Source organism: Vreelandella arctica (genome assembly GCF_037070215.1).
GTDB classification, from domain to species: domain Bacteria; phylum Pseudomonadota; class Gammaproteobacteria; order Pseudomonadales; family Halomonadaceae; genus Vreelandella; species Vreelandella arctica.
In genome coordinates this window covers 1-57671 of the sequence record NZ_JBANSN010000023.1, presented here as the reverse complement: position 1 = coordinate 57671, position 57671 = coordinate 1, and the positions used below count along the sequence as shown (strand labels likewise).

Sequence of the window (57671 nt, the reverse complement as noted above, 5' to 3'; positions counted from 1 at the left end):
TCAAGCCCTGCAGGCTAACAATATCGAAAGCGAGCTGTACCTCCAGCGCTGGCGCGGCCACATCACCAGCTTCCTACTGCGTGGCGGCGCTATTGATGCAGGCATCGCGTTTCTTAATCGGCAGGTAAACCCCTAACCTTCCGGCTGATACTTATAGCCGACACCATATACCGAGCGGATGATTTCCAGTTCAGGGAGCGCTTCGTGGATCTTCTTGCGCAGTTTTTTGATGTGGCTGTCCACGGTGCGCTCAGAAACGATGCGGTTATCGCGGTACATGTGATCCATCAACTGTTCGCGGCTGAAGATGCGCCCCGGCGCCTGCATCATGACGCGCAATAACTGAAACTCCACCGCGGTCAGGCCCAGGTCCTGCCCGTGGGCAAGGGCTTGCCAGCCGTCTTCGTTTAACACTACCGGGGCGTTTTGCACTTCACTCGGCGCCTCGGCTGCCGCTTGGCTGCGGCGCAGTACGGCTTTGACTCGAGCGACGACTTCACGAGGGCTAAAAGGCTTGCAGATATAGTCATCGGCGCCTAGCTCCAGTCCCAGCAGGCGGTCGACCTCTTCTACCTTGGCGGTGACCATGATGATCGCTATGGAAGGCCACTGCTGGCGAATTTCCCGGCTTAAGATGAGGCCATCTTTACCCGGCAGCATGATATCGAGCAGCACCAGGGCTGGGGAGTGCTGCTCAAGCCACGGCATCACTTCATCACCGTGACCCAGGGTGGTCACCTCAAAGCCATGAGTGGTTAAGTAGTCCGCCATCAGGCGGGCAATTTTCGGTTCATCCTCAACAACGAGCAAAGAGGCAGCATGAGACATAGCGGTAGACTCGCTTAGCAGTGAACGGGAAAGCATGGCTTAAAACAGTTTTTAAACACGAATTCTGAAAAACATTAATTAGCGGCCAACAAAGGAAAGCGCAGCGTCCAGCGCAGCCCACCTAGCGTGGAGGGAGAGGGCGTCAGCGTTGCACCATGGGCATTGACCAAGGCACTCGCAATAGAGAGCCCTAGACCGCTGCCGCCACTAGCGCGGCTGCGTGATCCTTCCACTCGGTAGAGGCGCTCGGTCAAACGGGCCAGCTCGCCTTCCGGTACCCCCGGCGTACTATCTTCCCAAGTGACTACTGCCTCCCCTTTCTGAGTCGTGAGCGTAACACGCAGCTCTCCCGGCGGCTGGGTGTAGGCGCAGCTGTTGTCCAGCAGGTTGTTCCAAAGTTGGCGCAGGCGCTGAGCATCGCCACGAATCATAATGCCAGGCTCGATCTTTTCCGTCAGCGTTAAACCGCTGTCCACTAACCAGCGATCAGCGTCAGCCAGTCGGCTAGCCAGGCAGTCGCTTAGATCCATCGGCGCCAGTTGTATATCCAGCGCGCCCGCGTCGCTTTGGGAAAGCAGACGTAAATCCGCCACTAAGCGCTCTAGCTGACCCACCTCCTGGGCGAGAGAGCTAAGATTTTCCTGACTCAGGGGTCGAATGCCATCCTGCATGGCTTCGATCTCTCCGCGCAGTACCGCCAGCGGCGTGCGCAGCTCATGGGCCGTATCTGATACCCAGCGGGCGCGGGCATCACGGCTGGCTTCCAGCGTGGCGGCAAGCACATTGAAATCCCGCGCTAGGCGAGAGAGTTCGTCGCGGCCGCGTTCCGGTAGCCGGGTGTGGTAGTCGCCTTCGGTAAGGCGCAATGTGGCGCCGGCCAATGCCCGGGTACGACGCCCCAGCCACCAGGAAAGCCCGCCCGCCAGTAGCAATGAAGCAACGCAGAGTGATATGACGATAAGTACCAGATTACGCTGCTGGCGCTCCAGGAAGCGGCTCTCCATGCGCTCCATCATTTCCCGCGGCGGCCGGAATCCCAGCGACCCGATAGTGGTTTCACCGCTTTGCAGGGTTAGCCAATGCCAGTTGCCCGAGTTTTCGCGCCCGCTGTTCGGCGGCACGATAAAGCGTCCATCTTCCGCGCGCAGGCTAAAGTCACGCGCTTCACCTAGCGGTGAGGGTCGGTCGCGATGCTCCTGGCCCAGTTCAAAACGAACAATAAACGGCCAGCGTTCCGGCGACTGCTCCAGCCACTCCCAGCTCTGCTGGGTTTCCCAGCGTGTGACGAGACCATCGGCCAGCAGCGTGGCGCGGCGCTCCTGAGCTTGGTTGAGATAGTCGAGAAAGCCGCGGTCAATACTGTAGGACACGGCCAGAAACATACTGGCTGAGATGGCCACATTGACGCTTAGGATAATCACAAACAGCTTCAGGCCCAGCCGAGAGGGCCGCCATTGGCGTATCGCGGTGAGCATGGTCATTAATGAGTGCCCTCCTCGTGGCTAGGGGTAGAGGGAAGAGTTTTAGGCTGACGCGGGGCACTAAGCCGTTCGCGAACATTCTCCATGCCCAGGTAGAGGCAGGGCACCAGAATTAACAGAATAGCCGTAGCGAACAGCATGCCAAAACCTAGCGAAATCGCCATCGGAATCATAAAGCGTGCCTGCCGCGAGGTTTCCAAGATCATGGGTGCCAAGCCCAAGAAGGTCGTCAATGTGGTCATCATAATTGGCCGTAAACGGCGGGTAGCCGCTGCCACGATGGCGCCCCGGGCATCCATGCCTTCGCGGCGTTTACGGTTGGCGTAGTCAATCAGCACCAGCGCATCGTTAATCACCACGCCAGAGAGCGCGAGCATGCCCAGCAAGCTGATAATCGAAAGCCCGAAACCCATAACCATATGGCCAGCCACTGCACCGACAATGCCAAAGGGGATCGCGGCCAGCACCAGCAGCGGCTGTAAATAGCTGCGGAACGGAATGGCGAGCAGGGCGTAAAGGGCGGCAATCATTAACCACATGGAGGTCCTGAGCGTGGCCAAGTTGTCGGCGGTGTCCTGCTGACGACCGCCCATGCTGACCTCAAGCCCTGGCCAGGTTGCTTCAAGGTTGGGGAACACCTCTTCCTGCAACGTTGCCAGCACCTGGTTAATGGCCAGATCGCTTTCCGAGTCGGCGGTCACGGTAATAATCCGTCGCCCGTTAATGCGCTCAAGACTGCTAGAGGCCTGACTGATGGTGATGTCGGCTACCCGTGAAAGTGGCACGCTGAGGCCGTCAGGCGTGCGCACCGGCATGCGGTAGAGCTCATTCAGGCTGTCGCGGTTGTCGTTGGGCAGACGAACCTCAACGCTGATTTCGCTGCGCCCGACGTACTGTTCAAGTGCCGTGGCGCCCTGAAGAGGTCCGCGTAGTGCTTCGGCTAAATTGCTGCCTGTAAGCCCCAACGCTCGGCCTTCGGCAGAAAGGCGCATCTCTAACTGCGGTTTACCGTCGCCCAGGCCGCTGTCGATATCGGTGAGTCCATAGCCGCCCAATGTTTCCGCCAAGCGTTCGGCGGCGGCTTCCAGTACCTGCGTGTCCGGGTGGGAAAGGCGAAGGCTGAGCGCCGCGCCGCTGCCGGGGCCGCCGACATCAGCCTCAAAACGCACTGACTGAGCGCCGAGTAAATCGCCGGTTAGGTCGCGCCACTCCCGGGCGATGCGCGACGGTGGCCAAGCCTCTAAACTCTCGCTGGCAATATCCAAACGCACTTCCAGGCTTTCGCCGTCCAGGCGGCTGCGTGAGCTACTAAAGCTGAGGGTTTCTTCGCGCTCGCTGAGGACATCGGCGGCGTCGAGCAGTTGCTGGCTAAGCTCACGGCTAACGCTGATATTGCTGCCAATGGGCAGCGTTACCGTTGCCTGCACCTGATCCGATTCGACCCGTGGCATCAGGGAAAAACCCAAACGCCCGCTCATTGCCCAGGAGAGGGCGATCAGCAGAATGGCGATGCCCAGCGAAATACTCAGCAGTCGTTGGTTCAACGCGCGCTGCAGAAACGGCTCGAATTGACGATAGGTGAAGTGGTGCAAGCCGCCCTGCAGGCGCTGGCGAAGTGATTCAAGCGGACGCTGCCACGCCGGCGTTTGGCGCGGTTTGCGGCTATGCGCTAAGTGGGCGGGCAGTATGACGAGCGCTTCCAGCCAGGAGATCAGAAAGACGGTCACCACCACCACCGGCACCGTGGCAAAAATCAGTCCTAAAAAGCCGGGTAAAAACAGCAGCGGCAGGAAGGCGACGATATTGGACAGAATGGCAAACGTGAGCGGCGTGGCGATCTCGCTGGCGCCTTTCACCGCTGCATCGCGCAGCGAGTAACCCTCTTCCCGATAGCTGTAGATATTTTCGCCAACGATAATGGCGTCATCCACCACGATCCCCAGGGCGATAATAAAGGCGAACATCGACATCATGTTGAGCGAGACGCCGATCCAGGGCAGAAACAGCATGGCGCCCAGAAACGCCGTCGGAATACCCAGGGTGACCCAGAAGGCTAGCCGTGCTTCTAGAAACAGCGCCATGAGTACCAACACCAGCGCTAAGCCCATCCAGGCATTTTTTAACAGTAGGCTAAGGCGGTCTTCGTAAATTTCCGAGCTGTCGCGGGAAATAGCCAGGCTAACGCCTTCCGGCATGCCTGCACGCAGGCGTTCAAGTTCACCGTTGACCGCTTCTGAAATACTGGTTGGGGTTTGATCGCCGATTTGGTACACATCGACGGAGAGACCGGGCTGACCGTTATAGAACTCCTCGCGATCGGTCTCGGCAAAACCGTCACTGACCCTGGCGATCTCACCGAGTACAATCGGAGCGCCCTGGGTGCTAGTGAGTATCGGCAGCTCTGCAAAGGCTTCGGCGCTATTGCGCCGCCCTTGATAGCGAATTAGCCACTCGCCTTCGGCTGTCGTTAGCTGACCACTGGCAAGGTCGAGCGCCTCTTCGGCGATGCGGCTAGCCAGCTCCTGATGGTCGAGACCGAAGCGCTCGATGGCCTCTTCGTCCAGGTGGACTTGAATCTCCCGCTCGCGGTTGCCGGAAAGCTCAGCGCGGGAAATGCCCGAGGTGGCTTGCAGCTCGCCGCGCACATCTTCAGCCGCGTCGTGGAGTGCCTCTAGGCCGACCTGGCCATAAACCTGCAGGCTGAGCACACTGCGAGAGCGTCCCGCCAGGGTGAAACGCGGTGGGTCGGCGGCGCTGGGCAGTGTGGTGATAGCGTTCACTGCCTGCTGAATATCCTGATAGGCGCGCATGACATCAATGCCGTCAATCAGCGTGGCGCTGACGTTGGCGCTGCCTTCGCTGGCCGTCGCGGTCAGCTCGTCGATGCCCTCTACATCGGCAATCGCGGCTTCCACCGGTAGCAGCAGGCTCTGTTCAACGTCTTCTGGCGTCGCGCCAGGATAGCTAATCGTGACTTGCACGACTTCGATGTCAAATTCAGGGAATACTTCCTTTTTAATCGCTAGCGACGCCATTAGGCCGCCGACGATAAACAGCACCATCAATAAGTTGGGGGCTACCCCGTGATCCACCATCCATGCCAATGGGCCGCGTGGTACCTTCATGATTCGTCTCCCGGTTCATCTCCCGCTTGGGCCGGGGTGTCGTTGGGCCGACGAATGCGCACTAGCTGGCCTTCTCGAGGTTGGGCCAAGCCCGCGGTGACGACTTGCTGGCCGGTTTCCAGACCGCTACGAATCAAGGCGTCATCTTCCCCGCGATAAGCCAGCATGACCGGCGTTCGGCGCAGGCGACTTTCCTCATCGACTCGCCACGTTATGTCACCCGGGCGAAGCGCGGCAGAGGGTAGTGATATGAGCTGCTCTTGAATAGCGGGTTGAAAGGACGCACGTAGCACGTCGCCCAGACGCAGAGCCGGGCCGTCGCTCTCTAGCGCCAGAGGGTCGTTTACTGCGATGAGTAGCTGTGCCTGCAGGCCATTCTCTTCCAGGCTGGGCAACATCGACACCAGCGTGCCTTCACGTGTGGCGCCTTCGGGCCAGCCGCGGCTGGTTAACGTCACGCTGCTGCCCGCTTCCAGCCACTGCATCCACTCACCGGGTAGTGAGGCACGCACCCAAAACTGCTCGACGCCCACCAGATGCAATACCTCGGTCCCTTGGCTGAGCAGGCTACCGGCACCGACCAAGCGCTCCTGCACCATGGCCCGCCAGGGAGCGGTGAGGGTTGCGCGTTCAACATTCAGTGCTGCCTGATCGCGCGCCACGCGTGCCTGGGTGAGTTCGGCTTGTGCTTGGCGCAGCTGTGGTTCACGCAGTACCAGCGAACGTCGCTCAGCAGAAAGCTGACGCCCAAAGGATTCGTATTCACTGCGGGCGCGCTGCTGCTCTGCTTGTTCTAAAGCAAGTAACGCTTGCGCATTGGCCAACTGCGCTTCGGCATCTTCCAGGCTTAATGCTAGGTCGGCTTGATCAATAAACGCCACGGCGGCATTCTGTTCAACGACTTGGCCAGGCACCACGCCATCGGCAAAACGCTCCAATTGCCCCGCCACACGGCTGGCTAACATCGCCTCCTGCTCTGCTTCAACGCGCCCAAAGCCGTAAAGATTAGGTGCCTGAACACTCGCGTTTACCGTGACGACATCTACCATAGTAGGTAGAGGCTCCGGCGGAGGGGTTCGCTCAATACGGGGCGGTTGGGTAATAATCCACCAGGCGATCGACAGGGTGCCCACAAGAATCAATAATGCCACCACAGCGCCTATACGAATGCGGCCTCGTTGGTAAGACGATTGTGGGGAAGAGAGGGAGCGTTTTGGTGTCATTACCGCGCGTCATCCGTTGGCTAGGGCGAAAATTCCAGAAAAATAAGCGTATGATGCTAGCATCACGCATTGTTAAGCAGCGATTAGTCAAACAATGTGCAAATAACATGTAATTAACATTTACTTGGCACTCAATCCTTTGGCTTTTACTTACTTGGCTTTCACTCATTTGATAGTAATAGACTGACTGGTCTACTTTAAGTATATGAAAAACAATGTAACCCGCGACAAATTAATTGATAGTGGCGCCCAGCTGATTAGTCAGCAAGGCTACAACGCGACGGGTATTAATGCCGTTTTAAAGGCCTGCGGTGTACCCAAAGGTTCCTTCTATCACTACTTCTCCAGCAAAGAGGATTTCGGGCTGGCGGTGATTGAGCGCTTTGCGGCTGCTTATGACGAAACGCTGGTGGCACTACTGGAAGATAGTGAGACGCCGCCACTTGAGCGCCTGAAACGGTACTTCGCGTCAGGCCGTGACCATATGCACGAGTGCGATCATGCCACGGGCTGCTTGATTGGCAACCTTGGCCAAGAGCTTTCGGGCCAGAGCGACACCTTCCGCGATGCGCTAAATCTTGTGTTTCAGCGCTGGGAACAGCGCTTCGTGCGCTGCCTGCAGGATGCTCAGGCGCGGGGTGATATTGCCAGCCACACCGCACCCGAGGCGCTCGCCAGCTTTATTCTCACCGGTTGGGAAGGGGCCATTCTGCGTGCCAAAACGCTTAAATCCGTCGAGCCGATGGAGCAGTTTGAAACGATCCTGTTCCAGCAAGTACTGGTACGCCCATCACCATAGCCAGCGATGGGCGTGACGTTGAACGCGTATTAAAAGCCTTCCAAGACCAGCTTGCCAATCGTGCGGTTGCTCTCAATCAGGGCGTGAGCGTGCTTTAAGTTTTCGGCGTTAATCGGGCCCAACACCTCGCCTAAAGTCGTTTTTAATCGTCCGTCATCGACCATTGCCGCTACTTCGCTGAGCAGGTCATGCTGCTTGGCGAGATCGTCCGTGGCGAACAGCGGGCGGGTAAACATCAGTTCCCAATGCAGCGACAGGCTTTTCATTTTGAGCTTACGTACATCGATTAGCTCAGGGTCATCAATAAGCGCCAGTTTTCCCTGGGGCTTGAGGGCTTCAATAATGGCCTCAAAGTGATGATCGGTCTGGTTAAGGCTAATTACCATATCCACGCCGTCAAAGCCCGCTGCTTTAAGCTCTTGATCAAGCGGCTGGTGATGATTAATCACGGCATCAGCGCCGAGCGACTTCACCCAGGCTTGGCTTTCGGGCCGAGACGCCGTACCAATCACGGTAATATCGGTGAGTTGTTTAGCAAGTTGCACCAGGATCGAGCCAACGCCTCCCGCGGCGCCAATCACCAATAGGCTTTTGCCTTGGGTATCACGCATGCCCAGCTCTAGCCGGTCAAACAGCAGTTCCCAAGCGGTAATGGCGGTTAGTGGAAGCGCAGCGGCTTCAGTGTCAGAAAGGCTTTTCGGCGCTAGGCTGGCGATGCGCTCATCGACCAGTTGAAACTCAGCGTTAGAGCCCTGGCGGGCAATATTGCCCGCGTACCACACCCGGTCACCCGGCTGAAAACGGGTAACGGCGCTACCAACGGCGTCCACAATGCCCACCGCATCATATCCAAGTACGCGCGGCTCGCCGGTTTGCGGTAGGGCACTATTGCGCACTTTGGCATCAACAGGGTTTACGGAAATCGCGCTGACTGCAACGCGAATGTCGTGGGCGTCAGGCGTGGGTAAGGGGAGCTCAATGGCTTGCAGCGCATCAGGATGGTCGATGGGCAGGCTTTGAGTAAAGGCGAACGCTTTCATAGTAGTTCTCTCGTTAACGATAAGTGGCACTATCATGCCCGGATGTTGTTTTATTAAAAAGAACTCTGCTGCGTAATATCAGCGCAGGCTGAATTGATTCGTCATGACATAAGTCAGGAGCTCACCATGTTTGAAGGGTTTGAAAAACAGACACGTCACGTTAACGGTGTCGACATTACGTTTCGAATGGGCGGCAGCGGCCCGGCACTTCTTCTGCTCCACGGCCACCCACAGACCCACGTGATTTGGCACAAAGTGGCAGAAAAGCTTGCCCAGCATTTCACTGTTATCGCAGCCGACCTGCGCGGTTACGGCGACAGCAGTAAACCCGACGACGATCCTGAGCACCTAAATTACGCCAAGCGCGCCATGGCTGCCGATATGGCAGAGCTAATGAGCGCGCTGGGCTTTGAACGTTTTAAAGTGCTGGCCCATGATCGTGGGGCTCGAGTCGCCCACCGTTTAGGCGTGGACCACGCTGAGCGAGTTGAGCGTATGGTGCTTCTCGATATCGCGCCAACGCTTTCCATGTATCGCGGCACTAATGAGGCCTTTGCGCGCAGCTACTGGCATTGGTTCTTCCTGATTCGCCCTCAGCCGCTGCCGGAAATGCTAATCCAGAGCGACCCCGCCCAGTATCTGAAAAGCGTGATGGGCGCACGCAGCGCGGGCATGGCGCCTTTTGCCCCGGAAGCGCTGGCGGAGTATGAGCGCTGCTTGTCTCTTCCTGGCACCGCCACCAGTATTTGTGGCGACTACCGCGCCAGTGCCTCCATCGATTTGGAGCATGATCAGGCCGATATCGACGCGGGCATTAAGCTCACCTGTCCGATAAATGTGATGTGGGGCGCTGAAGGCGCCATTGAAGCTTGCTTCGATGCACTCAGTGAATGGCAAAAAGTCGCCACCGATGTAAAAGGCAAAACACTCCCTTGCGGCCACTATATAGCTGAAGAGATTCCCGAAATACTGCTGGATGAAGCGTTGCCGTTTCTTCTCGACGCTGGATAGGCGATTCGGGAGGCGACTGACCAAGACGAAGCGGGCAAAAAACTGGATAATGGGCCGCAATTCGCCTACTGCCAACTGTTAGGCACACTCATTGCTCCGGATGCCCGCTCATGGAAATCAAAGTTAACTATCTCGACAACCTCCGTCTGGAGGCCAAGTTCGACGATTTTACGGTTATCTCCGACCAGCCGATTCGCTACAAAGGCGACGGCTCGGCACCAGGTCCGTTCGACTACTTCCTGGCGTCGTCGGCCATGTGTGCCGCCTACTTCGTCAAGGTGTACTGCAACGCGCGCAATATTCCCACCGAGAACATTCGCCTGTCGCAAAACAACATCGTCGACCCGGAAAATCGCTACAAGCAGATTTTCAAAATCCAGGTTGAGATGCCGGAAGATATCTCGGAAAAAGATCGCGAAGGCATTTTGCGCTCCATCGACCGCTGCACGGTGAAGAAGGTCATTCAGACCGGCCCCGAGTTCCAGATCGAAGTGGTCGAAAATATCGACGAAGACGCTCAGGCGCTGCTGATGGGCGCGCCGGAAGGGGGCAGCACCTACATCGAAGGTAAAGACCTGCCGCTGGAGCAGACCATCGCCAATATGAGCGGCATTTTGGCGGACCTGGGTATGAAGATCGAGATCGCCTCCTGGCGCAATATCGTGCCCCACGTGTGGTCGCTGCATATCCGCGATGCGGCGTCCCCCATGTGCTTTACCAATGGCAAAGGCGCGACCAAAGAGAGCGCGCTCTGCTCGGCGCTGGGCGAGTTTATCGAGCGCCTGAGCTGCAACTTCTTCTATAATGACCAGTTTTTGGGTGAAGAGATCGCCAACAGTGCATTCGTTCACTACCCCAATGAGAAGTGGTTCAAACCGGGCCCGAACGACGAGCTGCCCGCAGAAATTCTCGACCAGCACTGCCTGGATATCTACAACCCGGAAGGCGAGTTGTGCGGTTCGCACCTGATCGATACCAACTCTGGCCGTGAAGACCGGGGTATTGTGTCGCTGCCGTTTACGCGCCAAAGCGATGGCGAAACGGTCTACTTCCCCTCCAACCTGATCGAAAACCTGTTCCTCAGCAACGGCATGAGCGCGGGCAATACCCTGGTGGAAGCCCAGGTGCAATGCCTCTCGGAGATTTTCGAGCGGGCGGTGAAGCGGGAGATACTCGAACAGGAATTGACGCTACCCGACGTGCCGCAAGAGGTGCTGGCCAAGTACCCCAGCATCGTGGAGGGCATTAATGCCCTGGAAGCTCAAGGCTTCCCGGTGCTGATCAAAGATGCCTCCATGGGCGGGCAGTTCCCGGTGATGTGCGTCACGCTGATGAACCCACGCACCGGCGGCGTGTTTGCCTCCTTTGGTGCTCACCCAAGCTTTGAAGTGGCGCTGGAGCGCAGCCTGACCGAGCTGCTTCAGGGCCGCAGCTTCGAAGGCTTGAACGACCTGCCGCTGCCGACCTTCAATTCGCAAACGGTGTCCGAGCCCAACAACTTCGTCGAGCACTTTATCGACTCGGTGGGCGTGGTCTCCTGGCGCTTCTTCAGCGCCAAGCCCGACTTCGAGTTCAGCGAGTGGGACTTCTCTGGCAGCAATGATGAAGAAGCCGAGACGCTGTTCGGCATTTTTGAAGAGTTGGGTGCGGAAGTGTATATGGCGGTACACGAGGACCTGGGTGCGCCGGTCTGCCGCATTCTGGTGCCGGGTTACTCGGAGGTATACCCGATTGAAGATCTGATCTGGGATAACACTAATAAGGCTTTGGATTACCGCGAAGATATTCTCAACCTGCACCGCCTAAACGACGATCAGCTCACTGATCTGGTCGAGCGGCTGGAAGAGAGCCAGATGGATGACCATGCTGACATTATTACCCTGATCGGCATTGAGTTTGACGAGAACACCGTCTGGGGCCAACTGACGATCCTGGAACTGAAACTGTTGGTCTACCTAGCGCTGCAGCGTCATGAGGAAGCGCTGGACTGCGTGCAGATGTTCCTGCAGTACAATGACAACACCGTCGAGCGAGGCCTGTTCTATCAGGCGATTAACGCGGTGTTGGAAATCGCCCTGGACGACGAGCTGGAACTGGACGACTACCTGCCTAACTTCCAGCGTATGTTTGGCGAGGCGACCATGGCCGCGGTGGTGGGCTCGGTGGAAGGCAATGTGCGCTTCCACGGCCTAACGCAGACGAACAAGCAACTAGAGGGCTTGGAGCGCCACCAGCGCTTAACCGAGAGCTATAAAAAGCTACACGCGGCACGGGCGGCAAAAGCGGGAATTTAAGCATCAGCCACAGGCAGTGATTGTGAACCTCTCTGCTGGTGCGGCGGTACCAGCAGGGTAGGTTTAGGGCACGTGAAACGGTAGTTAAGGACTTCCCATGAAACACCGAATTATCTTCGCCATTCTCATGTCGTTTACGCTATCGCTGATTATGTCCGCCTGGGTGACCTACGTGAATATTGGCACACACCCTGGCTTTGTGGGCATTTGGATGCATGCATGGCTGTTGGCGTGGCCAGCCGCAGGGATCATCGCGTTTATCAGCGGACCCTTTATTCATAGATTAGCCCATCGTATTGCCGAAAAGATCTAACGAACCAATGGTTAGTCGCTTGCAAAGAGTGCTTACAAAGAGCGCTTGCTAAGAACTATGCCTAGCTTGACGTAACGCTCAGCGCGGTGACGGTCACTAGGATCAGTCCCATGCCGATTATCTGAATAATGCTCAGGCTTTCATTTAAAACGGCAACGCCAAATAGGGTGGCCGTGATGGGTTCGACCATGGCCACCATGGAGGCGAGCGCAGGCGTTGTGCGTTTGATCCCCGCGATATAAAGCACAAAAGACACGCCTGCGCCTAAGAGGCCGAGTGTTACAAATAGAGGCCAATCCGATGAGCCCAGGACGCTCACAATCTGCCCTGTATCGCTTGGCACAACGAGCATGATGGCCAGTACCGCGAAGGCGATCGTCAGTATTGCCTGGGGGCTGCCATGGGGTGCAGCGTATTTAAAGCCAAAAATGAAGGCCGCATAAGAGAGCCCGGCAAGCAGCCCGGTAGCTACGCCCATCAACGAGAGGCCGCTAGCACTAATGGCATACAGTTTGGTTAACAGCACCACACCCACCATTACCAGCACGATGGCTAGCCACTTGGCAGCGGTGGGGCGCTCAAGCTTAAGGGCAAAGGAGATCAGATAAACAAATACTGGGGCGCAGTACATCAAGGTAGCCGCGACCGCCACGCTGCCATGATCAATACTGATGAAATAGAAAGTGAAGTTGCCCGCTACGCCAAGGCCCGCCACCACCGACCAGAACCACAGCTGTCGACTAGCTAAGCCGCTATGGCTGCGTTGCAGTAGAAGCCACGCCAGCGCGCAGAGAAGCCCTACAAAACCACGATAAAAAGAGACGACAGAGGCATCCCAGCCGCCGTCTAAAAGAATGCCTGCGATTCCCCCTGAAATACCCCAGAAGAAGGCCGCGAGCGCGATCAACATACTGCTGGCACCTGCCATATTTCACCTTTCGTCCTTGAGCGTTAACACCTAGGAGTAATAGGTGTTTGCACGCATTCCCTTTGCTTAATGATGCTCTTGGTCTGCTACCTGCAAACCCTAATCTTGCCACCTAAAAGTAGACGCTGATCCCGATATGCGAAAGCGCTCCAGGTGGCCTATGGCGTTAACCAAAGAACCAGTAGCGAATAGAACGCTGAGAGCACTCTTACGATGAAGCGCTGGAACCCTTAATTTGTCTATAGAGATGCGAAAACGGCATGGCGGTCAGCCCGTGCACCAAGATGGACGACACTACCAGCAAGCTCACCACGGGCCAGAGTTCAGCAACATCGGTTTTATGATGGGCCAATGCCGCGTAGTAAAGCGCGGCGACCCCAATCGGCCCAAACCAGCCAGTGAAACTGCCATCCAGCTTGCTGGGAAGATCTTTAATATGGCCACCTACTAATAACAGAATGGGTAAGCGGCGCAGGAAAAGCACACCAATCACCAGCAGCAGGGCTGGCCACCCCAAGGAGAGCCACGCTTGCCAGGGGATCATTAAACCGAGCAAGACGAAAATCGGAGAGGTGAAAAAGCGGTCCACGCCTTCTACCACTCTTTCTTCCTCCTGCTTTTCTGAGGCGTTAGCTTGTTGATCAAATGCTAACCCTGCTACGAACACAGCGAGAATTCCGTTACTGCCCGCTAGCTTCACCGCGGCGAGAGTAGTGAGCGCGAGCGCTGTGGTTACCATTAGCATCGAGGGCTGGTCGATGGTGTTTTTTTCTTCAGCTTTGCGCATGGCAAAGCCGACCGAATAACCGACCATCGTTCCTAACACCAGTGCGACTAAAATATCGCCTCCCAGCACCTCCAATATATTGGTGGTGATCGATTGATCCGCGGGTAGCGTCAGCAAAAACACAGCAAACATGACAAAGATAAACGTCAGCCCATCGTTGGCGCCCGATTCACTCGAAATAATGTGGCGTAGATAAGCGGGCAGGTTCTCTTTAGCAACGGGCCCGGTCACCACGGTAGAGGCAACCACCGGGTCTGTGGGGGTAACCACAGCACCGATGAGTAACGCCGCTCCTAATGGCAGACCAAGCGCCCAACCGGTTATAACACTGCTGCATAGCCACATTACCGGCATACCCACCAGCAATAACACGCAGAGCGATCGCCAATGGTTAAAAATATAGGATTTGGGGAGCCGCAGCGCGATACCCATCAAACCAATGGCGACGGCTAAGCGGGCCACTTGTTCTAAAATGGCCATTTCGTTACCCCACTGCGCTGGATCAAGAAGCCCAAATCCGGTAGGCCCCAACACCACCCCGACCAGCAACAAACTGACGGAGTCGGGCAAGCCGACGCGCTTCAGCGGTGTTGATAATAGCCCTAGCAATAAGGCGCTAGCTGCAACGACTAATAATCCAATATTAAATTCGTGCATATTCTTATACTGCCACCAGGTTTAGGTCGTGTTTGGGCTGAGCACCTCAGTCAGTGTTGGGCATGCCGGCCGGACGTAGCAGCAATACCGCGAGTGGCGGTAGCGTCAACTCCAGGCTGGCGATTTGCCCATGTAGGGGGGAGTCTTCGGCGGTTAGCCGACCCAGGTTGCCCATGTTGGAACCGCCATAGCACTCCGCGTCACTGTTAAGGCACTCTTCCCACCCCCCAGTCAGCGGCACGCCCAGCCGATAACCCATACGTGGAATTGGGGTCATATTGGCAACCACCAGCAACGGCTCACCGGTGGCACTCCAGCGTAGCCAGGCAAAAACGCTATTGGTGTTGTCGTTGCCCACCACCCAGGTAAACCCCCGTGGTTCGCTATCGCATTGGTGCAGGGCGGGTAACTCGGTGTAGCAGCGGTTAAGGTCGCTCAGCAAGCGGTGGACACCGGCATGCCGGGCTTCGGCGAGCAGGGACCAATCCAGCTCACGGTCGTGGCTCCACTCCCGCCACTGACCGAACTCGCAGCCCATAAACAGCAGCTTCTTACCGGGTTGCGACCACATGATGGCAAGATAGGCGCGGAGATTGGCGAACTTCTGCCACTCATCGCCGGGCATCTTACCGATCAGCGACCCCTTGCCGTGGACTACTTCGTCGTGAGAAATCGGCAAGACGTAGTGCTCAGAGAAAGCGTAGACCATCGGAAAGGTCATATCGTGATGCGAGTAGTTGCGATATACCGGGTCCTTGGCGATGTATTCCAGTGTGTCGTGCATCCAACCCATGTTCCATTTATAGGCAAAACCCAGCCCGCCCTCCTTGGTCGGCTGGGTGACACCCGGCCAAGCAGTTGACTCCTCGGCAATAACGATGGTGCCGGGGACTTCCTCACTGATGACGTCATTGAGGTGGCGCAGGAAGTCGATGGTTTCCAGGTTTTCGTGACCGCCAAAGCGGTTGGGAATCCATTCGCCTTCGTTACGGGAGTAGTTGCGATAGAGCATTGAGGCAACGGCATCGACACGCAGTGCATCGACATGGAAATGCCGCAGCCAGTGCAGTGCCGAGGCGAGCATAAAGCCATGTACTTCGCGCCTTCCCAGGTTATAGATATAGGTGTCCCAATCTTGATGGAACCCCTCAAAAGGATGCTCATATTCGTACAGAGCGGTGCCATCAAAGCGTGCCAAACCGTGGGGGTCGGTGGGAAAGTGGGCCGGCACCCAGTCGAGAATGACGCCCAGCCCTGCGCGATGGCACTCATCAACGAAGTAGGCAAAGTCGGCAGGTTTACCGAAGCGGGCGCTAGGCGCAAACTGGCTCAGCGGCTGGTAACCCCAGGAGCCGCCGAACGGGTGCTCCATAATGGGCAATAGCTCGACGTGGGTGAACCCCAGGTCCAGCACATAAGGTATTAATTGCTCGGCCAGATCACGCCAACTATAGAGTTCGCCGTTGTCGCCGCCATGTTTGCGCCAGGAGGCAGCATGCACTTCATAAATGCTTATTGGATGGGTCGGGTCATGGATATTTTGCCGCTGGGCGATCCATGCGTCGTCATGCCAGGTAAAGGGGGTGGTATCAGCTACCACCGAGGCGGTAGAGGGCGGTGCTTCGGTGGCTAAAGCAACTGGGTCGGCACGCAGGCCAATCGCACCGTGGGCTTCGACCACCTCATATTTGTACGCCTCCCCAGGACCAAGGCGCGGTACGAATAACTCCCACACCCCAGCAGCGATGCGCAGGCGCATTATGTGTCGTCTGCCGTCCCAGCTATTGAAATTACCGACCACGGAAACACGTTGGGCATTCGGCGCCCAGACCGCAAAGCGAACGCCGTTGACGCCATCTATTGTCATGGGCTGGGCACCCAGGCAGTGCCCCAGCTGTCGATGATTGCCTTCGCCCAGCAGGTAAAGATCCATTTCGCCCAGCAGCAGGCCGAAGCTATACGGGTCCTCGGTTAGCTGTTCGCCTTGGGGCCAGCGAATACGCAGCAGATAGGGAGCCGCATGAGGTAGTCGGGCAGCGAATAGACCAGGGATTTGCATGCCCGTCAGGCAGCAACGCACACTGCCGCCGTCGCGGTCGAGTACATCAACCCCTACCGCGCCGGGTAGGAACACGCGCAAAAACTGCCCTTTGCCATCACTGTGAATGCCGAGGATGGCGAAGGGATCGCGATGGGTTCCTTGCGCTAGCGCACTGGCGTCTTCCTCAGTCAACCACAAGCTGCGATCCAGAAGGGGGCGGGTGTGAATAACATTATTCATGTGGCTTTCCTGGGCTGAGTTGTTCGATGAGGGCAGCTAAGCCGTGCAGCGGCACACCCAACCATTCGGGGCGGTTGGCGGCTTCGTAGGCAATTTCGTAAGCTGTCTTTTCGAGCACGAACAGGTCCACCGCCGCGGCGGCTCCGCTGGCTTGCTTCCACTCGTGGGGTATTTCCATGGTGGCCAGCCAATAAGCGTTGAGAAAGGCTTGGCGGCCTTTAAGCAGATACTGCTCCACCACCGAATGGCTAGTGTCGGTATGTGTATCGGCGCCTTCATTGTCGCCGGGCCGGGCTTCCTCCACCTTGGCATAGGCATAGTCGAAGGAGCGCAACATGCCAGCCACATCGCGCAGCGGGCTATCCTTCGCGCGACGCTCTTCCAAGGGCCTGGCCGGTTCGCCTTCAAAATCGATGATGTAAGCATCATCATGAGCCACCAGAACTTGGCCAAGATGTAGATCACCATGAATACGGGTGAGTAGGCTGCCTTGGGCAAGTTCCGCCATCTTTTTGATGGCATCCATCAACGTGGCGCGGCGAGCCAAAATAATGTCGGCAAGCCGCTGTTCGGCTTCGTTGGCAGTGTTCTTGTGTTGCTCCAGCACGTTTAGCGCTTCCTCAACACGCTGCGTCACGCGTTGTGTCCAGTGCTGCACATGGGAGAGACCAGCGACTTCGGGCGTGAATGCTGGGTCGTCGTTGGGCGTCGCCAGCACCATATGCAGCTCACCCAATCGACGCCCTAAGGTAGTGGCAAACTCTGCCAACTCCTCGAAGGCGCCGTAGCGGGCTTCGGCTTTTGGCTCGCTTGCCCGTTCGTCGTCCGCCACCGCTTCACGAATGGCACGTTCCAGCTTGTTGCGCGTCCATGACCAGGCATCGCCCTGGTTGTCGATGAAGCCTTGCAGAATCATGAGCGTCTGCGTGGAGCCCTCTTCGAGCCGGGTTACCACGCCGTACAGGGGCACGGTATGCATAAAGCCCCGCTCAGTCAGGTAGCTGCCGATCTCTGCTTCGGGATGGAGGCCAGGCTCCAAGCGTCGGAACAGCTTGAGCACTAATTGATGATTGATGATCACCGAGCTATTGGATTGCTCGGCACTCTGCTGAACCACCTCGAGGTGCTCGGGAAGCGTCAGTTCGGCGAAGGCGGCGGTTGGCAAGAAATGAATTTCTCCTTTCTCATAAGGCAGCACAGTGCCTAGGCGCATGTTTTCTAGTACCGCCAGCGTAAAGGCATCCAGGGTGACTGCATCGGTGAGCAGCCCGACTTCGTGGAAACGACGCACCCGTGCCATGGCGAGCTGTTGGGGTAGCGGATTGCTTTGCTCGTCTTCGCCCAGGAAAGCCAGCGGCAGTTGGTAGCGCTCGCTACCTTGGCCATGTTTGACCTCCAGCTCGGTAAACAGCAGTGAGTGCCCGCTGTGCTCAAGACGGCCGGTGGGGTGTAGGTGGACGTGTTCGATACGGGACTGCTTGGCAGCAAACCAGCGTCGCTTAGGCAGGTAGCTGGGCAGCGTTTCACGTTCGAGTAGCCGTCTGGGCGTCTCCTCAAAAATCTCCTCAAGGCGTTTTTTGATAATCAGCGTAACGTAATCCGGCATGGGCTCTGGTACAGGAACATGCCACTCCGGCATGGCGGTAGCCGGGGCCAGCAAGAACCAGAAAAAACCGTAGGGAGGCAGCGTCAGCAGGTACGCCAGTTTACCCACCGGTGGAAAGGCGCTTCCGCCGACCATTTCTACCGGCACCTGACCGGCAAATGCGGAAAGGTCGAGCTCTACCGCCTGAGCGGTGCTGGCCACATTGGCTACGCACAGCAGTGTTTCTGTTTCGCCATTGTCGAGCGTCATCTCACGCAGGTAGGAGAGAATATGCCGATTGGAGGGGTAGAGTGGGCGCATGGTGCCACGGCTGAAAGCACGGTGCTGACTGCGTACCGCCAGTAGCCGCCGCATATTGCTAAGCAGCGAGTGCGAGTCACGAATTTGTGCTTCCACATTCACCGTTTGATAGCCGTAGAGCGGATCCATAATGGGCGGCAGCACCAGCTTGGCCGGGTCGGCGCGAGAGAAGCCGCCGTTGCGATCCACCGACCACTGCATCGGCGTACGCACGCCGTCACGGTCGCCGAGATAGATATTGTCGCCCATACCAATTTCGTCGCCGTAATAGAGCACCGGCGTGCCCGGCATGGAGAGCAGTAGGCTGTTAAGTAGCTCGATACGACGCCGGTCGCGCTCCAGCAGCGGCGCTAACCGGCGGCGGATGCCTAAGTTGATACGCGCCCGGCGGTCGGCGGCGTAGTGATTCCAGAGGTAGTCGCGCTCCTTATCGGTGACCATTTCAAGGGTCAGTTCGTCGTGGTTACGCAAAAAGATCGCCCACTGGCAAGTGGCCGGTATTTCAGGCGTCTGACGCAGAATGTCGGTAATCGGGAAGCGATCTTCCTGAGCCAGGGCCATGTACATGCGCGGCATCAAAGGAAAATGGAACGCCATGTGACACTCGTCGCCGTCGCCGAAGTAGGGCCGGGTGTCCTCGGGCCACTGGTTGGCTTCGGCGAGCAGCATGCGGTCGGGGTAGCGCTCGTCGAGCACCGCTCGGATCTTCTTGAGTACCACGTGGGTTTCGGGCAGGTTTTCGTTGTTGGTGCCTTCGCGCTCAACCAGATACGGTATGGCGTCCAGGCGCAGGCCATCCACCCCCATATCGAGCCAGTACTCCATGACCTTGAGAATCTCGTCGAGTACCACGGGGTTGTCGAAGTTGAGATCCGGCTGGTGGGAGTAGAAACGATGCCAGTAGTAGGCGCCAGCCACCGGGTCCCAGGTCCAGTTGGAGGATTCGGTGTCGAGAAAGATGATCCGTGTGCCGGGGTACTTCTGGTCGGTGTCCGACCAGACATAAAAGTCGCGTTCTGGTGATCCTACTGGCGCCTGGCGCGCGCGCTGAAACCACTCGTGCTGGTCGGACGTGTGGTTAATGACCAGCTCGGTAATAACGCGCAGGCCGCGTCGGTGTGCCTCGTTGATAAAGCGCTGGGCATCCTCTAGCGTGCCGTAATCGGGGCTAACGCTGGTGTATTCAGCAATATCGTAACCATCGTCGCGACGCGGCGAGGGGTAGAACGGTAAAATCCAAATAGTGTTAACGCCCAGGCTGACAATATAGTCCAGCTTCTGAATCAAACCTTCGAAATCGCCGATACCGTCGTCGTTGGCATCGAAGAAGGCCTTCACGTGTACCTGGTAAATCACCGCGTCTTTGTACCAGAGTGGGTCATCGAGGAAATCCATCGCCTCGACGGCGTGTGTTTCGCTGCTGGCATCCATCATTGGCTTACCCTCTCTGCTTTGATCATTAGGTCAAAATTGACACGAACTAGCGGCTTCCAAGCCAATACCGTTGTTAGTAAACCGGTAGCTAGTGAACCGGGCGAAGTCGCCAAATGGCGAACGGCATAACGGCGGGGTCTAAGCGCATCGATTGCCATTTGCCATGCCAAGTCCATTGACGGCCACTCATGAGATCCTCCACATGCAGTGCCGCTTCGTCGGGAAGTTCGAATAGCGCCATGGGCAACTCAAAGGCGCCCTCCTGAGGCTCAAACGGGTCAAGGTTGACCGCGACCAAGATGGCCTCGTCGCTTTGCTCGGTGCGCTTGGCGAAGAGCAATAAACGGTCGTTGTGTACCGCATGGAAGGTCAGCCCAAGATGGCTATGCAGCGCCGGATTCTCGCGCCGGATTCGGTTGAGCTGGGTGATCTCATAGATGATGTTGCCGGGGGCGCTATAGTCGCGCAGGCGAATCTGGTACTTCTCTGAATCGAGGTACTCCTCCTTGCCGGGTACCGGTGCGCCTTCGCAGAGTTCAAAGCCGGAGTACATGCCCCACAATCCTGACCCCATGGTGGCCAGCGCCGCGCGAATCAGGAATCCCGCCCGCCCAGACGATTGCAGAAAGTAGGGATTGATATCCGGTGTGTTGACAAAAAAGTTGGGCCGATAGCCGTCACGCAGGGGCGATTCATTGAGTTGCGTGAAGTATTCGGTTAACTCCGCCTTGGTATGGCGCCAGGTGAAATAGGTATAGCTCTGTGTGAAACCCAGCTTGCCCAGGCGCAGCATCATGGCCGGGCGGGTAAACGCTTCGGCCAGGAAGATCACATCAGGGTCACGTTGGCGAATATCGGCGATTAGCCATTCCCAAAAGGGCAGCGGCTTGGTGTGCGGATTATCCACCCGAAATATTTTCACCCCTTCATCGACCCAGCCTTGCACCACATTGCGCAGTTCAAGCCACAGCGAGGGAATCGCCTCTTCGGCGTAAAAATCGACGTTAACAATATCCTGATATTTCTTGGGCGGGTTCTCGGCGTAGCGAATCGAGCCGTCGGGCCGCCAGGAGAACCAGCCGGGGTGCTCCTTTAACCAGGGGTGATCCGGTGAACACTGAATGGCAAAATCGAGCGCTATCTCCAGGCCGTGTTCGGCGGCAACACGGACCAGCTCGCGGAAATCTTCGCGGGTGCCAAGCTCAGGATGGATGGCGTCATGTCCGCCTTCTTCGCTGCCAATGGCGTAAGGACTGCCTGGGTCGTTCGGCCCGGCTTCAAGACTGTTGTTAGGCCCTTTGCGATACGCCCGACCGACAGGATGGATAGGCGGGAAATAGAGCACGTCAAAGCCCATGTCGCGAATTAACGGCAACCGCCTGTGTACATCTTTGAACGTGCCGTGGCGATTGGGATTGTCGGTTTCCGAGCGGGGAAACAGCTCATACCAGCTGGCAAAACCTGCTTTAAGCCGCTCTACCTCAAGCGGATAAAGGGCGTCGCTTCTGGTTAGATGCGGGCGAGTATCCGCTTTGTGCATCAACCTAGTCGTTTCATCATCTAATAGCAGCGCGACGCGGTCAGCATCATTCTGCGCTAGCCGAAATTGCTCGAGGAGGTCAGCCAGTGATTCATAAAGCGTTCCTTCGCTACGCTCGGCGGCTTGTTCCACCAGTCGTCTGCCTTCTTCCAGTTCGAGCCCGATGGGTACCCCCGCCTGGTGTTTCTTGGCAAGCTCGTAGTGATAAGTGGCATAAACATCCCACCAGGCTTCAATAATAAAACCATGGCGGCCCACCCGGTGAGGCGTGAAACTCCCTTCCCATACATCCAGGCCGAGGGGTTCGACCTGGCTCATGGGCGCGCGCTGTTGCTGCCCCTCATCGTCGTGCCAGCAGATAGCCGCTGCCAGCGCATCGTGACCGTCGGCGAAGATGGTGGCTTTCACCACTACCGTTTCGTTAACGATGGCTTTGGTCGCAAAGCGCCCCTGATCCAGGGAAGGGCTGACGGCTTCAATGGCAATGCGCGGGGCATGGGTGGCCGCTAGGCCATGGTTCTGGTGTTGACTCTGTGCCGGGAAAGTCCCGGACGTGGGATAGACAGGTGAACTCATCGCATGCTTCTCCTTGCAGCGCGAAAACGACAGCGAAGGTATCCGCGCCGCCTTATACCGAGGTAACGGCGCCTTCGTTGTGCTGCACTAGCTCTAGCAGGGCCAGTGAACGACCTTCCAACACATGTTCCTCACCAAAGGCGCGCTGGAACGGGGCTTCCTCACAGGTTTGGCTGGTGTCGAGGCGGCATAACCATCCGCTACCGCTTGGGGCGGCCGGTAGTTGAAAAGCGACGGCCTCGTGGTGCGCATTGAAAATTAGCAGCAAGGTGACATCGGCCCCCGCACGGCGTATGCCGGAAGGCTGCGCGCGACCATCGAGTAAAAGACCGAGTGTGCGCGCCTCGGTATCTTCCCAGCGCTCAACATCCATTTCGGCGCCATCCGGGGCCAGCCATGTCACTTCCTTGAGCCCCATTTCTTCGTTGTATTCACCTGAAAGGAAGCGACCTCGCCGCAGGATGGGGTAACGCATCCGAAGTGCGATCACGCGCCGCAGGTACTCGATCATGGCGTGGGCGTCACCGTCGAGATTCCAGTCCACCCAGCTGATCTCGTTATCCTGGCAGTAGGCGTTATTGTTGCCTTGCTGGGTGCGCAATAGTTCGTCGCCCGCCAGTAGCATCGGCGTGCCTTGGGAGAACAGCGTGGTGGCGATAAAGTTACGGATCTGACGCAGCCGTAATGCCTGGATATCCTCATCGTCAGTAGGGCCTTCGACGCCATGGTTCCACGATAAATTGTGGTCATGGCCATCCATATTGTCCTCGCCGTTCGCCTCGTTATGCTTATCGTTGTAGGCCACCAGATCAAAAAGGGTGTAGCCGTCGTGGGCCGTCACGAAGTTGACCGAGGCGAATGGCCGCCGGCCACGCCGTTTGAAGAAATCCGCTGACGCCATGAGCCGGGTGGCAAGCTCGGGTAACTGCCCTTCATCGCCGCGCCAGAAAGCGCGTACCGTATCCCGGTAGCGGTCATTCCATTCTGCCCAGCCAGGAGGGAAGCCACCGACTTGATAACCGCCGGGGCCGCAGTCCCAAGGTTCGGCAATTAGCTTAACCTGACTGAGAATAGGGTCCTGTCGACAGGAATCGAGAAAGCCGCCCCCCTCGTCGAAGCCGTGGGGTTCGCGGCCAAGAATGGTCGCCAAATCAAAGCGGAAACCGTCGACGCGCATTTCTGTGGCCCAATAGCGCAGCGAGTCGGTGACCATTTGCAGCACACGCTGATGGCTAAGATTAAGAGTATTACCCGTGCCGGTATCGTCGATGTAGTAGCGCGGCTCTTCGGGCATCAGCCGGTAGTAAGAGGCGTTGTCGATGCCTTTAAGCGAAAGGGTGGGACCTAGCTCGTTACCTTCGGCCGTGTGGTTGTAGACCACATCGAGAATGACCTCCAGGTCGGCGGCATGGTAACGCGCCACCAGCTCTTTAAATTCATTGATGCTTTCGCCAGAGATATAGCGCGAATGGGGGGCGAAAAAACCGAGCGTGTTGTAGCCCCAGTAATTGCGCAGCCCTTGCTCTAACAGGCGCTGATCATCTACGAAGGCGTGGATCGGCAGTAACTCAACCGACGACACGCCAAGGGAGTGAATATAGTCAACCACATCGTTGACCATCAGCCCGGCAAAGGTGCCACGTAGCGCTTCTGGTACCGAAGGATGGCGCATGGTATACCCACGAACATGGGTCTCATAAACAATGGTGTGATCCCAAGGCAACTGCACATCCCGAGAGCGACCCCAGGTAAAGGCCGGGTCGATCACGCGGCAACGCGGCATAAACGGTGCACTGTCCCGATCATCGAAACTTAGATCACCGTCGGGATGGCCGATGGTGTAACCAAATAGTGCTTCATCCCATTGCAGGTCACCCACAATCTGTTTGGCGTAAGGGTCGAGCAGCAGCTTGTTGGGGTTGAAGCGGTGGCCTTCCTCGGGGGCGTAAGGGCCGTGTACACGGTAACCATACAGTTGGCCGGGGCGGGCGTCGGGTAGGTAGCCATGCCAAACTTCGTCGGTATATTCGGGCAGCTCTACACGTGCCAACTCCTGTTCGCCGGTTTCATCAAACAGGCATAGTTCAACCCTCGTGGCATTCGCCGAGAACAGAGCGAAATTAACGCCTAGCCCATCCCAGGTCGCCCCTAAAGGAAACGATGATCCTTCGTGAACACGTGTCTGCCGCATAACGCTTGGGGTTTCGTCGGCGGCAACGGACTTATCGCTGTCCCGCGAGGCGTGGCTTGTATTCATTGCATTCATCCTTGGGCCATTCGGGCACTTGGGTGTTAGCTAACGTTTTAACGTCTGTTTGTTAACAAGCGTTTTTTAACGACCGTTTTTAAAAACAGCTTTTAACTCTCGGGGTCGCTTGTCTTAGGCGTATTGGTTTTCTTCGCCTGTGGCGTCGCTTTTTTCGTTGTCTTGGCGTCTGTCTTTTTAGCCGTTGCCGTCTTACCTGCTTTCTTAGATGTGTTAGCTGTCTTAGCTGTGCTCGTCTCTTTGCTAGCGGCCAGCGGGTCGCTGCTACGCCGCGGGCGGCGGGTACGCGCCACCGTGGCGGAGTCCTCAGGCAGTGGTTCCATCGAACTCGCTGTAGCGTCGGGGGCGGTGGGCGCTTGGGGCGGATGGCCCCGATCCTGTACCGGCACGTCCTGCCCGACTAAGGTGTCGTCGCGAAAGGGAGCTTCATCGAAGTCGGGGTCGCCGTCCGGGTCTTCCAGCGGTAAACGGTTCTCCTGGATGCCTACCTCGTCATCCTCTAGCGGCAAGTCCTCCTCCAAGATAGGTGTTTCGTCCAGAGGCTCACCGACTTCTTCCAAGTCGGCGTCGTTACCGGCTGCTTGCTCAGCGGCAACGATCTTTAATGCCCTATCCCAATGGCGTTGCTGTTGGCCTTCGGGGCGTCCTTCAGCTTCCCAGATGCTGTAGGCCAGTTGACGCACGCGTTCTTCGTCAGTCATGTCAGCTCATCCTATGTGCTATGTCACAATTCGTTTTCGACGCTCGTTTTCGATGTGACAGGGTGTGGAAGTCATCTAGAAGTAACCCAAGCGCCGCTGCTCTCCGTGTCGTTGTTACGCAGATAGACACCGATGGGGAGTTCCGCCAGCAAGGAGGCGATAGGAAGTCCGTGGTCGCCTATCTCCAGAGAAGACTCGGTCAAAATCCCCTGCCAAACGCCAGCATCTGGCTGTAGCAAAGTATCTCCCCAGTGCGTCGGGGGAATATGCGGTAGCTCAGCGTTGCCTAGTAGCGCTGTCGTCAGCCGGGGTACTACCACCAACAATCGGTAGCCAGCGTAACGCCGGGTAAATGCCATCACGTGGTCGGCCTGCTCACCAGTTGCCGAGAGAGGATGATAATCACCGTGGGTAAATAGCCGCGGATGACGATGGCGCAGCGTCAGCAACCGGGCGATGAGCGCTTGCTTTATCCGTCCATCCCGCCACGTTAACAGTGCCTCTGTAGGCGTTAGGGCCGCTTCAAGCGCCGCTTGACGCGCGGCATGGTCGACGGGTCGGCGATTATCAGGATCGACCAAGCTGTAATCCCAGAATTCGCCACCTTGGTAGAGGTCAGGCACGCCGGGAACGGTCAGGCGCAGTACCGTTTGTACGAGGCCATTGAGGGCGCCAGGTAGATCAATAGTGCGTGCCGCCGCTGCAATGGAATCGCGCAGGGGCGGTGTGGTCAGTAAGTCCTCAAGGAACGCTTGTGAAGCGGACTCATAAGTATCATCTGGCCATAGCCAATGGCTGCGTAACTTGGCTTCGCGCAGGGCTTTTTGCTGCCACTGAGCGATCCGCTGGGTAAACATTTGCATCGCGTCGTTGTCCAGCGGGTCAAGCGTTGGCGCCCACGCCCCTAGTAGCACCTGATAGAGAATCAGTTCATCGCCCGGTGATGGGGCGATCCCATCGGGCAGTGAGCGTCGTAGCGGTGCCGCTAACCGCCGCCAATGCTCCACTTGCGTAGCAAAGTAGGTGGCGTGTTCACTGAGCGCTGCCAGCCGTGCGCGAACATCTTCGCCACGTTTGTGGTCGTGAGTGGCGGTGGTCACCATGGAGCGGGGGAACTGGCGGGCACGAAAGGCATTCGCCTCGTGAAAGTGCCTGGGAGAATGGCTGAAGTGCTCGCCATCAAAACCCACATCGTTGCGTGAGATCAACACGGCGCTGCGATACCCGGCGGTATCTTCCACCGCCTTCGCCGCCACCGGTGAGGTGAGCTGCTGAAAGCGCACGATGGCGCGCTGGCGCAGTCGGCGCTCGTCATCCTTATCGATGTCGCCAGGCGCTTCGCCGCCCAGCCAGCGCTCTAACGCGTCGAGCACTGCCACATCTGGCGGATTCAGCGCTTGCCGAGCCCCTCGCATCGCCTGAGCGAAGAAGGGCGCATCGGCCTCGGGGCGTCCGGCCTCATCGGCATAGCTGCGATAGATAGGGAAGTGAACGATTAAGGCTTCCAGCGCCCGGCTGATGGCCGCCAGGGTAATATCCCGGCTGGCCAGCCGGGTGCGGGCAACGGCATGTAAAGCGTTAGCACAGGCATTGAATTCGCTGGCCAATAATGAGGTCAGTATCTCGCGCCTGGCCAGCCGTACCTCAGCTAAAAAATCAACGTCTCGGCCACTGATTTCCTGCCAAAGCGTGCGCAGTGGTGCGGCGCTGGCCGGGTCGTGCTGTATGCCTGAGACCTCGTTCATAAACTCATAACCGCTGGTGCCGTCCACGCCCCAGTCGTTATGCAGCGTTTCGCCATCACCCAAAATCTTTTCTACATAGAGAGCGACTTGGCGAGGCACATCGCTCGGTCGCTTGGCTTGCAAGGTATCCAGGCGCTGGCGCAGCGTTAGGCAATAGCCGCGTGGGTCGGCAAGCCCATCAACGTGATCGACCCGTAAGCCGTCTACCCAGCCCGCTTCGACCAAACGTAACGGCAGGGCATGAACGGCCTCGAACACTTCCGGCACTTCAACGCGTAGCCCGCCCAGTTCGGTGACATCGAAGAAGCGCCGCCAGTTGATCTCATCAGAGGCGGTGCGCCACCACGCCAGGCGGTAATGCTGGCGTTCAAGTAAGTTATGCAGGCGAATGGCACCGTTGGGGTTTGCACCGTCAAACAGGGGCAGAACAGCGTCGAGCGACTGCCGGGCAGCGGGGGATTCCATCACTTTGCTTAGCTGGTAACGCGCCTCGTCAGCAGCGGTATAGGCGTCTTCGCGTTGCTGCAGGGCATCGAAAAAGGCCGCCTGTTCGTGCAGCACGTTGTGCTCAGCAAAGCGTAGTATGTCGCCGTAATGACGAGGATCGATGGGGAAACGGTGCTCGTGATAATCCACATGGAAGCCCGCCTTATCGGCGTCGTAGCTCAGTTCTAATTCACCGGAATGCAGGGTTTCGGCATAAGGATCACCCAAGAACGGCACTAGCAGCTTTCCGGCAAGCGAGAGGGCGGCGTTATTAATATCAGCAGCGTGCCAGTCAATATCGAAGAAGTCGGCATAGGGGCTATCTTTCCCCCAGGTCAGCACATCCTGCCACCAGCGGTTTTGGGAGCCCCCCACCGCTAGGTGGTTGGGGACAATATCCAGGATTAGCCCCATGCCACGCGAGCGAAGCCGCGATACTAGGCGCTCCAGCGCCGCCTCACCGCCTAAATCAGGGTCGATGCGTGTTGGGTCGATGCCATCGTAACCATGGGGCGAACCGGCACGTGATGCCTGTAGAGGTGAGGCATAAATATGACTAATACCCAGGCTGGCGTAATAGTCTACCCAGTGTTCGGCATCCTCTAGGGTAAAGTCGCGGTGAAACTGCAACCGCACAGTCGCGAGGATTTCATTCATGAGTCGATTTCCCAAATAGGGCGGATCGTGATGGTTTGCTAGAGGAGGTGGCTTTGCGCGCACGTGTCAGCGCCACGAGCCGTTGACGAACCTCATCCGATGTCAGTAAATCGTTGGCATCGGATGCCCAGCGCCGACGCCAATTAGGGTGCTCATCCACCGTGTTTGGTAAGTTGGCTTGCTCCTCAAGCCCCAGGGCGTCTTCAACTGGGAGCAGGAGTAACGGCGCGGGCGTGGCAGCTAAGTGGCGCGCACACGCATCGAGTACCTGCGAGGCGGGTATATCGGCTGCTTCTAGTGTCTCGGTCGTCGGCTTTACACCCAGTAAGCCCAGCGTAGTGGCGAGTTTGGCCCGTTCCTTGCGCCTGGCTAGCTGTTCGCTTTCAGCACTTTGCGTTTCCTTGAGTAGCCCCAGGCGGCTGCGCCATTCAATATCGCGCCCCGCCCACCAGCCCGCCACGGTGGGCAGGTCATGGGTTGAGGAGGTTGCCATGGCATGTGGGTTCCAATCGCTGGCGGCAAGGAAGTTATGCGCCTCGTCCTGCTCGAACCACAGCACCTGCATGCCTAATATGCCGCGTGCGGTAAGGCGTTCTCGAAAGCCGGGGGCGACGGTGCCCAGATCTTCACCAATCACGATGCCGCGGTGTCGCCAGGACTCCAGCGCCACTAGGCGCAGCATGTCATCTAGCGGGTATTGGAGATAACCGCCTTCAGTGGGCGATGCGCCACGAGGGATGAGCCATAATCGCAACAAGCCAAGGATATGATCGATCCGCACCCCGCCGGCATGGGCGAAGGCACTGCGCAGCATGTCGATAAAACTACGAAAGCCTGAACGCTTTAGGCCATCGGGAGAAAAAGCGGCAAGCCCCCAGTCCTGTCCATGGGCATTAAACAGGTCGGGTGGGGCGCCGATTGAGACGCCTTCCAGCATATCCGTCGGGCGGCTCCAGGTTTGGCTGCCTCCAGCATCTGCCCCCACTGCCAGATCAGCGATCAACCCAATCGCCATACCACTCTCACGGGCGACGCGCTGGGCACGGGATAGTCCCTCGGCGGTTATCCACTGCAAGAAAGCATGAAAACCTATTTCATCGGAGCGGGTTTCGGCGAAGTGAGCGAGTTTAGGGCTAGCGGGGTCGCGTAGCTCCGCGGGCCATTCTCGCCAGTCGCCGGGGCCGAATTCTCTTTGCAGTGCTTCGAAGCGGCAATGATTTTCCAGCAAGGCGCCACCCGCACGTCGAAATGCCTGCATCTCTCGGTGTAGGGCTTGTGCTTCATCATCTTCACGCACCATGAAGTCATCGTAGAGATAACGTAGCCAGGAGAGCTTGGCGCGTGATGCCTCGGGCCAGTCAAGGTAGTCATCGGCTTCCAGACGTCGCAGCTCAGCTTGCAGCCCATTACGGGCCTGGGCGTCATGAACACTGGCGTCGCCCAGCAGGGTTTCCGCAGCGCTGTAAAGCACGTTATAGAATAGGCGGGTGGAGGGGGAGTAGGGGCTGTAGCGCTCAGGGTCGGCGCTGAACATGGCATGGGTCGGGCTAATCGCCAGGGCATCCGCGCCTTGCTCGGCGGCATGCAAAACGCACTGTTCCAGCGCCAAGGTGTCGCCAATACCGCCGTCACCGGGGCGCCGCAAGGCGTAAAGCTGCGCTGCCAAGCCCCATAGCCGTGGTGTGGTCTCACCGCTGGCGTCACTAAGCGAATAACACTGGTGTGGCGCGACGGCCAGGGTCAGTTCGGTATCGGCTATCTGCAACTGGTGATAGCCGATCTCGGTAACGCTGGGCACCGCACCATTATCGTCGAGGTAACCTTGTTTAGAACCGCCCTGCTCAAGCTGCAATGTAAACGCGGTGCCGGGAGGCAACGGCGAGGGCAGCGTGATCGGTGTGTCACAGTCGGCGGTAAGCAGCGGTGGCCATTCTGCAGGGCTTGCCGGTGCATGGAGACGTTTCAGGCGTTGCAAGCCTTCCTCTATGGCGGACTCACTCGCCGTTGAATAGCCGAGTACTTCCAGTAGGTTACGCTGAGCCTGCTCAGACAATTGGCAGGGCTCGCCGTCGCTATTTTCCCACTCCAGCAGTAAACCGGCCGCTTCGGCGAGTTCCTTCAACGGCGCTTTCATGCACTGACCTCCTCGTCACCGGGGTTGTGACGCAACCAGGCAGCCGCAGTGCGGGCTGGCATCCGGCCGCTCTCGGCGGCCTTTGCGGCCCCTTCGGTGGTTTCATAAAGCAGCTGACCTACTCCCAATCCCGGCGTGGTGGCTGCCTGCTGCCCAAGATTGAGTGCTATCACTAGTTGGGTGTCGTCATTCATTTGCCAGCGGGCCAGTACGGCCTTGTCGCCGAGTACTTTTGCCCCCAGTGCTTCCGCGCCAGGCAGGCGCGGCACAATATGCTGGTGGCGCAGTGCTAATAGCGTGCGATAGCGCTGCAAGCAGGCGGCAAAGGGAGAGGTTTCCCTCGCGGCGAAGTCGGGGATGGAGGCTTCGAAGGTGGTCAGCGCATTAGGGTCGGGTATGCGTTCGCGGCTCTTTTTGTCAAGAAAAGCGCAAAAGTCGGCAAACTCTGCCCGCCGCCCTTCGCGAACCGCTTGAGCGAGCTCCTCATGATGTTCGGTGAAGAATAGAAAGGGCCGGGTGGAGCCCCACTCTTCGCCCATGAACAGCAGCGGGATCATGGGTGACAGCAGCAGTAAAACCTCAGCGGCTGCCAACGAATCGGCATCAGTGAGTACATTTAACCGCTCGCCGAGGGCGCGGTTGCCGGTCTGATCATGGTTCTGGAGAAACGCGACGAAAGCTGTCGGCGGCAGATGGGCGCTGGGCTCTCCGCGGGAATGTCCATGACGCGATGTATGGCCCTGAAATATAAAGCCTTCACTGAGGCAGCGGGCCAGCCGGGGCGTAGCGTTATCGACAAAATCGCTGTAATAGCCTTCCTGCTCGCCGGTCAGCAAGACATGCATCACGTTGTGCCAGTCGTCATTCCATTGAGCGGTAAACTGCTGTTGGTTGAGCAGGCTGGCGGTATTGCCTTCGTTCTCTAGCACCAGATGAATATGCCGCTCGGGGGCTATTCGGTTGCGTATTGTTTCGGCCAACTCGACCAGGAAATCCTGCTCGCTAATGGCGTGGACAGCATCGAAGCGCAAGCCATCCAGGTGGTACTCCTCTAGCCACATCAAGGCGTTATCGATGAAGTAACGGCGTACCATTGGTTGGCGAAAGTCGATGGAGGGCCCCCAGGGCGTGACCAAATCCTCACGGAAGAAGGCGCCAGCGTAGTTGGCCAAATAGTTGCCGTCGGGGCCGAAGTGGTTGTAGACCACATCAAGAAACACCATCAGACCGTAGGAGTGGGCCTCGTCGATCAGTGCTTTCATGTCATCAGGGCTGCCGTAGGAGGCTTCCACCGCGTAGGGCAGCACGCCGTCGTAGCCCCAGTTACGCGCACCGGGAAATTCCGAGACCGGCATCAACTCAATGGCAGTGACACCCAGTTCGGCCAGGTAGGGCAGGTGTTGGCGCACGCCTTTAAAGCCACCCAGGGTGCCGACATGCAGTTCGTAAAGCACGGTTTCGTGCCACGGGCGCCCCTGCCAATCGGTGTTTTTCCACTGGTAGTGGTTGGGGTCGATCACCACACTGGGGCCGTCGATATCACCGGCCTGGGCACGGGCGGCAGGGTCGGGTACGAGGCTGCCCTGCTCATCGTTCTCATCGTCGAACACTCGGTAGCGGTAGCGAGCACCGTGCTCACAAGCCACTTCGGCCGTTGCGCGGCCGTCATCGGCCTGGTCCATGGTGACACTGGGCAGTCCTTCAACCTCTACATCGACCCGGCGAGCGCCTGGCGCCCAGAGCACGAACCGAGTTAAACCTTCCTTGACGATCTGCGCGCCGAAGACAGGTTGAAAGTTATTCTTTTGCAGTTGAGGCCTTTCAAACATCGCTTGCCACCTCTTTCACCAGTCGCTTTCACAGGGGCGTTCTCACCAGGACCTTGTTACTGAACCAGAGTCGCCTCATTACCTGCCTGCTCAAGGGCCTGCAGGTACAGCTTGCTGTAGGGGACGATTGACTGCTTCCAGTGGTAGCGTCCCGCCATCGCAGCGCCGCGCATGGCATTGAACAGATCGGTTGAGCGGTACACGGCAAAGGCGCGCTGAATGGCATGCATGTAGCTGCCGAACTGCATGTCGTCGAACAAAAAACCGGTCACGCCGTCCTCAATCGTATCGGCCAGGCCGCCGGTGCGGTGAGCAATCGGCAGGGAGCCGAACCGCTGGGCATACATCTGGCTTAGCCCGCATGGCTCGAAGCGTGATGGCATCAACAGAAAATCACTTCCCGCGAAAAGGCAGCGAGCCTGATACTCGTCGAAACCGATGTAAGCGGCGATAGCGCCAGGAAAACGAATGGCCAGCTTACGTAAAGCTTCCTCGACATGGTGTTCGCCGCAGCCCATAAAAACGATTTGGCCGCCCGCATGGACAATGGCCTTCGCGGCCTCGATGGTCAGATCCAGGCCTTTCTGATGCACCATGCGTGATATCACCGCAAACAAGGGGCCTTGACTGGGGGTTAGCCCAAAGTGACGACGCACATAATCAGCATTGGCACGCTTACCGCGCCAATCGTTAGAGGAGAACGCTTGGATCAAAAGGCTATCGGTGCGTGGGTCCCAGGAATCGTCAATGCCATTGGGGATGCCGCTCAAGCAACCTTGTTCGTCTTTGCAACGAAGTAGCCCGTCGAGCCCACAGCCGAATTTCGGTGTCGTGATCTCCTGGGCATAGGTCGCACTAACGGTGGTCACTTGCGAAGCATAGACGATTCCCGCTTTCATAAAGGAAATGTCGCCATAGTATTCGACGCCATCAATATGAAACGCCTCGTCAGGAATGCCGAGCACCTCAAGGCGCGAGGCATCAAACACGCCCTGGTAAGCCAGATTATGAATGGTAAAAACAGTCGGGATGGGTTGCCCTTGGCCTTGCCAGTGCAAATACGCCGGTGCCAAGCCACAGGCCCAATCGTTGAGGTGCAATAACTGGGGCTGCCAATCGAGATTTGCCTTGCCCAAGGCGATATCGGCAGCTGCCCGTGACAGGCGAGCAAAGCGGATATCATTATCTTTCCAGCCTTCATCTTGACCATCGCCATAACCGCTAGAGCCGGTGCCATAGGGAGTGCCTTCACGTTCATAAAGCTCTGGGCAGAGCAGTACATAAACGATCAGCCCATCGCGGCAGGTTAGCTGGCCAATATCACACGCTGGCAATCCCGCAAAAGAAGGCAAATGGCCAACAGTTACAATGTCATAGTTGGACTGAACCATTTCCCGATAAGCGGGGATTAATACCCGTACATCGTGATGCGCTGCCAGTGCGCGGGGAAGTGCCGAGGAGACATCGCCCAGACCGCCGACCTTAACGAAATCGGTAATTTCAGTGGTAACAAATAGAATGCGCTGTGGAGAGTCGAGTTTATCGTTATGGCTTCGATCTATAATGCCATAACGGCGATCGGTAACAGTTTGATTTAAATGGTGCCGGGGGATTAATTGGTTATAGGTAAAAGGAACCTCTTTCAGTCTAGGCCCCTCTTGTTCGTCATTTTCTACCATGCTCTCGTCCGGCATGCTTTTAATGTTAGCAACCTCACTCAAAGCCACATCGCCCATGTTCTACCTCCCTGGATTACCATGGTCAACACTGTTTAATTGATAGCTTTTAACTAGATGGCCTTAAGTCAGGCCGTATTTAACTATCTAATATTTAACTATCGAGTATTTAACTACCTAGCTCATTACTCCTTAATGACTTCCTTTCCTTACCCTCGGCTACCATGCCTCTAGGCGTTGTATCGGAAGTCGCTACTTAAGAACAGGCGCTACTTAAAAACTATAGTTGAGAAATCATAGGTTAGCTAAATGGGGGGCGACCATAACCTACATCAATAAGCGTGTTAAATAAGTATTGGAAGAGCTAAAGAGGCACAATGGAAGAGCGGTTAAGTTCGTTAAATTCTTTGGCTTTAAAGGGTTATGTTTAAAGTTTAATAAAAGATAAGAGGGTTTTTTCTATTTTTGTTTGTTGAATTTCCCTTTGTCTTTAGCGAGCTGGGCTGTGTTTTTAACAAAAGTAAATAATAACTTTGGCTTGCTTATTAATCGCTTAGGGCAGGGGGCGAGGGCCATTGCGAAAAAAAGCATGGCCCGTAGCATTTAAGCCGATAGCGAAAGAAAAAACAGGATCAGCGGGGGGGATAGCAGCGAAAGAATAAACCCGCTGACCACGGCGATAGGGACGCAGGCCACGCCGCCATGTTGCTGAATGACGGGCAAGGTGAAATCCATGGAGGTCGCCCCGCCGTAGCCAATCGCCAACGCGGTATGGCGATGGATCACCAGCGGAATCAGGATAAACGCCAGCAGCTCGCGGGTGAGGTCGTTGAAAAACGCCACGCCACCCATTAGTGGGCCTAACTGATCACCAATCAAGATAGCGGACAGCGAATACCAGCCGAAGCCCGAGGCCATCGCCAACCCTTCGTTCCAGCTAAGTGAAAGCAGCGGTGCGGCAACCAGGCCCGCCAGTAATGAGCTGATTGCTAGGGTGACTGCAATCATCAGCCCCATACGGTTAAGCAGGATTTGTCTAAGAGGCATACCTGAGTTGCGCAGCTGGCAGCCAATCAGTGCCAATAGTAGGTAAAGCACCCATTCGGCGAGTAAATCGGCGGTGCTGAAAAGCCCTTCGCCCACAAGAGGCCCTGCCAGCAGGCCGACGATAACGCCGCCCGCCACCACAGCAACGAGCAACAGCGAGCCCTGCATGGCGGCCAATTTACTGGTGGGTGCATTCTTTACCACCGGCGAGTTGCCTGCCTTAAGGGGCAAACGGCATGATAACCACCAAAGCGCTGCTAGGTTAAAGGCGGTGGTAATGCTAAATAGCAGTAGGGCGTTGCCACCTAAGCGTGAAAATTGGCTAGCTAGGTTTTCTAGCCCCGCCAAACTGATGCCCATGAACAGTAAAATCAAATAAACCGAGCCGCTAACGGCTCGGTTTATTAACTGCTGAATGCGGGTGGCATGCACCGGTACCAAGTAGCCAAGAACCAGCGGTAACAAAACAATCAATAAGCCTGAAAACATTTAGGGCGTCGTGCCCCCGTCTGGGTTGAAGTTGGTTAACGTCAGCTGCGTTTCGCGGCTGCCCTCTTTTTGGTACACCGCAGACAGAATCAAGCCGGGCCAGTCGGGGTGAAAGTGAAGTTGCAGCAGGCGGTCAGGTTTCTCTATATCAATCAAGGATACCTGCAGCGCTTCAAACTCACCGGCAGGGACGCTAATGGTGTCAGGGGCGTTGGTATTTTTTTCTGTAACATAATACTGAAAGTGCTCATCACGCCCCTTTTGATCAACAAACTCAATCTCGCAGGGAGCGCTCTCGATGCAGTTTTCATGCCCCGCCCGGCGCGATAAATCAAACAGCGCCGTTTGCCGATCTAAGCTGGGAATATCGTTTTCGTTTAATTCATAGCTATCACCGACGCCTAGCACTGAGTAGCTGCTATTAAAGAGCAGCGCCTGGGTCTCATCGCCGTTGACAGCAAAACGGCTGAATTCCTGGCCGCGTGCCACGGTAATGGAAAAACGCATGTCGCTTAACCAGTGGCTACCTTCGTTAGTGAGCCGGTGGGTGATGGTGGCCCCAGGCCAGCCGCGCACTTCAAGCCGGTATTGGGCCTCAAAGGGGCGTGGGTCTTTGAGTGTGTCTGCTGCTAACGCCATGCCGCTCAACCAGAAAGCGGCAAGACTCAACCCTATCCCCGCAAGCATGCGGCTAGGCTGTCGTGCGAAAACATTGACCAAGGCCGTCCCTCCAAAAATGGTGTCTTCCTAAGAGCCTTTAGCCAGCGCTTGGTTCCCAGCGCGCTAGTATAACCGCGGTGGAGGAGGGCTTCAGTAGCCCGCGTCCGGGTTGACGGTGGAGAGTTTTTCACCTGATTCAAAGGCATGTAAGTAGGAAATTACCTGGTCGATGGCATCATTCAGCGGCGTAGGCGCCGCCATATGCGGTGTAACGACCACATTGGGATGCTGCCATAGCGGACTGTTTGTCGGCAGCGGTTCCTCCTGAAAGACATCCAGTAGTGCCCCTCGCAAGTGGCCCGGCTGGTCAGCACTGCCCAACGCATCCAGCAATGCCTGTTCATCAATCAAGCTGCCCCGGCCTGGGTTGATCACGCTGGCGCCTTTGGGTAATTGGGCAAGACGCTCGGTGTTAAGAATGTGTTTGGTCGCTTCCGTGTCAGGCAAAATAGTGACTAAGCTTTGCACCTGTCCTAGCAGTTCGGTTAGCCCGTCATCGCCGTGAAAACAGTGTACGCCGCTAATTTGCTTGGGCGAGCGGCTCCAGCCCAGCACCGGAAAACCAGCTTGCTGCAAAGCGCTGGCCACAAAACCACCTATCGCCCCCAGGCCTAGTACACCCACCGGCCACTGCGATTTCTCTACCACGGCCTGTGGTTGCCAGGTGGCGCTTTGCTGCTGTTCCCGGTAACGGTCCATGCTGCGGTAAAAATGCAGCACACCATACAGGGCGTAATCGGCCATTAACTCGCCCATGCCCGCATCGCGTAACTTCACAATCGGTACATCGCTAGGCAGCCCTGGCGTTTTCAGCAGGTAATCCACCCCGGCGCCTAAGTTGATAATCCCTTTTAGTTGAGTCTGTTCTTGCAGCAAATGCGCAGGCGCTTTCCAAATGGCGAGGTAGTCAGCCTGTTTGCGCTCCTCCGCGGGTGCTTCGCTAGTTAGCACTGTGGCTTGGGGCAGTGCCTGTGAAAGCGCCTCCTGCCACTGTGCAGCTTCGTCAATATGGACAATAATTTTCATCCCGCCTCCTCTCGATAAAAGTGTCTTCACTGCCGTTATCATGGTGAGCGATGGGGACTGTTGCAAGCTCGCTCAGCCTAAATAATGATGTTCTATGCACTTTTTGTCATAAAGCCTTTGACCGCTAACCGAGGGTCGGTGCTAGTATCGCCTTAAGACGACATTGGCGGGCCTGCTGCAACCACAGCAGATGCAACCCCGACGCCTGATCGGTGGTGGCCAGGTCGATCCTGTGGCCCAGCGTTGTGTGCCTAACAGTAGGCAGCACGTTGGTTCTTGGTGATCCTTAATGGCGAGTTGCCCGATGACTCAGGTTTCCCTACCTTTCACACGCGAAGAATATGCTACCCGCCTGTGGAAAGTGCGTGCTGAAATGGCCAGTCGTGGCATTGACGTATTAATCGTCAGTGACCCTTCCAATATGGCTTGGCTAACCGGTTACGACGGTTGGTCGTTTTATGTGCATCAGTGTGTCCTGGTGGGCCTCGAAGGCGAGCCGGTATGGTTCGGGCGGCGCATGGATGCCAACGGTGCCCTGCGCACCTGCTGGATTGATCCCGACAACATTACCTACTACCCGGATTACTATGTGCAAAATCCGGATATGCACCCGATGGAGTATCTGGCGCAGTCGATCATGCCTGATCGCGGCTGGCACTTGGGTGTCGTGGGTATGGAGATGGATAACTACTACTTCTCCGCCAAGGCCTACCTGAGCCTGCTGAAAGAGCTGCCCCATGCACGCTTTATGGATGCCAATGCGCTGGTCAATTGGTGTCGTGCGATCAAGTCGCCCCAGGAAGTGGCCTATATGCGTATTGCCGCCAAAATCGTGGAAGGCATGCATACGCGTATCTTGGAAGTGATCGAACCTGGCCTGCCGAAGAGCAAGCTGGTGTCGGAAATTTACCGCGTTGGCATTGAAGGCTTTGTGGATGAGAACGGCAAAGTATTTGGCGGTGACTATCCCGCCATTGTGCCCATGTTGCCCACCGGTAAAGACGCCGCCGCACCGCACCTGACCTGGGACGACACGCCGTTTCGCAAAGGCGAGGGTACTTTCTTTGAAATTGCCGGCGTGTTTAAGCGCTACCATGCGCCGATGTCGCGCACGGTGTATTTGGGTACGCCTCCGGTCGATTTTATCCGCGCGGAATCGGCCCTGTTGGAAGGCATTGAAAATGGCTTAGCGGTCGCTAAGCCCGGTAATCGCACAGCAGACATCGCCATGGCGCTGGGTGCCGCGATGGATAAATATGGCTTTGACCGTGGCGGTGCCCGCTGCGGCTATTCCATCGGGCTTTCTTACCCCCCTGACTGGGGCGAGCGCACCATGAGTCTGCGCCCCTCCGATGACACTATTCTGGAGCCGGGCATGACGTTTCACTTTATGCCGGGGCTCTGGGAAGAAAACTGGGGCTTGGAAATTACCGAAAGCATCTTGATTACCGAAGATGGCTGCGAAACCCTGGCCAATTTTCCGCGCCAGCTGTTTGTTAAGTAGTGGTTTGTAAAAAAAGGAATATCCAATGACCGATCAAGCGAACCAATTGCGGCCAAGCCCCATTTCCGCCACCGTTGATTTTGATGCCGATGGCGTGCAACACGGCTTTTTAAAACTGCCCATCTCCACTGACGAATCCGCCTGGGGCGCGGTGATGATTCCGGTGACCGTGGTCAAGAACGGCGACGGCCCCACGGCGCTGCTGACCGGCGGCAACCACGGCGATGAGTACGAAGGCATCACCTCGCTGCTGAAGCTCTCTTCGACGCTTAAAGCAGAAGACGTAACAGGGCGGGTGATTATCGTCCCATGCATGAACACCCCAGCCGTTATGGCGGGCAAGCGCACCTCGCCGATGGATAAGGGTAACCTCAACCGCAGCTTTCCCGGCGACCCCAATGGCAGCGTCACGCCGCAGATTGCCGACTACTTTACCCGCGTGCTGGTGCCGATGAGTGATGTGGTGCTTGATCTGCACTCTGGCGGCCGTACGCTGGATATTCTGCCGTTTGGTGCGTCTCACGTACTGGATGACAAAGCGCAGCAGCAGTCCGCTCTGGAAGGTGCCAAAGCGTTCGGCGCCCCCTACGCCATGGTGATGTTTGAGCTGGATGCGGAAAAGCTCTTCGATACCGCCTGCGAGCGCCAGGGCAAAGTGTTTGTGGCCACAGAGCTTGGCGGCGGCGGCACGTCGACTCCCTTAAGTATCGCCATTGCCGAACGCGGCGTGCGCAATTTCCTGATTCACTACGGGCTAGTCAAAGGCGAAGTCGAAATGCCCGCAGGCGGGCAGATGTATCTCGATATGCCCGACGCTAGCTGCTATGTGCAGAGTCAGCACTCCGGCGTGTTGGAGCTGCTGGTGGCGCTGGGCGACGAGGTGAAAAAAGGCCAGACGATTGCCTATGTGTATGACATGACGCGCAGTGGCACTGCACCAGTGGCCTACAAAGCCGAGCGCGATGGCATCTTAATGGCCCGCCGTGCGCCCTCGCTCATCAATATGGGGGACACCCTGGCGGTGATTGCCGATGTTGTCGAACGCCTGGAGGCGTAACCCCCGGCATGATGAAACTTGACCGTTACGATCTGAAAATCCTCGATATCCTCTCCCGCGATGGGCGGATCACTAAATCGAAGCTGGCCGAGGCGATCAACCTCTCGGTCAGCCCCTGCTGGGAGCGGGTAAAACGCCTGGAAAAGGCCGGTGTTATCGAAGGCTACACCGCACGTATCAATGCAGACGTGCTGGTGCCGCGCAATCCCGTCTGGGTGCAGATCGAACTTAAGCAACACAATGCCGAAAGCTTCTCTCGTTTTGAGGCCTTAGTGATGCAAACTCCCGAAGTCACCGAGTGCGTGGCAGTGGGGGGCGGCGTCGATTATCTGGTGAAGTTTGAAGCGCGTACGATCGATAGCTACCAGCGCCTGATGGATAAGTGGCTGGTGTCCGAAGCCGGTATCGAGCGCTACTTCACCTATATCGTCACCAAAACCGTCAAGCGTGTGCCGATCGGTATTGATACCGAGGTTTAGGCGGCAAGCTACTTCGCGTTAACTGCATTAAAGAGATAAACCGGACACTGAGGAAGGGCGCTACCCGTCGCATATGAGCCGAAGCGCACCCGGTTGCGCCCCTCGCGTTTGGCTTCATAAAGCGCAATATCGGCCGCTTTTATCAAGCTTTCGAGTTCTGCTTCAGGGTCGAATGGCCCGGTACAGACCCCCACGCTGACGGTTACTTTACCCTCCTGAGTAGTCTGGTGGGGAATAGCCAAATTGGCGACTTGATGGCGAATGTTTTCCGCAAGAGCAAGAGCGCATCGTGGTCTTGGACTATATTCTGAACGTAAAATAAGGAACTCTTCGCCGCCAAAACGGCACACTACATCATCCGCGTCGCAGGCGGTGCGAATCGCGCTGGCAACGGCGCGCAGACAGCGATCCCCTTCGGAGTGGCCATAGTAGTCGTTAAAGGTTTTGAAATAGTCCACATCGACAATAATGACCGCCAGGTAGCTTTGCCTGGGGGGTTGTTGTTGAAGCTCAGCGGCATGACGGTCAAGGGCCCGGCGATTGGCAAGCCCTGTTAACGGATCCACATGGGAAATTTTTTCAAGCTCGGCATTGCGTGCGGCTAACTCTTCGCGCAGCGTTTCGACGCTCACGTTTTCCAAGTAGAGCCGCAGTGATTCTGCGCAAAAACGGTAATTGGCTAATAACGTTAATACCAGCACGGGGACACTAAGCGCCAAATGGTTCGCTACATAGCCGCTGTCGGCCCCAGCTAAAAAACCTATCGTGGCATACAAGCATGCGAATACAAACAGTGAGCCGTAGAAGCTGTATTCAAAAGGCGGCATGAGAACAATGGTCAGCACCATAAGAAACACCAGGCCCGCGTAAAAATACCCCAACACTTGCGGGTTCTCGGAGCCAAGCAGGACGGCACACCACGCCACGGTAGCAAGGCATACCACCAACACGGCCGCCAGCTCTTTTCGGCGTATAGAAACAGGGCGCTTGTAATAGGCAAAGAGCATGATAGTGGGTGGGCCAACGATGAGGGCGCGCAGTAACACCGAGCGGATAGCGACATCGGGTAGCAAGAAAATATCGACCAACGTGTAAGAAAAATAGAACAGTGCCAGCAGTAAAGTGTGCAAATGCAGTGACCGCAGCCGCACATCGTGGCGGTCTATATCGTACTTATGACGTACCGACATGGTGCCGATACATTGTGAGAGCTGCTGGTAATAAGAAAGTCGAAACACGGACACCCTCTCAAAGTTCTTCAAACAATGCCTTAATCACATCGCTATAGCTTGATAGCTAATTTTAATAAAGAGAAACCAAGCTTAACCGAGAAATTACCTGTGTGGGGCTGAAATATTTATTCGCAACAATTGTTTAATTTTGTCTGTCTGAGTCGCGCTGTCGTCTCAAAGCGTTAAATGAATGCTGCACCAAAAAAAAGAACTGCCAAATGCCCTCTGACAAAAAAAGTCGCGTGATAAACCTCGGTTTTCAAAAACACTTCGTGGCGCCTCTCCGTTAACCTATGTGCATTCGATGGCAAGGCTAATGAGCGCTTGCTGACAATGCCACACAGTTATTGCAGCGCTCGGTTAGCCAGACTGCATTTGAGGGAGGTTTCCATGACCACACTATCGACCACGCTTGCCAAGCGCCTGGAAGATCCGCGTCTGTTCCGGCAGTACGCCTACGTGAACGGTAAATGGACCCATGGGGAAGGCGGTCGCGAAGAAGCGGTGTATGACCCCGCCACCAATGAAGCCATTGGCCATATCCCATTGCTGGAAGCCGAGCAGATCACTGCCGCTGTGGATGCAGCAGAAGCGGCGTTTGTACACTGGCGGGCACTGCGCGCTGATGAACGCTGCGAGCGTTTGCTGGCTTGGTACGACCTGATTCAAGCCAACCGTGAAGACCTCGCCACCATCATGACGCTGGAGCAGGGCAAGCCACTGCCCGATGCTCGCGGTGAAGTCGAGTACGGTGCCAGCTTCGTGCGCTGGTTCGCGGAAGAGGGCAAGCGTACCTACGGCGAAACTATTCCCAGTCATATCCCGAATGCGTCACTCGGCACCATTAAAGAGCCGGTCGGCATTGCCGCGATGATTACCCCGTGGAACTTTCCGCTGGCGATGATCACCCGCAAGGCCGCCGCAGCACTGGCAGCGGGTTGCCCGGTGATTGTGAAGCCTGCCAACGAAACGCCGTTCTCGGCGCTGGCGCTGGCGGAGCTTGCCGAGCGGGCAGGGATTCCGGCAGGGATTTTCAACGTCGTGCTGGGCGACCCGGCGGAAGTCTCAAAAATTCTTTGCGGCGAGTCGCGTATTCGTGCGCTCTCCTTCACCGGCTCCACCCGCGTGGGCCGCTTGCTGATCGAGCAGAGCGCTAATACCGTTAAGCGACTCTCTTTGGAGTTGGGTGGCAACGCGCCGTTTATCGTTGGGCCGGATATGGACCCGAAGCAGGCCGCCTACGCAGCAGTCGATGCCAAGTTCCAAACCGCCGGGCAGGACTGCCTAGCCGCCAACCGAATTTTGGTACACGAATCCATTCATGATGAGTTCGTCGAGCAGTTCGCCGAGCGCATGGCGGCACTCACCGTGGGGAATGGCCTTCAGGGTGAAATTGACCTGGGCCCGCTGATTCACCGTCAGGCGGTGGAAAAAGCCGCCGCGATTGTCGATGACGCCATTTCCAAAGGCGCCAAGATGATTGGCGGAGACCAAAGCCAGGCGCCCGGTGAGAACTTCTTTATGCCGGTGATGCTGACCGGCGTAACGCCAAAAATGAAGGTATGGCGGGAAGAGAACTTCGCTCCGGTAGCCGGGATTACCGCTTACAGCACCGATGACGAAGTGATCGAAATGGCCAACGACACCGAGTACGGCCTGGCCGCGTACATCTACACCCACGATATCCGCCGTATCTGGAAGCTGATGCGCGCACTGGAATACGGCATGGTCAGCGTTAACTCCGTCAAAATGACCGGCCCGCCGGTACCCTTTGGCGGCGTGAAGCAGTCCGGCCTTGGCCGTGAAGGTGGCGCCACGGGTATCGATGAATATCTGGAAACGAAGTATTACTGCCTGGGCGCGCTGGGATCAGTTTCTGGTAGCTAACATCCACATTATCGCCCGGAGTGTCGGGCGATAAGCAGAATTAAAACGTTAATCGCTCAAACAATTAGGTGCCTACAGCGGCCATCCAGAGCCGGTTTTGTAGGAGCCAGACTTGTCGGGCGATACGTCCTTTATAGATAAGAGAGAACGCTATGAGCTTGCATCAGGATTTGATCGAACGCGATCGTAAAGTCACTTTCCACGCCTCTACCCACCTGCGCGATTTCGCCCACGGCGACCTGCCGGGCCGCGTGATTACCGGCGGTAAAGGCATCAACATCGTGGATAAGGATGGTCGTGAATTTATCGACGGCTTTGCCGGGCTTTACTGCGTCAACATCGGCTATGGCCGCACCGAAGTCGCTGAGGCAATCTACAAGCAAGCGCTAGAGCTCTCCTACTACCATACCTACGTAGGCCACTCTAACGAGCCGCAGATCGAGCTTTCCGAACGCATTCTGAAGATCGCGGGCATGAACATGTCCAAGGTCTACTACGGCATGTCCGGTTCAGACGCCAACGAAACCCAGCTCAAGATCGTGCGCTACTACAACAACGTACTGGGTCGCCCGCAGAAGAAAAAGGTCATCTCGCGTATGCGTGGTTACCACGGTTCCGGTATCGCCTCTGGCTCGCTGACCGGTCTGAAAGCGTTCCACGATCACTTCGATCTGCCGATTGACACCATTCGCCATACCGAAGCGCCGCACTATTACCTGCGTGCCGCTGAGCAGCACGGCATGACCGAGCTTGAGTTCTCTGCCTATTGCGCCGAGAAACTCGAAGCGATGATTTTGGAAGAAGGCCCGGATACCGTCGCCGCCTTTATCGGCGAGCCCGTGCTGGGTACGGGCGGTATCGTACCGCCGCCGGAAGGCTACTGGGATGCCATCCAAGCCGTGCTGGCGAAGTATGACGTGCTGCTGATTGCCGATGAAGTGGTGTGTGGCTTTGGCCGTACCGGTTCTGATTTCGGCAGCCATCACTACAACATGAAGCCTGACCTGGTCACCATCGCCAAAGGCTTAACCAGCGCCTACCAACCGCTTTCCGGCGTGATTGTCGGTGAGAAAGTGTGGCAAGTGCTTGAGCAAGGCACCGGCGAATACGGCCCCATCGGCCACGGCTGGACTTACTCCGGTCACGCACTGGGTTGTGCGGCTGGCCTTGCTAACCTGGATATCATCGAGCGTGAAAATCTGGTGGGCAACGCCGCTGAAACCGGTGCTTACTTCCAGCAGCAGCTAAAAGCTAACTTTGAAGGTCATCCGCTATTGGGCGACGTGCGCGGTGTAGGCCTGATGGCAGCGCTGGAGTTCTCGCCAGACGCCAAGCAGCGCCTGCACTTCGACCCAGCGCTGAAAGTCGGCCCGCGTGTTGCGGCAGCCGCGATGGAAGAGAACCTGATTGCACGCGCCATGCCCCAAGGCGACATTCTCGGCTTTGCACCGCCGCTGACCATTAACCGGGGTGAAGTGGACGAAATGATTGGCCGCGCCAAACGCGCCATTGATCGCGTGACTGATGAGCTAGTGCGCTCCGGCGACCTTAAAACCGGCCAGCAGGAGGCTGCCTTTACGGTTTAATCACCTATATTAGCCTTTTGAGCGCCGCTGCCTGTGCAGCGGCGCTTTTGTTTTTGTAGGCCACGACTATGCTGAATACAGTTGTTAGCCAATTGATAGTAAAGGAGAGGCCCACGATGCAGCCGGTATTAGCCTTCGATGTTTACGGCACGCTGATTGATACCCAGGGAGTGACCGTTGAGCTGGAACGACGCTTGGCCGATGCTTCCAAAGCAGGCGAATTTGCCCGCCGCTGGCGGGAGAAGCAGCTTGAATACAGCTTCCGCCACGGCCTGATGGGCGCCTATGTGCCCTTTTCTGAATGTACCCGCGAAGCGCTGGTCTTTATCGACCGGGCGCTACAAACCGGCCTTTCCGATAACGATCACGATCACTTGATGGCGGTGTATGGTGAGCTACCTGCGTTTGACGATGTCGTGCCCGCCTTGGATCAACTGCGCGATGCGGGCATCCGCTGTGTGGCGTTCTCAAATGGCACTGCCGATGCCGTCTCGACGCTACTGACGCGTGCGGGCGTTGAGAGCCATATGGATGACGTCATTAGCGCGGATGAAGTCAAGCGCTTCAAACCGGACCCCGCCGTGTATTCCCATTTGCGCAGCCGCCTGGAAGCCCGCCCAGAACACACCTGGCTAATTTCCAGCAATCCCTTTGATGTGATTGGAGCTACCCATGCCGGGTTACGCAGCGCCTGGATACGGCGTAATTCGGATGCGCCGTTTGACCCCTGGGGCATTGAGCCCGATATGACGGTCACTGATTTAGGCGCATTGGCCGAACGCATTATTCGCTAGGTTGTGAACCTGCGTAGACAAGCCGCATAATGACGCACGCTTAACGACTTAGGATATGAGCATGTCAGAAAAAATTTACTGTGTTGCCGGCTTTAAACCCAAACCAGGCAAGGAAGAAGCCGTATTTAAAGCACTTCAGACCCTAGAACCGAATACGCACCGGGAAGATGCTTGCATTCACTACACGGTAACGCGCCAGATTGACAACCCCTTTGCCCAGGGCACCGGTTATCCGATCGTGTTTCATGAAATTTGGGCCAGTCGTGAAGAGTTTGAAGCGCACTGCCAGCGTAAAGAGATTCAAGACTTCTTCGCCAAGCACGTTGAGTCACCAGATGGCGATATTGAAGATGCCAACGTGTGTGTTTACACCGATGAGCCATGGAATTTTGACGCGCCCAAGGTGTAAGCGAAATGGTTTAAGCGAAAAGTTTTAAGTAAAAAGGAGCTAACATGACCGATAAAAAGATGAACGTCGAAAGCTTTAACCTGGATCATACCAAGGTAAAAGCCCCATACGTACGTTTAGCCGACATCAAAGAAGGCCAGAACGGCGACCGTATCCACAAGTACGACCTGCGGATCTGCCAGCCCAATAAAGATCACATGGAAATGCCAGCGCTGCACTCCCTTGAGCACTTGATGGCTGAACTGTCGCGCAATCACACTGATAAAGTGGTCGATATCAGCCCCATGGGCTGCCAAACCGGCTTCTATATCGCGATGATCAATCACGACGACTATGACGGCGTGCTGACGATCATCGAACAAACGCTCAACGATGTGCTGGTCGCTACCGAAGTACCTGCCTGCAATGAAATGCAGTGCGGCTGGGCCGCCAGCCACAGCCTGGAAGGTGCCCAGGAACTGGCCCGCAACCTGCTGGCCAAGCGCAACGAGTGGACGGAAGTGTTCGCATAAGCGTTATGTAACCGCACGAACGACGCGCGAACGTATTAATAAAGTAAGAAGCCGAACGCCTCCTGGGTATACGCCCAGGAGGCTTTTTTATTGTCGGTGCATTAACGGATGGAAAACGCCAAACAACGGTGACATGCTGGCACAACGTACGCATTTTCCACGGGTGAGGCATTAACATGTTATTGGACACATGGCTTTTATACCTGATCGCCTGCATTGGTCTATCGCTTTCGCCAGGGCCAAACGGCCTGTTAGCGCTGACCCACGGCGCCATGCATGGCAGCCGTAAAACCCTATTTACCATTGTTGGCGGTGCGACAGGGTTTATGCTGATTATTGCCCTATGCATGTTTGGGATCGGTGCACTGCTTAAATCATCGGTGGTATGGCTGACCGTGCTGAAATGGGTCGGTGGGGCCTATCTTATTTGGTTGGGTATTCAAGTGTGGCGTTCGCCGCCAATTACGGGCGACATTGATATTAATGCAAGCCGAGCGAGCGGGTGGCACCTGTATCGCCAAGGCGTATTGGCATCGATTACCAACCCCAAAGTACTACTGTTCTTTAGCGCCTTCCTACCTCAGTTTATCGACCCCCAAGGCAGTTTGATGCTGCAATTCTTCGTGCTGGCAGGCACCTTTGTGGCTATCGAATGCATCGTGGAAGGCTTGCTCGCCAATATGGCCAACCGCATTCGTCACTGGTTAAAACGCGTCGGCCGCGGATTCAACCGCACCTGCGGCGGTATCTTTGTTGCTATCGGGGCTGCGTTGCCGTTAAGGGCTTAGCGTTGTTCATCCTGATCGGTGACTGTCATTAACATTTATGCAGCCTCTCTTAACTGACATACCTAGCCCATAGACGCGAGCCTCCTGCTGACTGTCCTTGTTATCTTCTGACAACAGCAATAATCGTTCATTAAAGATGATAGCTTCTGCTTCGGACATGACACATATGGATATCTTTATGTTTGCGGCCATTGAAAAAATGCCGTCACCTTCTCAAATGCTTGCTATCAACGGCAGCACTAAAATACATCGAGCGCTGATGAGCTATTTAGCGCGCCACTATCGATGATCTTTCGGCAGAGGCTCAGAAACGTTTTTCGTTCTAAGTCTGTCAGCGCGCCGAATACCTCTTCTTGACGCCGAACCACCTTATTTTCGATCTCCGAAAGCAAGGCGGCGCCTTCGGCGGTAGGAAAAAGTTGCTTAGCGCGCGTGTCATTATTATCTACTTCACGTTTGATCAGGCAACGATCCTCAAGCAGTTTGATTGCCCTGCTGATCGAGTTCTGTGGTCGCGGGAAGAGGAGTTGTACGTCTTTTGCGAGAATGCCTGGAAAATAGCTGACTGCATAAAGCGTTGACCACGCATTTACTGGCATATCATAGTTTTTTTCGATAAAACGGCTAGTTACTTGGTTATTAGCCAGTACGATGTGGCTCATTGCCATTAGATAGCACAGATCTGAGGAGAAGGTCTCCTCAAGCATTGATAACCTTTTGTCAGTCATCCTTGATACCTCTTTCAACGGTATACATACCACCATCCTGTTGCAATATAAATCCATATGGATCTATATTGAGTTTTAGCGCGCAGCATATTACAAGTTTAAAGCTACTTAGCGGGCTGCGTTCAAACCGGAAAAAGGGGTTCTCATGTCACAACTCGCAGCCTTCGCAATACTCGCGTTCATTCTTTATATCGGCGATGTGGCCGCTTTACGTACCAAATCAAAGCTGCCTTCAGTTTTTGTATGTGCCGTTTTATTTCTAATTGGCTATTGGACTTTTTTTCCCGCAAATATAGTTGAGATCGCGGGCATTCCAACACCTGTGGTTTATCTCGCTATATACCTGCTTATTACCAACATGGGCACTTTGCTGTCGATCGATGAATTGAAGCGGCAATGGCGAACGGTCGTCATTGCACTTTGCGGGATCGCTGGTATAGCAGCAATTCTATTCACTGTGGGACGGCTTTTTCTTGATTACCAAACAGTAATTGTAGCAACTCCTCCACTAACAGGCGGCATTGTGTCGTCACTGATCATGTCGCAAGCAGCTTCTGAGGCCGGACTTGAGAGCCTCGCGGTGCTTGCTATATTGATATATGTGATGCAGGGCTTCATTGGCTATCCGTTAACGTCGCTGATGCTTCAGCGAGAAGGACGTCGCGTTCTCAACCTTTATCGGGCTGGACAATGGGTAGTCACTGACGATGCTGCAACCGGTTCGACATTGGGCGAAAATCCTCTGCCGCGCCTCTTCCAGAAGATGCCACCTGCCTACAACACGGTGTACTTCAAACTTTTCCGGCTAGGAGTTGTTGCCTTTCTGGCGTGGGGCGTGGCTCAACTAATTCAACCTCTTTTCGAAATAAGCCCCTTTGTACTTTGTTTGATTGGTGGTGTACTCGCATCCTCCTTTGGCTTTCTCGAACGCCAGCCACTGCAGTCGGCGAACTCTTTCGGCTTTGTCATCATGGTCTTGATGCTGTTCATTTTTGGTGGTCTCAACCGGGCAACACCTGAAATGCTGCTTGATCTCGCTGGCCCAATGTTCGGTGCGATCATTATCGGCATCGCTGGCATGTACATTTTTTCCTACGTGGCGGGCAAACTTTTGGGAATGACGCCGGCCATGGCTTTTGCCTGTTCACTGACAGCGCTCTATGGGTTCCCCGCGGACTACGTTATTACTAACGAGGTGGTAAACACGCTTACCGACGATGAGAAAGAGCGCGCAGCCCTTTCCGCACATATGATGCCTTCCATGCTGGTCGCCGGATTTGTCACGGTGACTATGGTATCCGTTGTTATAGCAGGTATTTTTACAGGATTGATCTAATGACACAGCAGCATATTAACGAATTCCGAGTTCAGGATATGATCGAGTGTATCGCACGGTTCACATCGACACCTGGTAAAGGAACTACTCGCCTTACCTACAGCGCAGAGCACAGGGATGTACGAGATTATCTGCTGGGGAAAATGAAAGAGGCGGGACTGCAGACGAGGGAAGATGCCGTCGGAAATCTTTTTGGGCGAATTGAAGGCAAAAACCCGGCCCTTCCACCCGTGTTAGTGGGGTCGCACTTCGACTCCGTTCCGAACGGCGGTAACTTTGATGGCCCCGCGGGGGTAATCGCTGGGCTTGAAACAGCTTTTGTTTTTCAAGAACTTGGCCTGAAACCAGAACGATCTGTCGAGATTATTGCGATGATTGAGGAGGAGGGTGGTCGTTTCGGTAGTGGGCTATTGGGTTCTCGTCTTCTGACGGGCCAGGTCAAACAGCAGGAACTGTATGAACTGAAAGATCAAAACGGCATATCCGTTGCACAGGCAATGTCAGAGTTTGGGCTGGATCCTTCAAGGTCTGACGAAGTGGCGCTGTCAGCAGGTTCTCTCCACGCCTTTCTGGAGCTGCACATTGAGCAGGGGCCGGTTCTTGAACAAAACCAGGAAGACATCGGCATTGTCACCGAGGTTGTCTCGCTGTCACAGATTGAGGTGACCGTGATTGGTGCGGCGGGCCATGCGGGAACGACTCCAATGAATGCCCGAAAAGATGCGATGGTCGGGGCAGCAGCTGTTATCGCTCGGATTCCTGATATCGTTATAGAGGTGGATAAGGCAGCTGTTGGCACTGTCGGGCGTATAGTAGCTCAACCGGGTGGTGCGAACGTCATTCCTAATAGTGTCTCTTTCAGCGTTGATATCCGGTCGCCGCAGGCGGAAAACGTTGCCGAGATCAAGGGCAAGCTTCGCACAGAGTTGAAGCAACTTCTGGATGACGGTCTTACGTTCGAGATCAACGAAAAGATAACCATTCCGTCCACGCCAATGGCCAAAGAGATTCAGGAACAGTTCGCTAAAGATGCCGATGCCAGTGGAATAAAGCGGCGTTGGATGCCCAGTGGCGCAGGGCATGACGCTATGATCTTGTCGAAAATAACGCAGACGGGATTGATCTTCGTCCCGAGCCGCGATGGTATCTCTCATGCACCTGAGGAATGGACTGACTACGATAAGCTTGCGAAGGGGATTGAGGTGATTTTCCGAACCGCAAAAGCTCTCTCTGAGTGAAATAAACGATCAGAAACTTAGGCTTGGCTTGGCTCCTTCATAGTCTTTCTCTCTCATGTACTAGATCGCAAAATATATTGGCTATCTAAACGGGTATATTTTTTTAGAGTCCATAAGTATCGGCTGCGTAGCACGTAGCCGAGAAACTTTAGTTCACGCAGCATAAAAGCAGCAATATCGTTAAGATGCCTGTCGTTCTATACAACAGGCTCTGCGACTGCCTTGAGAATATTGTATTGCCCTAGTTGCTCGGGAAGTACGCGCGCGGTGTATTGGTTTTCTATCTCACGGCAAATTTCTTGATAAGCGCGTAGTTTAGGGCCTTTGTGTACGTTAGGTGTTTGGCTGATAAACACCATGTCATCAGGAGCATTTTCAGACATTTTCAGTCGGCGTAAATGCGCCAGCCATTTATCTCCTTTTTCAATAATTCGGCTAGCGTCTTCTAGATCGAAGCTGATGGGTTTAATTGCCTGGCGTATACGCGCACCTTCCTGCCAAACAAATGGCAATTTTACGCGAACAATATCATTACCCAGCGTTTGCTCTGTGTATCTGCGATTCAGTGATCTAAGCCAATGCGTAACGTTTTTAGTGAGCTGTTCTTCTGGTGTAGCTATGTGTTTGAAATCATGATGAACATAGCGATTGAATAGCTCGTCAAGGGCAGCCACTGGGTCTTTTGCAGCGAGTGTGCCTGGATTGCTGAAGCGGAACATAGCTTCGCGCGGTTCTACCAATTCATTGAAAATGCGCAATTGCACATCCAATTGACCTTTATGGCGGTTGGCTAAATCAACCGTACGCTTCAGTTCAGTCACGAAATATTGGCGTGCTTGAGTAAACACCTTTGCTGGCAATTTATCGAAAAAATGAGTGATGCGTTTTCGTGAAACAGTTTCGACACGCTGAAGAAACTCGCCATTATTGCAGAGCATGATGATCCCCAGGTTCGCGAACTCACCTGTATCGAGATAGGGCTGAAAGCGCAGTACCGCGTAATTACAAATAATTGCGCTCATATCAAGCTCCAGAAGGACGGATCGCGTAAACGTACTAACAAATTAAAGCGCTCTGCTAACGTGGGCTGTATCTCAGAGGTCTCGTCGTCTATATCTCGGTAGAGCCACTCTAAAGGTATTAAATCAGTGATCATATCCCAATCATTCAGTGCAGCGTCAAGCACCGCTTCGTGGCGTGCGCGTATTTCGAGGTCTGCAAAGCGTTCACGTTGGTGACTAAATACATGATTTTCAAAATTACCTGTGTGGTCTATGGGGTCAAAAGCTAAATTATGATCTATGACCACCAAACCACTTACAGCGCTCCATAGTAGATTTACATTGCCTCCCTGGCTGCTTAAACATCGATCTTCATTATTAACCCAAATATCAAACAGTAAGAGACGCTGCTGGGTACCTTCGTCGATCTCTCCTATTAACGAGAAGAGTAAGTCTTGGCTGTGGGGAGCTACCTTAGACGCAAAGGCCATTCCTCCCTCTAGATCCCCTGCACGTGGTTCTGTTGAAAAGTCCAACATGCCCGTTGGAAAACGCATTAAGGCGTACTCAGCAACAGGCAATTCACAGCGTCGTGCTAATTCAGAACAAATGAGTTCAGATACCAGTGACTGTTGGCCAACGCCATTGACGCCTTTCACAACATATTGATCATTATTTGCATCACGTATGATAAATGGCTTTGTGCGCCCTTGGGTCGATTGGCGCAGAATTTCCTTAGCCTCTACTACGTAAGGTCTTTTCATATCACCTCACCAATCGCCATTGCTCGCCTTCTTGCTGGGCTTGGCCGAGGGCGGCTAGGGCGGAGAGTACCTCGTTTACGCCTTTTACCGGTTTGCGTTTGAACTGGGCTGCCAGGCTTTCGGCGCTGTGTGGGCTGGCGGCGAGCATATCTCGTAGTTGAGTGACTTGGCTGGCCAAGTCTTTGGGCCATGCTGCTTTGGTTTTTTCAGCGGTGAGTGTTTCGCTTGCCGTCGTAGCGCTTTTTAGCTCGGTTTGGGTGGGCGCTGCTTCTTCCGGCGCTTGGTACTCCGGGCGTAGCCAACGTACTTTTCCTTGGGCTTCTTCGGCGACGCGCTGCTTGTTAAGCGCTACTAAGCGCATTAACAGCTCCTCTTCAGCCTCTGCCTGGGCAGCGGGTTTGTCCGGCAGCGGCGTGGTGGCGCCGGGTAGGCCGACTAGCTCTTTTGCCAAGTCATCCCAGCCGTAGACGTTAAAAACTGCTTTGTCTAAAGCATCGTGGTCGGCGAGCAGGGTGCTGACTAAGCCTTGCTGATTGATGGTTTGCTCTTTGGCGTTGAGTTCTTCCCCGGCGCGCAATTTTTCCATCACGTTGTACATGCCGGTGAGCGTCAGCGTTGGGTACTCGGCCTGTTGGCGTTTGCGGTGGGCGTCGATCTGCTCGGCCAGTTGGCCGATCTTCGACGCCTGCTCGTCGGTAAGATCAGGAAAGGGAAAGGTCTCGAAGCAGCGGGTGTTGTTATAGCGGGGATCGTTGCCAACCCCAAGTCTACCGCCTGAATGTAAAGCCCAGAGAGCATGTGTCCGAGAACTGAGGCAAGCTAAAATCCATGTTTTATCCGTAGCAAAAGCTATTAAACCTTGGTCGGGTAGAGTTGGAGATCTTAGTGTTGTGAAAAGTCTATGCTTGGATGTCATCACCGTGACTATGAAGCTATTTAATAGTTTTGTTGAACTGCGAAACCTCGGTTGGTTCTCAGCAAATAGCCACCACTTCTCCCTTCTTGATTTTCTGGAGTCTTGGTCTCTTTTAGGCTTGACTTTTTCAAGTAGCCACTGATATGCATGAGGATAATTTTCCTTTGCAAAATGTTTTTCTAATCCAAAAAAGTCGATAGCAAACAAATTCCTTGGCGAAGATGTTATATCTTTACCGTTCATTATCGGTTTTATTATTTTCTCCATTTCGGTTGTTTCTAAGTGTAGAGCAGGGATATCTTCTCGGCTTATGATGAATCCATCACCCATAAAAACAACCCCTCTATTGCTAAGAAGTTTGTTTGCGTGTAATAGTTTTGCCCCCGCCACATCCGCCCCAATCGTTAAATCAGCAAACACCTTACCTTCGCGGCGGCTAAGCGCCACGCTATGGGCTTCACGATTCTCTTCGCTGCTTTCATTGGTGACTTGCTGCAAAAGCCCTGGTGCTTCGCCAGCGCGGCCCACGGTCATGGCGATGCGCACGGCGGCACCGTCGTTGCCATCTACCCAGGGGTGGTCGGGTATGGCAAAGGTGAGCGACAGTTGCTTTTTGGCATCGCTTAAGTGCGGTTCTAATACGCGGCGGTTAAAGGTTTGGCGCAGGCTGTTGGTGGTAATAAAACCAAATTGCTGGGCGTTGCCAGTGCGGACCGCTTCAGCGGCAATATGCCACCAGTACATCACAAAATCGGCGGATTCCGGCACGGTGCCTTTATACACTGAGCGGACAGCATCAACATAGCCATCGCCCAGGGCGCGGCGCATGGTAGAGGCGCCAATGAACGGCGGGTTGCCGACAATATAATCCGCCTCTGGCCACTCTGCGCGCCTGGGGTTGTGGTAGCGGTAAACGTCAGTACGGCCGCTTTCATCGGGGATCAGCTCGCCCGTGGCGGGGCTTTTCTTCATGCTGATGCCGTCCCAGACGGTGACTTTCTCTCCATGTTCGTCCAAGAGCAGCTCTTTGCTGTCGTATTCAATTAGCGCATCACGCTCTTCGATATTGTGGAAGTCTTTCAGAATCGGTTCGGGCAGATCGAGGCTGCCGTGAATACGGTAGTGCCACTGCAGATAACCAATCCATAGCACGATTTCGGCAATGGCGGCGGCGCGGGGGTTAATTTCCATGCCGAGGAACTGCTGGGGCGAGACGGTTAGCCCTTCGGCGTCCAGGCTGTCTTGCCCACCGCTCAGGTCGGCAATCAGGTTTAATACCTCGCCTTCAAGGCGCTTCATGTGTTCCAGGGCGACATATAAGAAGTTGGCGCTGCCGCAGGCGGGGTCAAGCACCCGTATTTGGCACAGCTTGTGGTGAAAAGCGCGCAGGCTTTCCAACGCTTTGTCGATTTTGCCTTTTTGGTTGTGGGCTTCCGCCACCACTTGCGCAGTGGCCCATTCGCGGCGTAGTGGTTCAATCAGGGTAGGCATTACCAGCCGCTCTACATAGGCGCGGGGCGTGTAATGGGCTCCTAATTTGTGGCGTTCGCGGGGGTCTAGGGCGCGCTCCAGCAGCGTGCCGAAAATAGCGGGCTCTACAAACCGCCAGTCGGCTTTGGCCGCATCAATAAGCAGCTGAATCTGTTCTGCATTAAGTGGAATCGGGTCGATACCTTTAAACAAGCCGCCGTTAAAACGCATAATTTTGGCGGTGAGCACGCCGCTAAAACCGCCGCTGTTCATGCTTTCCCACAGCGAGCCGATGGCGTCAGTAAAGTGTTCAGGGGTTGCTTTCATGCGCTCTAAAAACGTGGTGAAACTGCCTTTGGGCAGTAGCTCCACGTCTTCACTGAACATGGTGAACAGGCAGCGCTTCAAAAAATGCGCCACGCGGTCGACTTCATAGCCATCGGCTTCTAGCGTTTTCGCTAAGGTAGCAAGCTTGCCGCTGACCTCGCGAGTGACGCGGGCAGCGTATTGGCTCGGGTCTAGCGTATCGGGTGCTTCCCATAGCGCTTTAAGGCGTTGCTGAATGTCTGGCTGGCGTAAGTCTTCCAGCTTAATGCGGTAATTACGCGGATCTGGAAAGGGGACATAGGTGCCGCCGGAGCGCGAAAACTCAGAGTAGAGTGCCAGCGTGCGGCCAACATCCGTGACTAAAATAAACGCTGGGCGGCCTTCTTTAGCGGGCAGGGCGCGTACATATTGGTCGGCTTGGTTATAAGCCGCCTGCATGGCTTTATCCCAGCCTTTGGTTTCTAGCCCTTTGCCGGTTTGCTTGGCTTCCAGTACAAACGCGCCGCGCTTGTAGAGGTCGATAAAGCCGCGATTTTCGCTGCCATCAGGGTTTTGAATATCTACCCGGCGCTCAAAGGTGTAGGCGTTTTCGCTGTTATCTTTGCTGGCGGGGTCGGGCGTGGGGAGTTCAAGCAGTGTGCACAGTTCTGAAAGGAAGAGCTGATAGTTGGCCTTTTCGGTGCCGGTGGTGCCTTTCCAGCGCTCGATAAAGCTATCAACAGCGGCAGGCGTGGCAACCGCAACGGGCGAATCGAACATCAGTAAATATCCTTTCAGGCATGTTTATCTAAACTAGTTAAGCTGGGTTAGATAATAGCATGCTTAAAAGCGATAAAAGGAGGTTGATGTGTAAAGGGTGCACTTCCTTGTGCATGAAATCGGTTTGGCTAAATATGCGTATCGGCGGCGAGTTGTTCGATAGAGGTGGCGACATTGCGGGCGTCGTGAAGAATCTTATTCACAATGGTATCAATCTCACTAACGCTGGACTGGCTGGCTTTGCCCTGCTGAATCACTTGCTGCATGGATTGAGTCGTACGTTCTACCAAGCTGCTGTTGTCTTTAAGTACCTGGGTGATTTGCGCTACCGCCTCGGTGGCGCCTTTGGCGAGTTGGCGTACCTCGTTTGCCACCACGGCAAAGCCACGGCCTTGTTCGCCCGCACGGGCGGCTTCTACGGCAGCGTTCAGCGAGAGGAGGTTGGTTTGGTTGGCAATTTTTGCGATGGATTCGGTGATTTTTTGAATACCTTGTGACTGCTTATGCAATTCATCAATCAGTGCTTGCGCTTGGACTAGCGTTTGCGCGGCCTGTGCGGCGCCTTTCACCATCTCATCTAAATGACCCAGGCTTTCTTTAGCGGTTTGCTCAATTTGCGACGTACTGCTTTGTGCTGAGCTTATCGTACCTGTCGTGGCGGTGGCTTTTTCAACCAAAGGCGTAATATTACTGGCGAATTTAACAACGGCTATGACGTTACCGTCTTCATCCTCAACAGGGTTATACGTCGCTTCAAGCCATACGGTTTTGCCCTGTGCATCAACCCGTTCAAAGCGGCCTTTTTTGAATTCACCGCTGGCAAGATTCTGCCAAAAGTTGGGTTGCTGGCGATAAAAATCAGGTCGGCAAAACATAGAGTGATGTTTGCCGATCAGTGCCTCTTTGCGATAACCCATTACTTTTTCAAAGTTTGGGTTTACATCCAGGATGTCGCCTTCTGGCGTAAACTCAATCACGGCCGTGGAGCGGTGCAGGGCATGCAACAGCGAATCTTGGTGTTTAGCTGCTTGGTGGCTTTTAGTAACTTCGTTCGCTACTTTAAGAATTTGAGTTACTTTACCCATACGTGTGCATATTGGCAGGTAGGTTGCTTCAAGCCACACCTCTTCTCCATCTTCTTTAAAACGGCGAAAGCGCCCATGGTGGCTTTTACCAGCGGCAAGCGACAGCCAAAATTTTTGATACTCTGGGCGTTGTGTTTCGGCGGCATCGCAGAATATACGGTGATGTTGCCCTTTAATTTCCTGTAACCGAGCACCCATTACCTCTAAAAACGATTGGCTAGCGTGCTTGATTACCCCTTGTGGCGTAAAGAAAATACAGGCCGTATGATTTAGTAATGCTTTATAGAGTGATGCGTTAAAAAAGGTATTGTACATTTTGCCTTCTCTGTATTTAGTTAAATAATACTGGGAGCACAGGCACAAGGGGAGGCACCTAAGTGAAAAGAGGCTTTATCATCAAGCGAGATTAATTTTTATTAACTGCATCCTTATTGATGAATCTTAACTCATTTTTAATAATATAGTTCTCTTTACACTAGGTTTGTAACCATTCAAATGTGAACAAAAGTTAACTATGAAAGGCGCACGCGATGGGGGCGGTGTAAGAGGCCAACTGATGGTTTCTACTGCTTTGGTGATAGCTGATATTGACATTCGGCCGCCTTACCCCTATAAACGCGAAATAATCCATCACCCTAGGCCCTCATGTTCCTCTTAATCACGATTGCTACCCTTTCAACCTGGATTCAACTAATAAGTGCAGCACCTGCGGTTTCTAGTGCTCCTGAGTATTCACCTAAGAACACCTGGGCTGGGGTTCGGTATCCCAGCCGCTTTCTTGGTCTATCGTTTAGCTTATT

41 protein-coding genes and 1 pseudogene (1 of these 42 running past the window's edge) are annotated in these 57671 nt (G+C 55.4%); 16 read left to right on the top strand and 26 right to left on the bottom strand.

Going from position 1 to position 57671, the window contains the following annotated elements; translation table 11 throughout:
* On the top strand, positions 1–136 hold the 3' end of the coding sequence (locus V8L70_RS17100; protein ID WP_101147477.1) for an alpha/beta hydrolase. Its footprint begins 815 nt before the window's first position; 136 of the gene's 951 nt are visible here — the last part of the coding sequence; its start codon lies off the left edge, out of view; its stop codon occupies positions 134–136.
* Here the strand turns inward: V8L70_RS17100 and V8L70_RS17095 are convergent.
* The 4 genes from V8L70_RS17095 to V8L70_RS17080 all read right to left on the bottom strand — a co-directional run bounded on the left by V8L70_RS17095 (position 133) and on the right by V8L70_RS17080 (position 6657).
* Positions 133–828, bottom strand: coding sequence for a response regulator (locus V8L70_RS17095; protein WP_101147476.1), 696 nt, complete (start codon positions 826–828; stop codon positions 133–135). The two genes, V8L70_RS17100 and V8L70_RS17095, sit on opposite strands and share 4 nt — an antisense overlap.
* Positions 829–902: 74 nt before the next feature.
* A complete protein-coding gene (locus V8L70_RS17090; RefSeq protein WP_101147475.1) occupies positions 903–2309 on the bottom strand; it encodes an ATP-binding protein in 1407 nt (468 codons plus the stop codon).
* A complete protein-coding gene (locus V8L70_RS17085; protein WP_101147474.1) occupies positions 2309–5434 on the bottom strand; it encodes an efflux RND transporter permease subunit in 3126 nt (1041 codons plus the stop codon). Before V8L70_RS17085 ends, V8L70_RS17090 begins: the two co-directional genes overlap by 1 nt.
* Positions 5431–6657, bottom strand: a complete 1227-nt coding sequence (locus V8L70_RS17080; RefSeq protein WP_101147473.1) for an efflux RND transporter periplasmic adaptor subunit — start codon at positions 6655–6657, stop codon at positions 5431–5433. Before V8L70_RS17080 ends, V8L70_RS17085 begins: the two co-directional genes overlap by 4 nt.
* Positions 6658–6862: 205 nt before the next feature.
* Here V8L70_RS17080 and V8L70_RS17075 point away from each other — a divergent pair, with 205 nt between their 5' ends.
* Entirely contained in the window at positions 6863–7456 is a 594-nt protein-coding gene (locus V8L70_RS17075; protein ID WP_101147472.1) for a TetR/AcrR family transcriptional regulator, read from the top strand.
* Between the two features lie 29 nt (positions 7457–7485).
* On the opposite strand, the gene V8L70_RS17070 is transcribed toward V8L70_RS17075, so the two are convergent.
* Positions 7486–8496 (bottom strand): zinc-binding alcohol dehydrogenase family protein, encoded by a 1011-nt coding sequence (locus V8L70_RS17070; RefSeq protein WP_101147471.1) that lies wholly within the window; start codon positions 8494–8496, stop codon positions 7486–7488.
* A 126-nt stretch (positions 8497–8622) separates the two neighbouring features.
* On the opposite strand from V8L70_RS17070, the gene V8L70_RS17065 reads away from it, so the two are divergent.
* From V8L70_RS17065 to V8L70_RS17055, 3 genes are all read left to right on the top strand, one after another.
* Complete coding sequence (locus tag V8L70_RS17065; protein ID WP_101147470.1) at positions 8623–9507, top strand: alpha/beta fold hydrolase; 885 nt, start codon at positions 8623–8625, stop codon at positions 9505–9507.
* 110 nt (positions 9508–9617) lie between these two features.
* Positions 9618–11801 (top strand): OsmC domain/YcaO domain-containing protein, encoded by a 2184-nt coding sequence (locus V8L70_RS17060; RefSeq protein WP_101147469.1) that lies wholly within the window; start codon positions 9618–9620, stop codon positions 11799–11801.
* Positions 11802–11898: 97 nt separating this feature from the next.
* Positions 11899–12114, top strand: coding sequence for a DUF2798 domain-containing protein (locus V8L70_RS17055; protein WP_101147468.1), 216 nt, complete (start codon positions 11899–11901; stop codon positions 12112–12114).
* 61 nt (positions 12115–12175) lie between these two features.
* On the opposite strand, the gene V8L70_RS17050 is transcribed toward V8L70_RS17055, so the two are convergent.
* The 14 genes from V8L70_RS17050 to V8L70_RS16985 form a co-directional block, all read right to left on the bottom strand.
* Complete coding sequence (locus tag V8L70_RS17050; protein WP_101147467.1) at positions 12176–13042, bottom strand: DMT family transporter; 867 nt, start codon at positions 13040–13042, stop codon at positions 12176–12178.
* A 208-nt stretch (positions 13043–13250) separates the two neighbouring features.
* On the bottom strand, positions 13251–14486 hold the full coding sequence (locus V8L70_RS17045) for a cation:proton antiporter domain-containing protein (protein WP_101147466.1): 1236 nt from the start codon (positions 14484–14486) through the stop codon (positions 13251–13253).
* 46 nt (positions 14487–14532) lie between these two features.
* Positions 14533–16767, bottom strand: a complete 2235-nt coding sequence (glgB, locus tag V8L70_RS17040; RefSeq protein ID WP_101147465.1) for a 1,4-alpha-glucan branching protein GlgB — start codon at positions 16765–16767, stop codon at positions 14533–14535.
* Entirely contained in the window at positions 16760–20107 is a 3348-nt protein-coding gene (gene treS, locus V8L70_RS17035; RefSeq protein WP_101147464.1) for a maltose alpha-D-glucosyltransferase, read from the bottom strand. Before treS ends, glgB begins: the two co-directional genes overlap by 8 nt.
* Positions 20108–20195: 88 nt before the next feature.
* Complete coding sequence (locus V8L70_RS17030; protein ID WP_198556124.1) at positions 20196–22223, bottom strand: alpha-1,4-glucan--maltose-1-phosphate maltosyltransferase; 2028 nt, start codon at positions 22221–22223, stop codon at positions 20196–20198.
* A gap of 52 nt (positions 22224–22275) precedes the next feature.
* The gene (gene glgX / locus V8L70_RS17025; RefSeq protein WP_198556123.1) at positions 22276–24480 is read right to left on the bottom strand and encodes a glycogen debranching protein GlgX; all 2205 of its coding nucleotides are present in this window, start codon (positions 24478–24480) and stop codon (positions 22276–22278) included.
* A 101-nt stretch (positions 24481–24581) separates the two neighbouring features.
* The gene (locus V8L70_RS17020) at positions 24582–25190 is read right to left on the bottom strand and encodes a DUF2934 domain-containing protein (RefSeq protein WP_101147463.1); all 609 of its coding nucleotides are present in this window, start codon (positions 25188–25190) and stop codon (positions 24582–24584) included.
* 71 nt (positions 25191–25261) lie between these two features.
* Positions 25262–28078: a malto-oligosyltrehalose synthase gene (gene treY, locus V8L70_RS17015; RefSeq protein ID WP_101147462.1), complete on the bottom strand. Its 2817-nt coding sequence runs from the start codon at positions 28076–28078 to the stop codon at positions 25262–25264.
* Entirely contained in the window at positions 28071–30212 is a 2142-nt protein-coding gene (malQ, locus tag V8L70_RS17010) for a 4-alpha-glucanotransferase (RefSeq protein ID WP_101147461.1), read from the bottom strand. Before malQ ends, treY begins: the two co-directional genes overlap by 8 nt.
* Positions 30209–32041: a malto-oligosyltrehalose trehalohydrolase gene (gene treZ, locus V8L70_RS17005; protein WP_101147460.1), complete on the bottom strand. Its 1833-nt coding sequence runs from the start codon at positions 32039–32041 to the stop codon at positions 30209–30211. The genes malQ and treZ overlap by 4 nt, the downstream gene beginning before the upstream one ends.
* 56 nt (positions 32042–32097) lie before the next feature.
* Positions 32098–33777 carry a glycogen synthase GlgA gene (gene glgA / locus V8L70_RS17000; RefSeq protein WP_101147459.1) on the bottom strand — a complete coding sequence of 560 codons (1680 nt, stop codon included), beginning with the start codon at positions 33775–33777 and terminating at the stop codon, positions 32098–32100.
* Positions 33778–34320: 543 nt separating this feature from the next.
* Positions 34321–35253 carry a LysO family transporter gene (locus V8L70_RS16995; RefSeq protein ID WP_101147458.1) on the bottom strand — a complete coding sequence of 311 codons (933 nt, stop codon included), beginning with the start codon at positions 35251–35253 and terminating at the stop codon, positions 34321–34323.
* Complete coding sequence (locus tag V8L70_RS16990) at positions 35254–35973, bottom strand: hypothetical protein (protein WP_101147457.1); 720 nt, start codon at positions 35971–35973, stop codon at positions 35254–35256.
* Positions 35974–36063: 90 nt separating this feature from the next.
* The gene (locus V8L70_RS16985) at positions 36064–36999 is read right to left on the bottom strand and encodes a 2-hydroxyacid dehydrogenase (RefSeq protein ID WP_101147456.1); all 936 of its coding nucleotides are present in this window, start codon (positions 36997–36999) and stop codon (positions 36064–36066) included.
* Positions 37000–37303: 304 nt separating this feature from the next.
* On the opposite strand from V8L70_RS16985, the gene doeA reads away from it, so the two are divergent.
* The 3 genes from doeA to V8L70_RS16970 are packed head-to-tail and all read left to right on the top strand — an operon-like array spanning position 37304 to position 40039.
* Positions 37304–38503, top strand: coding sequence for an ectoine hydrolase DoeA (doeA, locus tag V8L70_RS16980; protein WP_101147455.1), 1200 nt, complete (start codon positions 37304–37306; stop codon positions 38501–38503).
* A gap of 25 nt (positions 38504–38528) precedes the next feature.
* Complete coding sequence (gene doeB, locus V8L70_RS16975) at positions 38529–39560, top strand: N(2)-acetyl-L-2,4-diaminobutanoate deacetylase DoeB (protein WP_101147454.1); 1032 nt, start codon at positions 38529–38531, stop codon at positions 39558–39560.
* Positions 39561–39568: 8 nt separating this feature from the next.
* On the top strand, positions 39569–40039 hold the full coding sequence (locus tag V8L70_RS16970; RefSeq protein ID WP_008956062.1) for an Lrp/AsnC family transcriptional regulator: 471 nt from the start codon (positions 39569–39571) through the stop codon (positions 40037–40039).
* Positions 40040–40047: 8 nt separating this feature from the next.
* Here the strand turns inward: V8L70_RS16970 and V8L70_RS16965 are convergent, their stop codons facing one another.
* Complete coding sequence (locus tag V8L70_RS16965; protein WP_101147453.1) at positions 40048–41277, bottom strand: GGDEF domain-containing protein; 1230 nt, start codon at positions 41275–41277, stop codon at positions 40048–40050.
* A 384-nt stretch (positions 41278–41661) separates the two neighbouring features.
* Here V8L70_RS16965 and V8L70_RS16960 point away from each other — a divergent pair, with 384 nt between their 5' ends.
* From V8L70_RS16960 to V8L70_RS16935, 6 genes are all read left to right on the top strand, one after another.
* Positions 41662–43158, top strand: a complete 1497-nt coding sequence (locus tag V8L70_RS16960; RefSeq protein ID WP_008956291.1) for an NAD-dependent succinate-semialdehyde dehydrogenase — start codon at positions 41662–41664, stop codon at positions 43156–43158.
* 152 nt (positions 43159–43310) lie between these two features.
* Positions 43311–44744 carry an aspartate aminotransferase family protein gene (locus tag V8L70_RS16955; RefSeq protein ID WP_101147452.1) on the top strand — a complete coding sequence of 478 codons (1434 nt, stop codon included), beginning with the start codon at positions 43311–43313 and terminating at the stop codon, positions 44742–44744.
* Positions 44745–44860: 116 nt separating this feature from the next.
* Positions 44861–45538, top strand: coding sequence for a haloacid dehalogenase type II (locus tag V8L70_RS16950; protein ID WP_101147451.1), 678 nt, complete (start codon positions 44861–44863; stop codon positions 45536–45538).
* A gap of 61 nt (positions 45539–45599) precedes the next feature.
* On the top strand, positions 45600–45947 hold the full coding sequence (locus V8L70_RS16945) for a putative quinol monooxygenase (protein WP_008956294.1): 348 nt from the start codon (positions 45600–45602) through the stop codon (positions 45945–45947).
* Positions 45948–45991: 44 nt separating this feature from the next.
* On the top strand, positions 45992–46459 hold the full coding sequence (locus V8L70_RS16940) for an S-ribosylhomocysteine lyase (RefSeq protein ID WP_101147450.1): 468 nt from the start codon (positions 45992–45994) through the stop codon (positions 46457–46459).
* A 176-nt stretch (positions 46460–46635) separates the two neighbouring features.
* Positions 46636–47247 (top strand): LysE family translocator, encoded by a 612-nt coding sequence (locus V8L70_RS16935; RefSeq protein WP_035559052.1) that lies wholly within the window; start codon positions 46636–46638, stop codon positions 47245–47247.
* A 239-nt stretch (positions 47248–47486) separates the two neighbouring features.
* Here the strand turns inward: V8L70_RS16935 and V8L70_RS16930 are convergent, their stop codons facing one another.
* A complete protein-coding gene (locus V8L70_RS16930; protein WP_101147448.1) occupies positions 47487–47975 on the bottom strand; it encodes a MarR family winged helix-turn-helix transcriptional regulator in 489 nt (162 codons plus the stop codon).
* 145 nt (positions 47976–48120) lie between these two features.
* Here V8L70_RS16930 and V8L70_RS16925 point away from each other — a divergent pair, with 145 nt between their 5' ends.
* Both V8L70_RS16925 and V8L70_RS16920 read left to right on the top strand, forming a co-directional pair.
* Entirely contained in the window at positions 48121–49311 is a 1191-nt protein-coding gene (locus V8L70_RS16925) for a hypothetical protein (RefSeq protein ID WP_101147447.1), read from the top strand.
* Positions 49311–50549: a Zn-dependent hydrolase gene (locus V8L70_RS16920; protein WP_101147446.1), complete on the top strand. Its 1239-nt coding sequence runs from the start codon at positions 49311–49313 to the stop codon at positions 50547–50549. The genes V8L70_RS16925 and V8L70_RS16920 overlap by 1 nt, the downstream gene beginning before the upstream one ends.
* A 197-nt stretch (positions 50550–50746) precedes the next feature.
* Here V8L70_RS16920 and V8L70_RS16915 read toward each other — a convergent pair whose 3' ends face one another.
* The 5 genes and pseudogenes from V8L70_RS16915 to V8L70_RS16895 form a co-directional block, all read right to left on the bottom strand.
* Positions 50747–51571, bottom strand: a complete 825-nt coding sequence (locus V8L70_RS16915; RefSeq protein ID WP_101147445.1) for a DUF3037 domain-containing protein — start codon at positions 51569–51571, stop codon at positions 50747–50749.
* The gene (locus tag V8L70_RS16910; protein WP_101147444.1) at positions 51568–52314 is read right to left on the bottom strand and encodes a HipA family kinase; all 747 of its coding nucleotides are present in this window, start codon (positions 52312–52314) and stop codon (positions 51568–51570) included. Before V8L70_RS16910 ends, V8L70_RS16915 begins: the two co-directional genes overlap by 4 nt.
* A 1-nt stretch (position 52315) precedes the next feature.
* Complete coding sequence (locus tag V8L70_RS16905) at positions 52316–55786, bottom strand: class I SAM-dependent DNA methyltransferase (protein ID WP_101147443.1); 3471 nt, start codon at positions 55784–55786, stop codon at positions 52316–52318.
* Between the two features lie 128 nt (positions 55787–55914).
* Complete coding sequence (locus V8L70_RS16900; protein WP_101147442.1) at positions 55915–57186, bottom strand: methyl-accepting chemotaxis protein; 1272 nt, start codon at positions 57184–57186, stop codon at positions 55915–55917.
* A gap of 371 nt (positions 57187–57557) precedes the next feature.
* Positions 57558–57671 (bottom strand): annotated as a pseudogene (locus V8L70_RS16895) (IS30 family transposase); the annotation flags it as partial.

Coding starts and splice junctions, on each gene's coding strand:
- V8L70_RS17095 (WP_101147476.1), bottom strand. CDS start 828: ATGTCTCATGCTGCCTCTTTGCTCGTTGTTGAGGATGAACCGAAAATT.
- V8L70_RS17090 (WP_101147475.1), bottom strand. CDS start 2,309: ATGACCATGCTCACCGCGATACGCCAATGGCGGCCCTCTCGGCTGGGC.
- V8L70_RS17085 (WP_101147474.1), bottom strand. CDS start 5,434: ATGAAGGTACCACGCGGCCCATTGGCATGGATGGTGGATCACGGGGTA.
- V8L70_RS17080 (WP_101147473.1), bottom strand. CDS start 6,657: ATGACACCAAAACGCTCCCTCTCTTCCCCACAATCGTCTTACCAACGA.
- V8L70_RS17075 (WP_101147472.1), top strand. CDS start 6,863: ATGAAAAACAATGTAACCCGCGACAAATTAATTGATAGTGGCGCCCAG.
- V8L70_RS17070 (WP_101147471.1), bottom strand. CDS start 8,496: ATGAAAGCGTTCGCCTTTACTCAAAGCCTGCCCATCGACCATCCTGAT.
- V8L70_RS17065 (WP_101147470.1), top strand. CDS start 8,623: ATGTTTGAAGGGTTTGAAAAACAGACACGTCACGTTAACGGTGTCGAC.
- V8L70_RS17060 (WP_101147469.1), top strand. CDS start 9,618: ATGGAAATCAAAGTTAACTATCTCGACAACCTCCGTCTGGAGGCCAAG.
- V8L70_RS17055 (WP_101147468.1), top strand. CDS start 11,899: ATGAAACACCGAATTATCTTCGCCATTCTCATGTCGTTTACGCTATCG.
- V8L70_RS17050 (WP_101147467.1), bottom strand. CDS start 13,042: ATGGCAGGTGCCAGCAGTATGTTGATCGCGCTCGCGGCCTTCTTCTGG.
- V8L70_RS17045 (WP_101147466.1), bottom strand. CDS start 14,486: ATGCACGAATTTAATATTGGATTATTAGTCGTTGCAGCTAGCGCCTTA.
- glgB (WP_101147465.1), bottom strand. CDS start 16,767: ATGAATAATGTTATTCACACCCGCCCCCTTCTGGATCGCAGCTTGTGG.
- treS (WP_101147464.1), bottom strand. CDS start 20,107: ATGATGGATGCCAGCAGCGAAACACACGCCGTCGAGGCGATGGATTTC.
- V8L70_RS17030 (WP_198556124.1), bottom strand. CDS start 22,223: ATGAGTTCACCTGTCTATCCCACGTCCGGGACTTTCCCGGCACAGAGT.
- glgX (WP_198556123.1), bottom strand. CDS start 24,480: ATGAATACAAGCCACGCCTCGCGGGACAGCGATAAGTCCGTTGCCGCC.
- V8L70_RS17020 (WP_101147463.1), bottom strand. CDS start 25,190: ATGACTGACGAAGAACGCGTGCGTCAACTGGCCTACAGCATCTGGGAA.
- treY (WP_101147462.1), bottom strand. CDS start 28,078: ATGAATGAAATCCTCGCGACTGTGCGGTTGCAGTTTCACCGCGACTTT.
- malQ (WP_101147461.1), bottom strand. CDS start 30,212: ATGAAAGCGCCGTTGAAGGAACTCGCCGAAGCGGCCGGTTTACTGCTG.
- treZ (WP_101147460.1), bottom strand. CDS start 32,041: ATGTTTGAAAGGCCTCAACTGCAAAAGAATAACTTTCAACCTGTCTTC.
- glgA (WP_101147459.1), bottom strand. CDS start 33,777: ATGGGCGATGTGGCTTTGAGTGAGGTTGCTAACATTAAAAGCATGCCG.
- V8L70_RS16995 (WP_101147458.1), bottom strand. CDS start 35,253: ATGTTTTCAGGCTTATTGATTGTTTTGTTACCGCTGGTTCTTGGCTAC.
- V8L70_RS16985 (WP_101147456.1), bottom strand. CDS start 36,999: ATGAAAATTATTGTCCATATTGACGAAGCTGCACAGTGGCAGGAGGCG.
- doeA (WP_101147455.1), top strand. CDS start 37,304: ATGACTCAGGTTTCCCTACCTTTCACACGCGAAGAATATGCTACCCGC.
- doeB (WP_101147454.1), top strand. CDS start 38,529: ATGACCGATCAAGCGAACCAATTGCGGCCAAGCCCCATTTCCGCCACC.
- V8L70_RS16970 (WP_008956062.1), top strand. CDS start 39,569: ATGATGAAACTTGACCGTTACGATCTGAAAATCCTCGATATCCTCTCC.
- V8L70_RS16960 (WP_008956291.1), top strand. CDS start 41,662: ATGACCACACTATCGACCACGCTTGCCAAGCGCCTGGAAGATCCGCGT.
- V8L70_RS16955 (WP_101147452.1), top strand. CDS start 43,311: ATGAGCTTGCATCAGGATTTGATCGAACGCGATCGTAAAGTCACTTTC.
- V8L70_RS16950 (WP_101147451.1), top strand. CDS start 44,861: ATGCAGCCGGTATTAGCCTTCGATGTTTACGGCACGCTGATTGATACC.
- V8L70_RS16945 (WP_008956294.1), top strand. CDS start 45,600: ATGTCAGAAAAAATTTACTGTGTTGCCGGCTTTAAACCCAAACCAGGC.
- V8L70_RS16940 (WP_101147450.1), top strand. CDS start 45,992: ATGACCGATAAAAAGATGAACGTCGAAAGCTTTAACCTGGATCATACC.
- V8L70_RS16935 (WP_035559052.1), top strand. CDS start 46,636: ATGTTATTGGACACATGGCTTTTATACCTGATCGCCTGCATTGGTCTA.
- V8L70_RS16930 (WP_101147448.1), bottom strand. CDS start 47,975: ATGACTGACAAAAGGTTATCAATGCTTGAGGAGACCTTCTCCTCAGAT.
- V8L70_RS16925 (WP_101147447.1), top strand. CDS start 48,121: ATGTCACAACTCGCAGCCTTCGCAATACTCGCGTTCATTCTTTATATC.
- V8L70_RS16920 (WP_101147446.1), top strand. CDS start 49,311: ATGACACAGCAGCATATTAACGAATTCCGAGTTCAGGATATGATCGAG.
- V8L70_RS16915 (WP_101147445.1), bottom strand. CDS start 51,571: ATGAGCGCAATTATTTGTAATTACGCGGTACTGCGCTTTCAGCCCTAT.
- V8L70_RS16910 (WP_101147444.1), bottom strand. CDS start 52,314: ATGAAAAGACCTTACGTAGTAGAGGCTAAGGAAATTCTGCGCCAATCG.
- V8L70_RS16905 (WP_101147443.1), bottom strand. CDS start 55,786: ATGTTCGATTCGCCCGTTGCGGTTGCCACGCCTGCCGCTGTTGATAGC.
- V8L70_RS16900 (WP_101147442.1), bottom strand. CDS start 57,186: ATGTACAATACCTTTTTTAACGCATCACTCTATAAAGCATTACTAAAT.